Raw genomic sequence first — 57,671 nt, forward strand, 5'->3', positions numbered from 1 at the left:
CTGCCGAAAACTGCGTAACTCTTTGTTTACCAAGGAGTTTTCCGTTTCGACTGCGCCGGAAGTGGGGCGAATTATAGACATCTATAATCTGCCGTCAAGCACTGATTCTGTTTTTCTATCACCGTCCTGCAGAATGCAGCAAAACGACCCAAAGGACACCTATATAGAGGAGCCAGAACGCTCCCTCTATATAGAAGAGCTTCCACATAGGAAGCTGCAGCCCAAGCCATAGCCAAAAAACCAGCCCACGCGCACTGACGATTGACGGACTGCTAAAAAACAAAAAAGCACCCCAAGGTGCTTTTTTGTTATCGCTATCAGTTGAACAATGCCGACACCCTCGCCCGCGCCATGTGCAGCTTTTTGTAGCTATCGATCAGGCGAAGGTGCCTGTCGAGCCCTTCCAGTTTCATGCTCGTCGGCGTCAGACCATAGAATCGCACGCTGCCATCCACGGACCCTATCGCCGCGTCCATCCGCTCGTTGCCGAACATCCGACGGAAGTTGACCTCGTAGTCGCTCAGTTCCAGATCATCGTCCAGCTGCATTTCCAGTACGACGTTCACGGCTTGATAAAACAAGCCGCGCTCGACGGTGTTGTCGTTGTATTGCAAGAAGGCTTCCACCAGATCCTTGGCCTGATCAAACTTCTGCAAGGCGAGATAAATCAGCAGCCTCAGCTCCAGGATCGTCAACTTGCCCCAAGGCGTGTTGTCGTCGAACTCGATGCCGATCAAAGTGGTGATGTCGGTGTAGTCATCCAGCTCACTGTTTTCCAGACCTTGGGCCAGCGATCTCAGGCCGACCTTGCTCAGGCTGTGCAGATTCAGGATGTCAGCGCGGAACTGCAGCGCTTTGTTGGTGTTATCCCAGATCAAATCTTCTACCGGATAAATTTCCGAGTAACCCGGCACCAGAATGCGGCAGGCCTTGGCACCAATGTGCTCATAGACTGCCATGTACACTTCTTTGCCCATGTCCTCGAGAATGCCGAACAGGGTCGCGGCCTCTTCGGTATTGGAGTTTTCGCCTTGACCGGAGAAATCCCACTCAACGAATTCAAAATCCGGTTTTGCACTAAAGAAGCGCCACGAGACCACACCGCTGGAGTCGATAAAGTGCTCGACGAAGTTGTTCGGCTCAGTCACCGCCTGACCTTCGAAGGTCGGCTGAGGCAGATCGCTCAGGCCTTCGAAACTGCGGCCTTGCAGCAGCTCCGTCAGGCTGCGCTCCAGCGCCACTTCCAGGCTTGGGTGCGCGCCGAACGAGGCAAACACGCCACCTGTACGCGGGTTCATCAAGGTCACACACATCACCGGGAACTCCCCGCCCAGCGATGCATCCTTGACCAGCACCGGGAAGCCCTGCTCTTCCAGGGCCTGGATACCAGCCAGAATCCCCGGGTATTTCGCCAGTACTTCCTGCGGCACATCCGGCAGGGCCATTTCGCCTTCGAGGATTTCGCGTTTGACCGCGCGTTCGAAGATCTCCGACAGGCACTGCACCTGGGCTTCGGCCAGGGTGTTGCCGGCGCTCATGCCATTGCTCAGGAACAGGTTTTCGATCAGGTTGGACGGGAAGTACACCACCTCATTGTCCGACTGGCGCACAAACGGCAGTGAACAGATGCCGCGCTGGGTATTGCCGGAGTTGGTGTCGTACAGATGCGAGCCACGCAACTCGCCATCCCGGTCGTAAATTTTCAGACAGTACTCGTCGAGGATTTCAGTCGGCAGTTCGTCCTTCGGGCCAGGCTTGAACCAGCGCTCGTCCGGGTAATGCACAAACGCCGCGTTGGCGATGTCCTCGCCCCAGAACTGATCGTTGTAGAAGAAGTTGCAGTTGAGCCGCTCGATAAACTCGCCCAGTGCCGATGCCAGCGCGCCCTCTTTGGTCGCGCCTTTGCCGTTGGTAAAACACATTGGCGAGTGCGCATCGCGGATGTGCAACGACCACACATTGGGAACAATATTGCGCCACGAAGCGATTTCAATCTTCATGCCCAAGTCAGCCAGGATGCCCGACATGTTGGCGATGGTTTGCTCCAGCGGCAGGTCCTTGCCCACTATGTAGGTGCCCGCTTCGCTGGTCGAGTGCGGCATCAGCAACGCTTGGGCATCGGCGTCGAGGTTTTCGACCTCTTCAATCACAAACTCAGGCCCGGTTTGCACCACCTTCTTTACCGTACAACGGTCGATGGAGCGCAAGATCCCCTGACGGTCCTTGGCGGAAATGTCCGCTGGCAATTCAACCTGAATCTTGAAAATCTGGTTGTAGCGGTTTTCCGGATCAACAATGTTGTTCTGCGACAGGCGGATATTTTCGGTGGGGATATTGCGAGTTTCGCAATACAGCTTCACGAAATACGCCGCACACAACGCCGACGAAGCCAGGAAGTAATCGAACGGCCCCGGTGCCGAGCCATCGCCCTTGTAGCGAATGGGTTGATCGGCAATCACCGTGAAGTCGTCGAACTTGGCTTCAAGTCGAAGGTTGTCGAGAAAGTTGACCTTGATTTCCATGTGCAATTACCAGAATTACGAGCTAAACGATTTGGCCGCCATTATCCGGTTTTTCGGCACAGACCGTTAACTTTCCGCTATTTATCGATCAACACCACACCGCGCTCCTCAAGCAAGCGCACAAACATCGTCAGGCTCTGCGACACGGTCCCCCTGCGCCACACCAGCCAGGTGCGTAAATAGCGGAACGACTCCGACAACGGCCAGACACTGACCGTCGTGCATCCAGGCATGCTTTCGAGCATGCTGCGGGGCATCAGCGCCAGGCCGGCACCGGCGCTGACACAAGCCAGCATGCCGTGATAGGACTCCATTTCGAAAATCTTGCCGGGCACCGCCGCGCCATTGGCGAACCAGCTTTCGAAATGATGGCGATAGGAGCAGTTGGAGCGGAAGGCATAGATGTTTTCGCCATTCACATCCTTGGCCCGATGAATCGGGTCATGGTTGAGGGGGGCGATCAGGACCATTTCCTCCTCGAATGCAGGCACACCCTCCAGCGCCGGATGCAACACCGGACCATCGACAAATGCAGCGGCCAGACGCCCGGACAGCACTCCATCGATCATGGTCCCGGAGGGGCCGGTGGACAGGTCCAGTTCGACCTTGGCGTGCTTCTGGTTATAGGCGGCCAATAGCTCTGGAATACGTACCGCTGCAGTACTTTCCAGCGAACCCAGGGCGAAGGCTCCCTGCGGTTCTTCACCCGCCACGGTGGCGCGCGCCTCCTGAACCAGGTCGAGAATACGTCGAGCGTAATCCAGAAAACTCCAGCCGGCCGGCGACAGGCGCAGGCGACTCTTCTCGCGAATAAACAGATCCACTCCCAGGTCCAGTTCAAGCTGTTTGATTCTGGTCGTGAGATTCGATGGCACCCGGTGGATATGCTGGGCGGCCGCGCTGATGCTGCCGTGCTCGGCGACAGCCTTGAAAATTTCGAGCTGAACCAGATCCAATCCATTCTCCAAACGTGAACGTTACGCTCAGTATTATTCAGTTTCCAGAAAACATATAGCCCCATAACCTGAGCACATTCCTACCTCGCAGGACGGTGCCATGACCAACGTATCCAGCCTTACCCATGCCATTTCGATCAACCCCGCTACGGGCGAGCAGATCGGCCATTACCCTTTCGAATCCGATTCGGCATTACAGGCCGCGCTGACGCGGGCCGCTACCGGGTTTCGCGCCTGGCGCGGCAAACCGGTTGAACAGCGCGCGCAACTGTTGATCAACCTCGGTCAGGCCTTGCGCAACAATGCACAGGCCATGGCGAACATGATCACCCAGGAAATGGGTAAGCCGATTACTCAGGCCCGCGGTGAAATTGAAAAATGTGCGCAACTCTGCCAGTGGTACGCCGAACACGGCCCCGCCATGCTGAGCCCGGAACCGACTCTGGTGGAAGGAGGCAAGGCAGGTATTGAATATCGTCCCCTGGGCCCGATTCTCGCCGTGATGCCGTGGAACTTCCCCATCTGGCAAGTCCTGCGCGGCGCGGTCCCCACCCTGCTCGCTGGCAATACCTACGTGCTCAAGCACGCGCCAAACGTCATGGGTAGCACCTATCTGCTACTGGAGGCCTTCAAGCAAGCGGACTTCCCCGAAGGTGTTTTCGAAGTCATCAACGTCAGCCCGGACGGTGTATCCAAGGCGATCGCCGATCCACGCATCGCGGCCGTCACCCTTACCGGTAGCGTGCGAGCGGGCATGGCCATCGGTGCTCAGGCCGGAGCCGCACTGAAGAAGTGCGTATTGGAACTGGGTGGCTCCGACCCCTTTATCGTGCTGAACGACGCGGACCTCGATGAAGCGGTAAAAGCCGCTGTAATCGGGCGCTATCAAAACACCGGACAGGTCTGCGCCGCAGCCAAACGACTGATTGTCGAGCAAGGCATTGCCCGGGAATTTACCCGCAAGTTCGTCGAGGCCACCCAACAACTGGTTGTCGGTGATCCACTGGCTACCACCACCTATATCGGCCCGATGGCTCGCTTCGATCTGCGCGATGAACTGGATCAACAAGTACGCGACACGCTGAAAGAAGGCGCGACGTTGCTAATGGGTGGAAAGAAGGCTGAAGGTCTCGGTAACTACTATGAGCCCACTGTACTCGGCGAAGTGACGGATCAGATGACATCATTCAAACAGGAGTTGTTTGGTCCAGTGGCTTCTATCATCACAGCCCGAGACGCAGCCCATGCGCTGGAGTTGGCCAATGACAGCGAGTTCGGCCTCACCGCCACCCTCTACACGCGCAATGTTGAACTCGCCAGGCAGATGGCCGGCGAACTTGAAACCGGCGGCGTGTTCATCAACGGCTATAGCGCCAGCGATCCGCGCGTCAGTTTTGGTGGCGTGAAGAAGAGTGGCTTTGGCCGTGAACTCTCGCATTTCGGGGTGCGTGAATTCTGTAATGCACAAACGGTTTGGCTGGATCGGCGCTAGGGCCGGTATAAATAGGGGGAGTTTTCAGACACGAAAAAGCCCAGCCTTCTCAGGCTGGGCTCATTCATTGAAAAACAGGGTCGGGACGGTGTGATTGAAACTCGCTCCCTGGCCCCCCATACAGTTAATCAATATTCACCCCTAGATCAATTTACCCATCTATAGAATCTTCAAGCCCAGTAAAATCCAGCCATCCTGCGTATTACTCTCCCCTTCGAAGGCGATCAGCATTCACACGCCATTGCACCGGATGTTTTTTATCCCGACAAATACCCCCATTACCTTTGATCCTGTTACGCCTTGTTGAACAGTGACTACTGGACAATCTCTAACACTCACACTTCCCACAAATAACATAACCTCCCAATAACTGTCAGACCAACATCAATTAGCCTCGCTGACTTCTTATAACATTCGTTGACACTAAGACGTAGACCCCATAGATTAATGGCACTCTGCCAACACCAAGACGACGCATCAACTTTTAAAAGTTAATGGAATGCTGAGTTTCTGAGTTATTTCATAACTGGTACAACGCATGAAATATGTAGACGATATTGCGAAACTCTTTACACGTTTTGGTGCCAATGCGGAGAGTTACCAGGAAATACAACCGAACTACAAAGTTTTCAAAGACGACCCGGTTACACCTGCGCTCGCTGAGCCAGAACCATCGGTGGTCTTGCCTCCCCCAACATCAACGCCCCCTGTACTTCTAATGGACGAGCCACAGCCTTCTTCATTGGTTGGCGCGTTGGTCGAGCCTGTGACGCATGTTGTCCTCTCGCAACCGTCTCCCATATCCCCTCCTCTGACCAAGCCACTTGCCAGTTCTGCTGCTTGCGATCGTCAGCGATTGAGCGACCTGTTGCGTGAACTCAACCAGGTTCGTCGGGACGGTCTACCAGAAACAACTCGCAAGCGGACCAAGGCGAAGGTCATTGCTATCGTTTCGGCGAATGGTGGAGTGGGTAAAAGCACCGTCGCCGCTGGCCTCGCAAAAACCCTTCGGCGCGTTGGCGGGCGTACCATCGCGATTGATCTGGACCCTCAGAACGCGCTGTCCGGCCACTTGGGTATCACCCGGCAGGTTCCCGGGCTGATCCAGCTCCAAGAACAGGACGCAGACTGGGGCGCTCATCGCCTACCGGGCTTTAGCGACAGCGAGTGCCTGCCCTTCGGCACTGGCGAGGTGAACGACCGCCGATTGCTCAAGCAGTTGATGCTTGAAGATTCTGACTGGTTGAATCAGCACCTTGCGTCAATGAACCTCAGCGAAAACGATACCGTGATCCTGGACACACCTTCGGGTGCGACCGTCTATTCGCAACAGGCACTCGACGCCGCCGATCTGGTGCTGGTAATGACGGTGGCCGACGCGGCCTCCTACCTGGCACTGGACACTATGACCCAGTGGCTGGAAACCAGCCCAAGACGCGCGCAGCGGCACCGGTATGTGCTCAACCGACGGGATGACTCGCGCTCGTTCAGCAGGGACATGGGTGTGCTGTTTCTGCGGCGGCTCGGTGCCAACCTGATCGGGACGATTCGCCTCGATCACCAGTTCAACGAGTCGCTGGCCTATGGTCGGGACCTGCTGCAGTACGCACCTGAGAGCATTGGCTGTCAGGATATTCTCTCGCTGTCAGGCGCGATCCATGCCCTGCTTTTCACGGACGCCTCCAGCCTGCAGGGCACGCCATGACCGCCCGGCTGAATCAGGCACCTGCTAAGGCGTGGTGGCTGGAGGAGCTATTGGATACTTTCCAGGCTCACGTCAGTCGATGGCCCCAACGTTGGCGCCAAGGCCTGAAGCTCTCAGCCGGGCTCTTCGCCGCATTGCTGGTGCTGGGTATCCTCACCGCGCCGCTGAACCTGTATTCCCAGGCCGCGTTTGCCGCCGTCTGCTTCGCCACCAGCCTGATCATCCGCAAGCAAGCCGGGCGCCTGGCGATCCTGGCCCTGATCACCCTCTCGCTGATCGCTTCGCTGCGCTACATGTACTGGCGCTTGACTGACACCCTGGGCTTCGACAATTGGCAGGATGCCGTATTCGGCTACGGGCTGGTGCTGGCCGAACTGTATGCCTTGCTCATCCTCGTCTTCGGCTACGTACAGACTGCCTGGCCGCTGCACCGCAAACCGCAGCTTCTACAACAGCCGCCCGCTGAATGGCCGACGGTAGACGTTTTCATTCCCACCTATAACGAAGCGTTGGGCATCGTCAAACTGGTGGTGCTCGCCGCTCAGGCTATCGACTGGCCCGAGGGCAAACTGCGAGTGCACGTGCTCGATGACGGACGCCGGGAGGAGTTCAAGGCTTTCTGTCAGCAGATTGGTGTCAACTACATCACCCGCGACAACAATCACCATGCCAAGGCCGGCAACCTCAACGAGGCACTCAAGGTCACCGATGGCGAATTCATCGCCATATTCGACGCCGACCACGTGCCCACCCGCTCCTTCCTCCAGATCACCATGGGCTGGTTTTCAAAGGATCCGAACCTGGCGTTGCTACAAACGCCGCACTTCTTCTATTCACCCGATCCGTTCGAAAAGAACCTCGATACCTTTCGCTCGGTACCCAATGAAGGTGAGTTGTTCTATGGCCTGGTGCAGGACGGCAACGACCTGTGGAACGCAGCATTTTTCTGCGGTTCTTGCGCGGTCATCCGGCGGACTCACTTGCTGGAAGTCGGCGGCATCGCCACCGAAACCGTGACGGAGGATGCGCACACGGCACTCAAGCTCAATCGCCGAGGCTTCAACACGGCCTATCTCGCCATTCCACAAGCGGCGGGCCTGGCCACCGAAAGCCTTTCCCGGCACATCAGCCAGCGCATACGTTGGGCGCGGGGCATGGCGCAGATTTTTCGGACCGACAATCCGCTATTTGGCAAAGGTCTGAACCTGGGGCAGCGCATCTGCTACCTCAACGCCATGATGCACTTTTTCTACAGCCTGCCCCGGCTGGTGTTCTTGACCGCACCCTTGGCCTATCTGTTTTTCGACGCGCAGATTTTCCATGCCTCGGCGTTGATGGTCACGGTCTATGTACTGCCGCATATTATCCATTCCAGCCTGACCAACTCCGCCATCCAGGGGCGTTTCCGCCATTCCTTCTGGAACGAAGTGTATGAGTCGGTGTTGGCCTGGTACATCATGCGACCGGTACTGTTGGCCCTGATCAGCCCTTCGCTGGGCAAGTTCAATGTGACCGACAAGGGCGGCACCATCGAGAAGGACTATTTCGACTGGAAGCTTGCACGGCCTTACATCGTGCTGCTGACCTTGAACATGATCGGTCTGGTGATTGGCGTGATGAAGCTGGTCGGGAGTGATTCGGCCGAGGTCACGACCCTGCTGATCAACCTGGCCTGGACCCTGTACAACATCATCATCGTCAGCACCGCCGTAGCGGTGGCCACTGAGTCCTCCCAGGTACGCAACGAACCCAGGGTGCCCGCTGACCTGCCCGTGCGTGTCTACCGCGAAGACGGCACCTGGTTCGATTGCAAAACTCAGGACTTCTCACAAAGCGGCGTGGGTCTGGCACTGCCACCGCAGGTTCAGCTCAGCGTCAATGAGAAGCTGCGGCTGTGCATTTTGCGCACGCCGCCTTCAAGCCTCTTTCCCGCAACAACGATCTTCAACAACGACGGCGTTGCAGGCGTGCAATTCGAAGGTTTGACCCTGCGCCAGCAAAGTGAACTGGTGCGACTGACCTTTTCACGGGCCGACACCTGGGCCAATACCTGGGGTAACGGCCGCCTCGACGCGCCCATGTCGGCATTGCGCGAGGTCAGCGGCATTGGCTTACGCGCCATCCTGCGCTTGTTCGTTGCAAGCCTGAAGGACAGCCACGCGCTGCTGCGCAAACGCCCCGACACTCCATCACCCATCGACTCCACCGCGGACACGCAACGATCTTGAAGCCTTCCACTCGCCGGACCTTTCTTCCTCGTCGCTCACTCATGCTGATCGCCTGCTCGCTAGTGGGCTGGAACGGCTGGGCGTTGAATGCTGCCGCCCAAATCAGCGCCACAGAACCGGTGATGATGACGGTCGCATCGCCGCCCGGGACCGACGCCCCGAGCAACAGCTATACCCGCACCCTCAAGGAGCTGGGCAAACGCTATTCGATGACCCTTAAAGGCGTAGAGGCAACCGACAGTGTGAATTTCGATGTGCGCGCCGATGAAGTCGTCACGGCTGCACAGGTCACGCTGCAGTACAGTTACTCACCGGCGCTGCTGGCCGACCTTTCGCAAATCAACGTGCTGATCAACGATCAAGTGGCCGCCAGCCTGCCCCTCCCGAAGGAAGAGGCCGGGAAATTGCAGACCCGGATCGTGCAGATTCCGCCGCAGACCATCACCGAATTCAATCGGCTCAGCCTGCAGTTCATCGGTCATTACACGATGCAATGTGAAGACCCTTTGCACTCCAGCCTTTGGGCCAGGATCGGCAACGAGAGCCAGCTGAGCCTCCAGGTGACGTCGATTAAACAGCCCAACGACCTGTCCGCTCTGCCGCGTCCCCTGTTCGATCGTCGAGACGCCTCGCCCTTGAAGCTGCCCTTCGTGTTCGCCGCGCGCCCGGGCGGTCCTGAGCTTGAGGCCGCCGGGATCCTGTCGTCCTGGTTTGGCGCCCTGGCCAGCTACCGCGGCGCAACCTTCCCCGCCAGCCTCACCAGCCTGCCGGCCAAGGGCAACGCGGTGGTTTTTGTCAGCGGTAACGAATCAACGACCTTGAGTGGTTTGCCGATCAAAGAGGCCACGGGGCCGACATTGACCCTTATGAGCAACCCGAATGATGCTCAGGGCAAACTATTGATCGTCTCCGGGCGCGATGGCGCCGATCTCAAGGTCGCCGCGACAGCGTTGGTCCTCGGCGGCTCGGCCTTTTCCGGGCAGAGCGTGGTGATCGACCGGATCGACTCGCTCAAGCCACGCCAACCGTACGACGCGCCAAACTGGCTGCCCTCCGATCGCCCGGTTCGCCTGGGTGAACTGGCCAAGCCCGCAGAACTCAATGTGTCGGGTTACAACCCGGGACAAATGACAGTGGCGCTGCGCTTGCCACCCGACCTGTTCAACTGGCGTGAGCCCGGTGCGCAACTTGACCTGAAATACCGCTATACGCCGCAACCGGTCTCCACAAACTCTTCGTTACTGATCAGTTTCAACGACACCTTCATCAAGTCGATCGACCTGCCTTCGATCGAGAAACTCGGCAACAGCGACAGCTTGCTGTCGATGCTCAAAACCGACGACAGCCTGGCCCGCACGTCGCGCATGCTGTTGCCGCTCAATTCAGTCGCGCTGCAATCGCGCCTGCAATTTCGCTTCATGTATGACTACATCAAACAGGGCGAATGCCGCGACATCATCATCGACAACATGCGTGGCGTGATCGACCCGGACTCGACCCTGGACCTCAGCCAGTACGAACATTTCATGGCCATGCCCAACCTCGGGGTGTTCAAGGACAGTGGCTTCCCGTTCACCCGCATGGCCGACCTGTCTGAAACATCGGTGATCCTGCCCAACGAGCCAGGCCCGGCCGACCTGAGCGCCTATCTGACCCTGCTGGGCCGCTTCGGCGACTCCACCGGTTATCCGGCCACCGGTGTGAAGGTGGTCCACGCCGATCAGGTGGCCGAGCAAAGCGACCGGGATTTGCTGGTGCTCGCCTCGGGCAACAATCAGCCGCTGCTGCAGCAATGGCAAAGCCTTCTGCCGGCCAAGGGCGAAGATGCTGCGCAGTACTTTGAACTGTCTGACCTGCCCTTGCGCCTGCGCAACTGGATCAGCCCGGATACGAAAACCAATCTACGCGAAGCGCGCAGCAGCTTCAGGTTTAGCGCTGAAGATGGCAGTGCTTATCTGACCGGATTCGAATCGCCGCTCAAGAGTGGCCGCAGCGTGGTGTTTATCGCCGGCACAAGGCCCGACGGCCTGGCCGACGTGACCAACGCCCTGCTCAGCAGCGAAGAAAATGCCCAGCAATTGCAAGGCAGCCTGGTGGTGGTCAGGGGCAAGCATGTCGAGTCGTTAGTCGCCGAGCAGGATTACTACGTTGGACGCCTGGGTCCGTTGCGCTATCTGCAGTGGTACCTCTCGCAGAACGTAATTGCGCTCATGCTGTTCACTCTCCTCGGGGTCCTGCTGCTTGCTTGCATGGCCTATCTGGCCTTGCGCTTACAGGCCAAACGTCGTCTTGGCCAATGAGCCGCGCAGGCCTGTGTCGTCCATGAGCAGCCCGGGTACTTCACTTCGCCAGGGCCTGCGTGTTAACACGCGCAGGTTGAGCGCGGCGCTGGCGCTTGCCCTGCTGGCGCCGGCAACAGCGGCCGCAAACTCCTGCGAGTCGCCAGCCTGGCCACTGTGGCAAACCTACGCAACGCGCTTCGTCCAGGACGACGGCCGGGTTCTGGAGTCGAGCCTGAAGAGCAATCACAGCACCTCTGAAGGGCAGTCATACAGCATGCTCTTCGCACTGATCGGCAACGATCAGCCACGCTTCGACACGCTCTGGCGCTGGACCTCGGCCAACCTCGCCGGCGCAGACATCGCCACACGCCTGCCGGGCTGGTTATGGGGGCAAGGCACGGACGGTCAATGGCGCCTGCAGGACGCCAATTCGGCTGCCGACGCCGACCTGTGGATCGCCTACGCCCTGCTCGAAGCCGCACGCCTGTGGGATCGGCCGGACTATCACCAGGACGCCCTGCACCTGATGGCGACGATCGAGGCGCAATTGGTCGTCAAACTGCCCGGGCTGGGACCGATGGTATTGCCTGGACCACAGGGCTTCGTCCAGCCGGACGCACTCTGGCGCCTGAACCCCAGCTATCTGCCACTGCCACTGTTACGGCGGCTGGCCAAGGAAGCCCCCACCGGGCCGTGGCAAGCGATTGCCAATAACACGGCGACGATGATTAGCCAATCAAGCCACCACGGTTTTGTCGCTGACTGGGTCAGTTATCAAGGCACTTCAACGCAATCGGGCGCCTTCGTGAGCGACCCGATCAACGGCGACACGGGCAGCTACGACGCCATTCGCGTGTACCTCTGGCTGGGCATGAATGATGCCTCCGAGCCGCTGGCAGCGCTGCTGCTCAAACGGCTGGACGGCATGGCCCGCAGCACTGTCGCAACGGGTTCCCCCCCGGAAACAGTCGAGGTCCGCCACGGCAATGCCCGGGGTCAAAGCCCGTTCGGATTCCGGGCTGCGCTGATCCCCTACCTTCAGGCCAAGGGGCAACCCGGGTTGGCCGATCAGCAGAGACACCTCGTGGATCTCGCCTTGCGCGAGGCACTGGCCAGGCCTGATGCCGACGTCGGTCCGCCGCGTTACTACGACTTGATGCTCAGCCTGTTCGCGCTCGGCTGGGCAGATAAACATTACCGATTCCGGGAAGACGGAACGCTGAAACTCTCCTGGGAGACCGCATGCACGCGCACCACCGCACGCTAGCCATCGCCGCCATGAGCGCATGGACGGCCGCTGCTGCCCACGCTCAAAGTCCGACGCCACAGACATTACTCGTCGAGCAAGGGCAGTACTGGCAGTTGCACAAAAACCCTCAACGCGCTGCGGAAGTCTGGCTGAAAGTCCTGTTGCTGGACCCGCTCCAGGTTGACGCACTGTACGGCTTGGGCTTGATCGGCGTGCAACAGGGCAAGCCACAACAGGCGCAGCAATACCTCGCCCGCTTGCAGGCCATCCAGCCAACGCCTCGGCAGGCACTGCAACTGGCGCAGGACATCGCCCTGGCACAACCGCAGAGCCAGCAGCACCTGGAAGAGGCTCGGCGCCTCGTCGATGCCGGCGAGCGTGACAAGGCGACCGTCATGTTTCGGTCGCTGTTCGATGGCCGTCCACCTCAAGGCACGATCGGCCGCGAGTATTACAACAACCTTGCCTTCAATCAGGCCGACTGGGCTGAAGCACGCAGCGGATTTCAGCGCCTGCAACGTGAAATGCCCAACGACTCGATCGTCGCACTGTTTTACGCAAAGCATCTGGTGCGTCATGAAGACAGCCGAGCCGAAGGCATCCGCGCCCTGGCTGCGCTGACCCAGCGTACCGACATTGCCGGTGATGCCGACGAAAGCTGGCGCCTGGCGCTGACCTGGATCGGCCCGCCCAATCCGGCACAAGTGCCTTTGTTCGAGGCGTACCTCAAGACACATCCGGATGACGTGGAAATCCGGGCGCAGATGAATAAGGGCAAGCAACAGGTAGCAGCAACGACGGCCAGCAAGGCATGGCAACCGCCCGCCGACGTCGCGCGCGGCCTGAAGGCGCTCAAAGAAGGGGATCAGGCCACCGCTGAACAGGCTTTTCAAGCGCGCCTGAAAACCCGGCCCGACGATGCCGACGCGCTGGGAGGCCTTGGGGTTGTTCGTCAGCAGCAACACCGATTGGCCGAAGCGGAAAAGCTCTTGGGGCAGGCCACGCGACAACCTGACGGCAGCCAGTGGCAAGTCGCGCTGAACGAAGTGCGCTACTGGTCTGCGTTGCAGCAGGCTCGGGACGCCCATGCCAAAGGCCAGTCAGCCCAGGCACAGGCTCTGGTAAACCAGGCGCTGCGCCTGACCCCGAACGGGGTGGACGCTCGCCTCGCCCTGGCGGATATTCAGGCCAGTGCGGGCCAGTTCGATGACGCTCAAGACAACTATCGCCAGGTGCTGAGACTGCGCCGCGACGACCCTCAAGCACAGGAAGGGCTGGTCAACGTGCTGCTCAAGAGCGGCAAGAACGATGAAGCCCTGCAACTGATCAACAACCTGCCCGCCACCGGGCAGGCAAAGATCGGCCAGTCCGCACGCCTGAAAGCCTTGCGTGCGACGCAACTGGCTGCCCTCGCCGAACAACGCAACGACCTGCCCGCAGCGCGCAACGCCTTGCAAGACGCGTTGCGCTACGAACCGGACAACGTCTGGACGCGTTTCGCCCTGGCCCGCCTGAACCTGGCGATGGGCGAACCGCAAAAGGCCCGGGACCTGATCAACACCATGCTCCAGGCCCATCCCAACGATGCCGATGCGCTTTACGTCAGCGCCTTGCTGTCGGTCCAGATGGGTGAGTGGAAAGCCGCCCAGACAACATTGGGACGCTTGCGCCCCGACCAGAGCACCCCGGACATGCAAGCGCTGGCTGCTGATGTCAGCCTAAACCTGCAACTCAGCCAAGCGATAGAGTTGGGCAAACGCGGACAGCGCCAGGAAGCCCTGACCTTGCTCGATCGTATTCAGCCGATGGCCAACAACAGTCCTGATCGCACAGCGAGCCTGGCTTCGGCCTATGTCGACATCGACGAACCGACCCGTGCACTGGCCCTCATGCGCGGCCAGTTGCAACACACCGCTAAGCCCTCGGCGGATTTCGTCCTGCAATACGCCGCTGTCCTGCTTAAATCCGGAGAAGACGCACAGGTCAACGAGATTCTGCGCGATCTTCAGAACAGACCCTTGAACGCGCCGGCTCGCAAGCGTTTCGACGACCTGCTCTACCTCTATCGCATCCGCCAGGCTGACCAACTGCGTGAACTCGGCGATCTGGCCAATGCCTATGACACGCTGGCGCCCGCACTGGCACAACGTCCCGGTGACAGCGCTGCCGTCGCGGCCCTGGCGCGGATGTACTCGGCCAATGGCGACACGGCAAAAGCTCTCGAACTCTATAAACCTCTGTTACAGCGCCAGCCAAACGACCCGCAACTGCTGCTGGGTGCAGCCGACGCGGCGGTGCTGGCACATGACACGGCCTTTGCCGAACAGGCTCTGCAACAGCTGCTCAAGACCGAATCCGGTAACCCTCAAACGCTGACCGAGGCCGCACGTCTCTACCAGAACATAGGCAAAACCGGCACGGCCACCGATCTGCTGCGCAAGGCCGTGGCTATCGAACAAAGCGAGAAACGCAGAAGCCAGGGTGGCCAACTGGCCGGTTCGACGGTGGCGCCCAACCCTTTTGCCGGGGTTTCGGGCTCACGTAACGAAGTCAGTCGCGACACTTTGCTGGCAGCCATCCCGCCACCGGTTCAAGAGATGCCGGGCCGTATGACGTCCCGCCCCCCTTTTGCCGTCGATGCCACGGCAAGGCCGCAGCAGGCGAGCAATCCATTCGAGTCGCAGCTGCCGCGGGCAGCATTGGTGAGCGAGGACATCAGTCCCGCACAACTGGCACTGAATAAAATCCTCCAGGAGCGCAGTGCGTACGTCACCCAGGGCGTGAGTATTCGTAGCAACGACAGTGAGTCGGGACTGAGCAAACTGACCGACATTGAAACACCGCTGGAAATCAACATTCCGCTGGATGAAAGCCGCGTCGCCCTGCGCGTGACGCCGGTCTCGCTGAACGCCGGCAGTGCCAGCAGCGAGGCGCTGTCGCGTTTTGGCAATGGTGCGCAGAGCGGCAGCGTCGGTTCGCAAAAAGCCGAGGGCGTCGGCCTTTCCGTCGCCATTCAACGGCCCGCGGACGGGCTCAAAGCCGATCTCGGCACCACCCCTCTCGGTTTCAAATACAGCACCGCCACTGGCGGCATCAGCGTTGATCGCCCCATCAGCGACACCTCTAATGTCCGTTACGGCGTGAGCGTTTCCCGGCGTCCGGTGACTGACAGCCTCACCTCGTTTGCCGGCACCACGGACAAACGCAGCGGGCAGTCCTGGGGCGGTGTGACCGCCAATGGCGGGCGCGGCCAGTTGAGCTTCGACGACAACGAAGTCGGCATATATGGCTACGCCTCCTGGCACCAGTTATTGGGCAACCATGTCGAGTCCAACAGCCGCGGTGAACTGGGCAGCGGTGTGTACTGGTACCTGCAAAATGCAACGGACAGCAAACTGACCGTCGGCCTGAGCATGACCGGCATCAGCTACGCCAACAACCAGGACTATTTCACCTACGGCCACGGCGGCTATTTCAGCCCGCAGACGTTCTTCGCCCTGGGTGTACCGGTGACCTGGGCACAACGCACCGGGCGCTTGACGTATCAAGTCAAGGGTTCGGTCGGTGTGCAGCATTTCGAGCAGGACAGCGTCGACTATTTCCCGACCGACAAAGCCCTGCAGGCGGCCTCGGGCCTGCGCTACGCCGGGCAAAACAAAACCGGGATCGGCTACAGCGTCGCCGCGGCGGCTGAATACAAGGTCGCTTCGAACTTCCTGCTGGGCGCCAATCTGGGCCTGGACAACGCCCGCGACTACCAACAAATCAGCGGTGCCCTGTCCTTGCGCTACCAGTTCGAGGAGATCAGCGGCCCCATGAGCCTGCCGGTCAGCCCGTACACCTCGCCTTATTCCAACTGATCATTCTGGAGCTTTCGATGCCCACTTCTGCCCTTGCCGGTCTGACTCTCCTTGTCCTTGGGGAGAGCCACATGAGCCTTGCGGACCATTTACTGGAGCCGCTGCACGACAACCTGACGCGCCAAGGCGCCCAGGTCCACTCCATCGGTGCCTGCGGTGCCAGCGCCGGCGACTGGCTGATCAGCAAGAAGGTCGACTGCGGTGCCGAGCGCAAAGGCAACGACAAGATCGTGATCAAGGGCCGTGACGCCACTACCACACCGATCCAGGACCTGATCGCCGCCGACAAGCCCGACCTGGTGGTACTGGTCATCGGCGACACCATGGCGTCCTATGACAAGCCGGTGTTCCCGAAGGCCTGGGCATGGCAAAGCGTCACCGGCCTGGCCAAGGCCATCGCGGCCACCGGGACCCGTTGCGCCTGGGTGGGCCCGGCCTGGGGCAAAGCCGGTGGCATGTACCAGAAGAATGATGCCCGCACCCAGTTGATGTCGCAGTTTCTGGCCGCGAACGTGGCGCCTTGCACCTACATCGATTCGCTGACGTTTTCCAAACCCGGACAGTGGATCACTACCGACGGCCAGCACTTCACCGTCGCCGGTTATCAATCCTGGGGCAATGCGATCGGTGATGCCGTGGCCAAATTGCCCGCCGACCGCATCAGCAGCACAGGAGCCGGTAAATGACCCGATCCGCATTCAGCTGGGCACTGTTCGCGCCCTTGATGCTGAGCCTGCACGCCGAGGCTGCCGACATTGCCCTGTACCCGACGGGCCCGGATCAGGACTCGGCCTTCCTGCGTTTTATCAACGCCGCCGACCACCCCCTGCAACTGCTGGCCGAAGGCTCGCGGGCTAGCCTCAAACTCGAAGGCACCCATGCTGTGTCCGACTACTTGCCCGTGCCCGCCAACCAGCCGATCAAGGGCACCCTGGAACGCAACGGCAAGAGCCAGCCGCTGGACATCCAGGTGGCGGCAGGCGAATTCGCCAGCGTGATCGCCTTGCCGGATAGCGCACAAGGTATCCGCCAGGTAGTCATCCGTGAGCAACCCGACGACTTCAATAGCCTGAGGGCCTCGCTGGCGTTTATCAGCGCCGATCCAGCGTGCACCCAGGCCGGTTTGCGCGCTGCGGGGAAGAACGCCGACCTGTTCAAGGAGGTGGCCGACGGTAGCGTGCAACGCCGAGCGATCAACCCGGTCAACCTGTCGGTTCAATTGGTCTGCGCCCAAACCAACGTCGGTGCCCCGCTTGACCTGGGCCAGCTCAAGGCCGGCGAGCGCTACAGCGTCGTGCTGCTGCCTGGCGCAAATGGCCCTTACCTGTTGCTCGCGACTGACGTCCTGGCCCACTGATCGGATCGCGCCACCACCATGGTTTTTGCTTCTCTCGAATTTCTGACGTTGTTCCTGCCGCTGTTCCTGTGTGCCTATGCACTGTCCCCGGCCGCCTGGCGCAACGTCACGCTACTGATCGGCAGCTGGCTGTTCTATGGCTGGTTGAGCCCACAGTTCCTCGCGGTGCATGTGGCGCTGACGATCACGGCGTGGGTCGGCGGCTTGCTGATTGACGCCTTACGGAAAGAAAGCAAGGGCCGCGTACGGCTACTCGCAACGTTGATCGTGCTCAACACGGTGGTGCTGTGCTGGTACAAGTACGCCAACATCGTCGCCGGCACGTTGATCGATGCCGCCACCTGGTATGGCGCCATGCCTCTGGATTGGCAGCGGGTCATCATGCCGGCCGGGCTGTCGTTTATCGTCTTGCAGGCGATTTCCTATCTGGTGGATGTGCATCGCCATACCGTGCCGGTTGAACGCAGCTTCATCAACTACGCCACCTATATTTCGATGTTCGGTCATTCGGTCGCCGGCCCCATCATTCGCTATGACTGGGTACGGCGCGAGCTGAATCAACGTTACTTCAACCTGCAGAATTTCTCGCTGGGTGCGCGCAGGTTCATGGTCGGGATGAGCATGAAGGTGCTGGTGGCCGACACCCTGTCGCCCGTGGTCGATGTGGCGTTCAATGTGCAGAACCCAAGTTTCTCTGACGCCTGGATCGGCTGCCTTGCCTATTCCTTGCAACTGTTCTTTGACTTCGCCGGCTACAGTGCCATGGCCATTGGGCTGGGACTGATGCTGGGGTTTCACTTTCCCGAGAACTTCGACCGTCCGTATCTGGCCAACAGCATCCAGGACTTCTGGCGCCGCTGGCACCTGTCGCTGTCCAGTTGGTTACGTGACTATCTGTACATTCCGCTGGGTGGCAATCGCAACGGCACCTGGAAAACCTACCGCAACCTGTTCCTGATCATGGCAATCGCCGGTCTCTGGCACGGTGGCGACAGCTGGAATTACCTCTTGTGGGGCAGCGCCCATGGCCTCGCGTTATGCGTTGATCGTGCCTGGAGCCGTTCCACCCTGCCCTCTGTACCGCCAGTGCTGTCCCATGGCCTGACTCTGCTTTTTGTGTGCCTGGCCTGGACACTGTTCCGCGCCCCCGACTTTCATAGCGCGCTGAGCCTGTATGCCGGACAGTTCGGCCTGCAGGGCATCGCCCTCGGTGATGAACTGTCCGTGACCCTGCGCCCGGTACACGGCCTTGCAGGTTTGTTGGGTGTGTTCGGTGTCATCGCACCACTGCTGCGCCCCTACTGTGAAAAACGACTGGGCGGCATTGCATTTTATGCCGCTGCCCTTTGGCCCATCGCCGGTTTCATGCTGTCGTTCGCACTGATCGCCAGTCGCGAAACCGTACCTTTCCTGTACTTCCAATTCTGATGACGACCCCAAAGCACACCCCGCCACCCACTCAGCCAGATGAGTTGGCGACACGCAGCAGTCGGCTGGCCGGCGTGGCATTGCTGATATTCCTGTTCGTCGGGCTGCTGTCCTCTGGCCGTCTGATCGTCTCAGGGCAGATCTCGCTGTTGCCCGATAAAGTGCTGACCCCGCAACTTTTTGACGGCGATATCACTCATCGGATCGCCAGGGAACTGTCGAACGCCCAACTCCCCACGACCTTCGCCGAGCTGGAGCGCGGTGTCAGCTGGCTCCTGCTCAGTGACTCCGGGCCAAGGGTTCGCTCGGGTTGTCCTGACTGGTTATTTTTGGCCGATGAGCTCAAGGTCAATCATCAATCACAGCGCAATGCCGATGCCAAAGTCCAGGCAGTGATTGATCTGAAGCAGCAGCTCTCCCAACGTGGCATCAGCCTGCTGGTGGTCATCGTTCCAGACAAGAGCCGCGTCGCTTCCGGGCAACGTTGCGCACTGCACCGCCCAGCCATTCACGAAGGGCGCATCCAGGCCTTGACCTCGAAACTGGATGTGGCTGGCGTGGCGAATCTGGATCTCACCGCTGCGCTGACGCCACTGGGGGCCAGTGCCTGGTTGCGCACCGATACGCACTGGAGCGAGTCCGGCGCGAAGGCGGCGGCCGAGGCTATCGCGCAGCGACTGAAGGCCCTGGGCATCAGCGCAACGCCACGCAAGTCATTCAACGAAAGCCATGCCCCGCTCGCGGTGCGACCTGGCGATCTGGTTCACCTGGCGGGCATCGACTGGCTGCCGCTCAAATGGCAACCCGTACCCGAAATGGTCGCCCAGACCAGCACCCACGAACTTTCCGTTGCGTCAGCCGCCAGCCCTGACACTGAGGCAGACCTCTTTGGCGATGCCGAGCTCCCCAACACCGTGCTCATCGGCACTTCATTCTCACGCAACTCCAACTTCGCAGGATTTGTGCAGCAGGCGCTGGGCGCCCCCATAGGTAACTTCGCCAAAGACGGTGGAGCGTTCTCTGGCGCTGCCAACAGCTACCTCAACAACCCGGCCTTCAAAGAAACGCCGCCAAAGCAAATCATCTGGGAGATTCCGGAGCGGGACCTGCAGTCGGCTTACATCGAACCCATTGCCTATCGCTTGTTGCGGTAAGCGTGCCTTCCCTTAAACTCCACCAGGAACGCGCCTACACTGAGATGCACAGCAATTGAGAGGACATGGAGCTCCACGCATGCGGACTAGCGCCCTTGTGATACTCCTCATCAGCTATGCCGTGCTGATGGTGGTTTTTTTCAAGCTGAATGCTCGAAACAATCTACGCCGCAGAGAGGGTCTTTACGAAGCCTTTGAAACGACTATGCGACAGCATGGGATCAAATCTTTCGAGATCCTCAAGGAAAGTATTTACATCGGTAACAACTTTCGGCCATCAGAACTGTGCCGGGTATTGCTGGACGATTCAGGGCACTACTTTCTTTACTTGCACGCCAGCAACGCGCAACCAACTTTAATGCCGCTGACCGAGGAGCGAGCGTTACAAGCTGCCCAGGGTGACATAGAAATTCAGGCATAGATCATCGCAACCGCTGCCACCAGTCACCTCCGGGGAGAGTGCGTGTAATGCAACTGGCGAGGTGAACCAACAAAACGTAGCTCACCTTCAAAGCGTGCCTTACGCCCTTCATCAGATTTCCACACTCCACTTACTAGCCTGCCGGTGAACTGCGAATAGTCACCGGCACCACTGCGACTCACAGGGTACCCCGTCGTTGTCGCCATCCATTTTCATTCCTGGGCAATTGCGCAGAAAGTTTTTCGCCTCTTCGCACGACGTCATCTGCGAGCAATACTCGCGTCCGTCGCATTTGACTGGAGCCGGAACAGGCTTCGGCGCAGTCAAGACCACGGAGATTCTTTGAGGGCTCGATAGCCGAGCCTCAGCCCAGGACTGTAATTCAGGGGAAAGCTTCCAAGCCAACAGACCAACAACAAGTACAACCAAAATCAGTTTCATCTTGATCCGTCCATGATGAGAGACCGTCTGTGTTCTCACGTTGCCTGCTTTACAGCGTAATCCACTAATCCACATACAGCCTGCCGGCGGGAGGCGGCGAATTGCTACGCGCGATGGAAGGAAGAAGAGATGCCGGGCTTCCACGAAGTGAGAGCGCTGTCGCTGCACCTGTATAAGAACGCCGGAAAGGACGGGCAGAAAATTGCAGGCCATGCGAGCGAGGGCATGACCAAAAACTACCAGCGCGACCACGAGGAAGTCATCTGGTCCGAGGCAATTCCGGACCTGAATATCAGCGAAATCACCGGGTGGTTTTGCGCGGGTTTTGCGCAGTCAAAAAAAACCGATCCCACTGATCGTCTTAAGTGCCTGATTTTACTCAGTAAATATGGTCTTGACGGAGTAATTCGAACACTCGATCCCTAGCACCCCATCTCCTTTTTCATACGTCTTGAAAGCTTCCAAAATTTTACTCTGGATTTTTCTAAGCCAGTATTTACTTGAACTCCAGCGGTGTTCGGCTCTACGAGAGTCCAGGAACGCCCACCAACATACGCCGCGGCTAACGTAGAGGCCGAACAAGTAAAAGCGGCGAAGGTGCAAACGCTGACCGCCCAGGATCTGGCCAAGGCGTGGCTGTTGGATGGCGTGGCGCGGAAAGACGGCAACGCCGAACTGCGGCGCCGTTTTAACAAGGACCTTTTGCCGGCCCTCGGCAAGACCGCGATGAACAATGTGTCCGAGCACGATATTCGGGCGCTGATCCGCACCGTCGTCAACCGCGGCGCTTACCGACAAGCCATCAGTTTTTTCGCCGACCTCACCCAGATGTTTAGTTGGGCCAGAAAGCGTCAGCCCTGGCGGGCCTTATTGATCGTGGGCGATCCGACTGAACTGGTCGACCTCTCCCCCCTGATCCCTGCCGACTACGAAGCGGAACGAAGCTGCATCCTTTCGCCGGCGGAGCTGTTGGAACTGCACAACCGCTTCCAGCAAATGACTGCCAATTACAGCACCCTCCCCGCCGGGCAAAAGTACGAAGGCATTCGGCCATTGAAAAAAGAAACCCAACTCGCGCTCTGGATCAGCCTGGGCACCCTGTGTCGGATTGGCGAGTTGCTGCGGGCCGAATGGAAAAATGTCGATCTGGACCAGCAGACCTGGTTCCTCCTCATAGTTGCGCAAACATCGCCGAGCACGTTCTTCAGCTTGATTTCGGCTTCATGACCGGCAGAAATCGGCCAGGAGCAGTCAGTCGCTCAAAACACTTAAAAACCACTGATTGCTAAAGTAATCAGGATCCGAAAATAGCTCACTCGGTCGAAGGGACGGATGCTTTGCTGCCCAAGCGGATTAGTTCATTGGAGAAGCACAGGCCGACGATGATCAGTGCCGCTCCCGCGTACAGGCTTTCGCGCGGTACTTCATTGAGCGCCACAAACGCCAGCAGCGCGGCGAACAGTGGCTCGGTCAGCTCCAGCGCTTGCACTTGGGATGGCTTGAGATACTCGATGGCCTTGGTGGTGCAGAAGAAGCCCAGGATTGTCGGCAGCGTGGCCAGCGCCAACAGCGCGGCGATCGCCAGCGGCGACAGCTCGCCCATCGCGAAACCATCGGCCGCAGCCGGCATCAGCAGGTACAGGCTGCCAAAGAACAACAATTGTCGGGTGAAGTGCAGCCCACCCGACACACCCATACGCTTCATGGCAACCGAAAAGGCCCCATAGCCGCAGCCGGCCATGGAGGCGAGCGCAGCACCTTGCAGGGTAAAGCCCTGCTGCAGGTCGCCGCCGAAGATCACCGAGATCCCAGCGATAGCCAGTGCGGCGCCGACGGTAGCGTTCGCGGTGATGGCATCCTTGAGGAAAATGCGCCCCAGAATGATCGAGGAAATCGAGGCACTGGCCATCAGCACCACCACCACTCCTGCCGCAGCGTAGTGTCGATAGGCGGACGTTTCGAAATGGAACAGCACAAAGATGCCAAGGAATGCGCAGATAGCCGCCTGAGTCCATTTGGTCGAAGCCGCCGGGCGCTTGAGGAAAAACAGTAAAATCGAGAGAAGCACGCAACCAAGTACGGTCTTGATGACAGCGATACTGCTAGCGGTGAAACCATTACTCATGAGTACTTTGCTGAGTACACCGATCGTTGCGTTCAGTGCCGCAGCGGAGAGTGCAAATATGACGCCTTTGCTGAAAGTAGATTGCATTGATGACGATCCCTGTCGCTGAATTGTCGTTCGATAGAATGCCGCCCTACATCGACGGCGCAAAGTTTGAGGATACGAAGATCCCACCAACCCCAGTATTTATTGTGGCATAAGCTCGATCGCCCAGTAGGATGCTGTCGGCCTTCTTGAAGTTCACGTACGAAATTGCGGAAAAATGTTGGTAGATCAGGTGGGCGTTCACTCCCAAGCATCGCTGTGAAGTAGTGCTCAAGCGGATCGGGGCTAACGACTTTGTCGCCCCCAAGGGAGAAATCAGAGGGCCTGGCCCTTGGCTATGCAATATGAGTTGACGAACGTTGCAGTGTGCTGCAAAGACTGACGTATATCCGGTTTGGCTATTCCATGCCTGTTGGCAAATTGCTCGACCGCCGCTGTATCAAAACGAGTGGTCTGGATAAAGTCCAAGGCTTCGGGTTTTGTATTCAAAAACCGCGCGACGGGAGGAATACTCAGTAGCAACTTCAGCAATCGGAGTGAAATGTAATGCTTGGGAGACTTTAAGCCCAAAGGTTGTGCCACCTGTACCAGGAGTTCTCGCAAGTTGGGAGTTTGGTCATCAAGCGCCAGCAGTTCCTGGCCCACCATGGCAGGATCAAAAGCACAAACCGCCACCAGCTCAACCAGGTAATCCACGGTGACCAGTGGCAGCCAATGCTCGGCGGTACCGGGCACTGCAGTCAGCTTTCCCTGCACAAGGTTGCGTATCAGCTCCACCAGCGGCTGACCGTCAAGGATATGCCCCGTGCGGCTGTGGCCACAAACCGTCGCGGGGTGGACAACGGTAATCTCCCCACCCTTGGCGGACATGACCTCCAGGGTCGCAAAATGCGCCTCCAGCTTGCTCCCCTCGTAACCACCGACATGTCGGTAGACGGCAGGCCAATTCGTCAGCTCCGGATAACGAGGATCAATTCCGATGCGTTGCAGATGTTCATGATTTTTCAGCATGTAGCCACCGATCATCACTAACCGGCTTTTTTGCTCAGCCGCCAACAGCGCCACGCGCTTTGCCCCTTCCACATTCACCGCACGAGAATGCTCCACTGAAAGCCCCCATGCGAAGTGGGCGCCTAGGTGGAATATGACTCTGGCGTGCCTTAGCACTTCTCGGTCAGCAAGACTCAGCCCGAGGTTGTCCCGTTCCAGATCGCCAGCTACGGCAAATACCCGGGTTGCGCACCCTCCCAAATTGTCGACTTGCTCCCGCAGTGCAGCTAGTCGCTCCGGGCGACGCATCAACACCCGAATGGTGTGACCTTTTGCACTCAGGTACGCCACCAAATGTTGACCGATGAAGCCGGTACCCCCCGTGACAAAGCACTCCACGCTCATTTCCCTGTTCCTTGTTTAAGGTGAGAAATCAAGCGTAAACTATCGACCCAACTCTATAGTCAAGCGGTGCTTTCATGAAAATCGGCGAACTCGAGGCCCGCAGCGGCGCCAGCCGCCATACGCTGCGTTACTACGAGCAAATCGGCCTGATCTCACCGCTGCGGCAAACTAACAAATATCGCGTTTACACAGCGCAAACTCTGCAGGATCTGGACTTTATCCAGCGCGCGCAAAGCATGGGGTTTTCCCTTGGGGAAATAGGCGAGATTCTGGATGCGCAGCGGAACAAGCTGATCGATTGTGCTGACGGCGCTAAGCTAATTGAAAAGAAGATGGCAGAAATCAAACAGAAAATCGCCAACTTCCAAAGCATTTATCGGTATCTGGATGAAGAGCGTGCAAACCTCGAAGCCAGTGCTGCCAAGCAACTTGAACTTCAGCAGCAGAACAACTCTTCCAACTGAATTGTCAGCATCTGGGAAACGGAAGCTGCAGCCTGCTTCCAGTTTCAAGCCTATCGCTTACGCATTTTCTAAAACCTTGTGGCCAGGCCCTATACAGTAAGCGTCCGCCCAAAAGACCTTGCGTGGTTAAACGGGCGCCCATCTATGCGGCAGTAACTCGAAATCTCGATCGGCCGCGGCATCGGCATCGGCATCGGCATCGGCAGTCGCGTGAATACGCCCTTTAAATACGCATACGGATCATGGCCGTTAAACCGTGCCGACTGGTTCAAACTCATAATCGAAGCCGCACGTTTGCCGCTGCGTAAGGAGCCCGCGAATAACCAGTTTGAACGCCCGAAAGTCCATGAACGAATTTGATTTCCACATCAGTGAGTTGCTCCGGATTTGCTAGACACATGATGTCTGCTTTGGGGCTGTGGAGCAGTCACTCCCGGACTGACACAACCCTATACAAAAGGTGAAGCCGTAGGCATTACTCTGACTTTATTTGGAGAGCGACCTATACGGGATGACTCACTTGATGACGAAAGTCGAGGTTAGTCGGTGAATATTGGTCAATGGTCTTTGGAACGCAGGAAAATGCTGATCGATCCTATGGAACCGCTGCTGAAAAGGCGGCCCGCGAACAGCGCGTGGCCGCGATCAGGGGATCACCAGAGAGCAATGTCGTAGGTGAAGTAGATCCGGTTGCTATCTCGGCCACGGGAATAATCAGAGCGGTAAACGTAGTTACGCAACCGCACACCCAGCCCCTTGAAGGTGCCTTGTTGCACGACGTAAGCCAGTTCGGCATCACGTTCCCACTCCTTGACCGAGGTGTCGGACTTGCCGTCGTTGCCGCTCAGATACCGGGCGGAAAACGTCAGGCCCGGTACGCCGACGGCAGCAAAGTTATAGCCGTAATTAAGCATCCAGGTTTTTTCATCCTCCTCGACAAATTTGCCTATCCCGGCGTTGCTGAACGAATAAACCGTTGCGCCACTGATAAAAGGTAATCCGGCATCACCACTGAGGGCCTGGTATCCGCCACCGAAGGTATGGCCGGAAATGGCGTAGGACAATTGCCCGCTCAGCATGTTGTTGTCGATCTTGCCACCGTAGGCTGAGCCGTTATCGACACTGTTGAAGTAGCGCAAGTCACTGGTCAGCACACCGCCGCCCAAGGGTAGATCGTGCTGGATACCTGCGAAATTCTGTCGGTAAAAGTTTTCCAGTTCGCCGTAGAAATAACTCAAACGAACGCTCTTTCCCAGCTTGTACTCGGCGCCTGCATAGCTGAAGTCGCCTGATTTATCTCCGCCGTAACCGTCGGGCACAATCGGCATGCTGTCGCTGGAATCACGCAGTTTGAATCGATCCAGGTAGCCCCCGGTAAGGGTGAGGTTTTCAATGTCGACGCTACTGATCTGAGTGCCTTGGTACGTTTGCGGCAACAGACGCGCGTCGTTATAGATCAGCACCGGAGTCTTGGGTAGCAAGGTGCCGTATTTGACAGTGGTCTTGGCCAGTTGGGCTTTGGCAGTCATACCCAGACTTGCGAATTCGTCAGCCGCACGACCGTCATCATGCACCGGCAACAAGCCAGTGCCGCTGCGGCCACGGCCGGAGTCGAGCTTGACCCCAAGCAGGCCAAGGGCATCAACACCAAACCCGATAGTGCCAGGTGTAAATCCCGACTGGTAATCCAACAGAAATCCCTGGGCCCACTCGGTTCGTTCGCTCTTCGCCGTCCTTGCTGATTTGGCACTCATGCCATGCTCGTCGCGGAAATTCTCATTGAAATAGACGTTGCGCAATTGCAGCTTGAGCTTGCTGTCGTCGATAAAGCCTTCTGCACTGGCACTGGCCAGCGGCAACAAACCAAGAAGTGAAAACAGCGCCCGTTGGGTATGCAAAGTGGTCATTGGCAAACTACTCATTGTTGTTATTTGGAGTGCAGAACAGCGCACGCCTCGCAAGCGAGGCGCGTCAGGAGAAAACAGATGCTTGGGGTGAATCAGGAGAAGAGACTGATCGCCCCGGTCAGCAGGGCTAGCGCGGTGACTACTAATGAAGTGAGTACCGCCCATTTGACGGTGGCTTTCTGGAAATCGCCGATATCACGATCGACCATACCCACCAGCAACAGGGTTGAGGCTACCAACGGACTCATCAGGTGTACTGGCTGACCGAGAATCGACGCGCGGGCGATTTCCACCGGGTCAATGCCATAGGCTGCGGCCGCGTTGGCCAGGATCGGTACCACACCAAAGTAGTAAGCATCGTTGGACAGAACAAAGGTCAACGGCATGCTGGTGATCGCCACCACCAGTGGGAACAGGTGTCCCCAGGATGGCGGAATCCAGTCCACTAGCGTTTGCGCCAGGGAGTCGACCATCTTGGTGCCCGAGAAGATCCCGGCAAAAATACCGGCGGCGAACACCAGCAGCACCACGGTCATTGCATTGCCGGAATGGGCGAGAATGCGCTCTTTCTGAATATCCAGTTGCGGGTAGTTGATCATCAGTGCCAGGACAAAGCCGATCAGGAACAGGATCGCCGAGTGCATGATGCCCATTACCAGCGCGACCATGACCGCGATCACCAGCAACAGGTTCACGTATGCAAGTTTAGGCCGTTTGTGCGGGGTATCACCCAGGATCGCGTCGATGTAGCAATTACCGCCACCGCTCTGTAGCTGCACATTACCGATGCGCTTACGCTCGGCACGGCCCAGGAGGAAAGCGGTAAACACCACCCACATCGCGCCGCCGATCATGGTCGGCAGCAAGGGCACGAAGTACTCGCCGGCATCCAGGCCCAGTGCCGCGATCGCCCTTGTAGCGGGCCCGCCCCATGGGGTCATGCCGCTCATGATGCTCAAGGACAACATGGCGATGGTCGCCAGAATCATCGGGTTCATGCCGATACGCTTGTACAACGGCAGCATTGCCGCGCAGGTGATCATGTAGGTGGTTGTGCCGTCGCCGTCGAGGGCGACCAGCAGTGACAGTAGCGCGGTGCCGATAGCGATTTTCATCGGATCGCCGTTTACACGCTTGAGGATTTTACGAATCAACGGGTCGAACAACCCGGCATCAATCATCAGGCCGAAGAACAGGATGGCGAACAGCAGAAGAGCAGCCGAAGGCGCAACCATCTTCAGGCCGTCGAGCATCATCTTGCCCGTAGTACCGCCAAAACCGCCAATCACCGCAAACACAATCGGCACCACCGTCAGGGCGACAATCGGCGATAGGCGTTTCGACATTATCAGATAGGTAAAAACCACCACCATGGCCAAACCAAGAAATGCGAGCATAGGTCAGTTCTCTTGTTCTTATTAGTAGCGTGGCCGATGCGCAGGCGCACGACCTCGAACCCGCCAGACGGTACGATCAGCCGTGCCTGGCGGGGAGTTGAATGAAGTGTTTGTTGGGTGTTTCAGGCGTGTCCGGTCAGACGTGTTCCGTGACCTTGCGACCATCCCAGTTTTCACTCTGGGTTTGTGCCAGGGAGGGCGACGGTTCGCCGTCAAGAGTCCGCATCAGTGTCTCGCGATCACAAGCGTTCTCCGAGATGGACATCACCACGGTAGCCACGGCGTTACTTGCCAGACTGGTCAAGGCCCGGGCTTCCGACATGAAGCGGTCAATACCGATCAGCAGTGCAAGGCCAGCCAGGGGAATGTCATGGATCACAGTCAGTGTCGACGCCAGCGCGACAAACCCGGCTCCGGTCACACCTGCTGCCCCCTTCGAGGACAACAGCATGATGGCCAGCATGGTCACGGTCTGTGTCAGGCTTAGATCGATGTTGCAAGCTTGAGCAATGAATACCGCTGCCAGCGAGAGGTAGATTGCCGTACCGTCGAGGTTAAACGAGTAACCCGTTGGCAGCACCAGCCCCACCACACCTTTTTTGCAACCCAGGGCCTGCAGCTTTTCCAACATCCGCGGCATCACCGGCTCGGTGGAGGAAGTCCCGAGCACCACCAGGAATTCTTCGCGGAAGTAGCGCAGTAACTTCCATAGACTGAAGCCATTCGCCCGGCAAATGCTCCCCAGCACCACAAAGACGAAGAAGGCACAGGCTACGTACAAGGTCATGATCAGCTTCGCCAGCGAGCCCAACGATATAATACCGTACTGGCCTACGGTGAATGCCAAGGCGCCAAAAGCACCGATCGGAGCGAAGCGCATCAGGTAGGAGAAAATCTTGAACACCATGTGCGAGGCGGATTCCAGTACATCCAGTACCGGCTTGCCACGCTCGCCGATGGCCGACAGTGCGAAACCGCAAAGCACCGCGATGAACAACACCGGCAACACTTCACCCTTGTTGAAAGCGCCGATGAAAGTGTCCGGGATGATGTGCATGAAAAACTCGACCACTCCCAGCTTCGCGGCGGAATCGGTGTATTGCGACAGTCCCTTGGTGCTCAACTGGGCGGGGTCAATGTTCATGCCCACACCGGGTTTGAACAGGTAGACCGACACCAGGCCTATGATCAAACTGATCACGGTCAGTGCCAGGAACAGCAGCATGGTCTTGCTCAACAAACGCCCGAGGGAGCGTTTGTCGCTCATGCCAGCAATACCGGTGACGATGGTGCAGAACACCACCGGAGCGATCATCATCTTGATCAACTTGATGAAGGCATCACCCAGCGGCTTCAAGGCGATGGCCTGTTGCGACCAAAAATGTCCGACCAGCACACCCAACAGCACGGCGAGGAGAATCTGGAAGTAGAGCGATTTTACAACTTTCATGGCATCACCCATTTTTAGAATTGTGCTGATGCAAGAACGGCAATGACCAGGGGAAATTATCCGGCAAGTCGTTGGGAAGCCGTGGCGTAGACAAAACCGGAGAACAGCCTGCGCGATGTACGCACCACTGAGGCACGAATTGTCTCACCCTGATCGCCGGTGTAGGACAATACGACATCTATCCCACCACTTGGATGTTCAATGCGTACTTGCTTCAAGCGCGGCTCGCTAACCCCGCCGAGCAATTGCGCGACCACACTGCCTTCAGTAACACAAGCGGTGGCAAGGCCGATGGAACCGGTGATCGCCAAGGCCCGGTGGCAGTTGTGTGGCATGAAGTAGCGCACCTGAATTGTGCCGCCAGCCTTGGCCGGTGACACCAGTACAGGCTTGGGAATCACTTTGTCGCTGACGTCACCCAGGCCCATTGCCAAGCCGGCTTGCAGTCGCAAGGACTCCAGGCGACGCAGGAACTCTTTGTCGGCATCCAGTTCAGCAGGACTTTCATCGCCGCGCTTACCCAATTGGCCAGCTTCGATGATCATCATCGGCATCGCCATGTCGATGCAGGTCACTGGAATACCGTCGATCAAATCCTGCGTTTGCCCAGTCGGGAAAAGCTTGCCGGTCTTGCTGCCCGCAGCATCCAGGAAGGTGAGTTGCACAGGAGCAGCGGTACCCGGCACACCATCGATGGCGGTGTCACCTTCATAGCTGACCTTCCCACCGGGCGTCTGAACCTCGGCGTTCACAAAAGTGCCCGTGTTGAGGTTGCGAATACGCACACGTGTCAGGTCTTTGGAGGCTTTTACCAGCCCCTGCTCGATGGCGAACGGGCCAACGGCGCAAAGCATGTTGCCGCAATTAGGCGCGGTGTCGACTCGACGCTGGGAGACCATGACTTGAACGAACAGATAGTCGACATCAGCCTCAGGATGCAGCGACGGGCTGACGATCGCCACCTTGCTGGTTTGTGGGCTGCCACCACCGATGCCGTCAATTTCCAGTTCATGCCCAGAACCCATGAGGTTGAGCAGCAATTCATCACGGTCTTCGATCGCAACAGGTAGATCCCAGGCGAGGAACACTGGGCCCTTGGAAGTACCACCGCGCATTAGCACACAGGGAATTCGTTGCATAAACACTAACTCTTGTTGATCAATCGGTGCAATTGATGTCTTGTGAGCAAGAGTCGCAGGCTTTAAAAATTGTTTCCAATGCAAATATCAGCCTGATTATTGCGTTTTACGAATGATAAATTTAGGCTGACTGGGCTTAACAACTCTCGACTAGTGAGATAAAAAAGTGAATTATGAGCTCAATGACATCCGATCTTTCGTGAAGATCGCCGAACTTGGAAGCTTCCACGAAGCTGCCGATGCATTGCATCTCTCTCAACCCGCGCTGAGTCGGAGAATGAAAAAGCTTGAAGAGGGATTGGGAACAGCGCTTCTTGATCGCACGACAAGAAGGGTAAGCCTCACCAGCGTTGGGCGAGACTTCCTGCCCAAGGCACGACGCTTATTGGATGACTTCGACGACTCGATACTTAACATCCGAGAGTTGGCGGAGCGGCAGAGCGGCCGTGTAACCCTTGCCTGCATCCCAACCGCAGCCTTCTACTTCCTCCCTTCGGTAATCCGCCTCTACAACGAGCGCTATCCACAAATCCGCATTCGCTTGCTTGATCTCAGTGCGAACGAAGGGCTGGAGGCTGTTCTGCGTGGCGAAGCCGACTTTGGCATCAACATGATGAGCGGACAGCACCCCGACATAGAGTTCGTGCCGCTGGTCAACGAGCCTTTTGTTTTAGCTTGTCGACGCGATCATGAGCTGGCCGAGCGTAGCTCGGTAACCTGGTCTGAACTTAGCAATTACCGCCTTATCGGGGTCGGTCGCCTAAGCGGCAACCGCATGTTGCTTGACCACGCTTTGTCAGGCTTGAGCTGGCGTCCGCAGTGGTTTTATGAGGTGCAACACCTTTCTACTTCGCTGGGCCTGGTAGAAGCTGGGTTAGGGGTATCGGCGATGCCCAGCCTGGCTATGCCTGCTGTGGATCATCCAACATTGGTAAGCGTCCCTTTGATAGAGCCCATAGTTAACCGATCGTTGGGACTGGTTTACCGGAGAGGAGCTTCACTCTCTCCGGCAGCGGAAAAATTCGTCTCAATACTGCTCGAACAATGGGAAAAATGACCTCTCGCTCTTAAGTGCCGGTACGCGCACTACCCCACGAACGCCAACCTTCATCACGTGAACTGATCCCTGAATGAACCATTGGCTGCTTACTAACGTTTACCCTCAGAACCCACTGACGACAGGGGAAATTGCTCATCTATTGGCGCGGGTCGGCGAGGATTGCCGAACCTGGTTGGCGGCAGAGTTACTGACCTTGGTGCGGGGTGAAATGCCGCTGGCTCAATGTACAATTTTCGCTTATCCGGAAGGCCAGGAGCCGCAGGTGTTGTCGTGTTCCGATCAGGCAAGACTCGTGCAGATATCGCGTATCTCTCGGGAGTACGTCGAGCGTTTTCACAGCCTGGACGGCAACCGCCAAGCGATGCTCGGTCACCGGGCAAAATACGGCAGCGCGCGAATCCTGGCTCAGCTTCAGTCAGTTGAAGACATCACCCATCGTGACTATCGGCGGGTCTGCTACGAGCAACCGCAAATCTCTCAGCGCATGGCCTTGCTCAATCATCAGGAAGAGGGCGGGGCCTGGCTGTCGATCAACTATCGAGGTCGTGAGCACGGCAATTTCAATGAGCACGAAATTGAATTTATCGAGTCGGTTGCGCCGTTACTGATTCAAGTCACGCGTTAGCACTATCGCGCTTTTATCGAAGCCAATCAGATGCCATCCTTGTTAAGTCAACGCGTCGAGTTGCTCTATCCTGAACTGACTCGTCGGGACCGTGAACTGCTCAGGCATTTACTCAGTGGCCTGGGGGCGGAAGACATTGCGCCCCTGATGGGCATCCAGTGCTCAAGCGCCGCTACCTACATCAAGCGACTTTTTCGAAAGGTGGGAGTCAGTGGACATCGAGAATTGCTGGGGCTGGTAGTGAGAGGTCGTTGGTCCTGAACAGGCATTGAATACTGAGTATTGGCGAAAAACCGCGAGTCTGAGCATCTTTCATTCACCGCTAGCCATGGGTGGCTATTCCGACTTCGTAACTTGCGTGGCAAACGTTCAAGTAATTGAACAACAAATTCGCTGGGAGCAGCCACATTGGAATTGAGACAACTGCGCTATTTCGTAAAAATCATTGAGCTTGGCAGCCTGGGGCGTGCGGCACTTGAACTGGACGTTGGTGTGTCAGCCCTCAGTCAACAAATCTCCAAGCTGGAAAGCGAACTGTGCACCCGCCTCCTGAATCGAACCTCCACCGGTGTGACGCCCACTAGCGCCGGATTTGCGTTTTTACACCATGCCCAACTGACGCTACGCCAGGCGGAAAATGCCATCATGGCCGCCCATCGCGGGCGAATGAGCGGTTATGTCAGCGTCGGCTTACCACCGACTACCGCGACGGTACTCGCGTTGCCGTTGATCAACGCAATGCGTGCGCGTTATCCGGACATACAACTGCATTTGGTGGAAATGCTTTCCGGCCACTTGGCGGCACAGCTCAACGCACGGCAAATTGATCTGGCCATCGTGTTCCAGCTCGAAGGGGGTAAACGCTGGAGCGTGACTCCGCTGCTGGATGAAAAGCTGTTTGTCATCGCCTCGCCCAGCCTGCCTCAAGCGCCTTCTGGTGATAGCGTGCAGTTAGCGGACCTCGGCGGCCTGCCGCTGGTGATGCCCAGTGCGCAACATGGACTGCGCTCGGCATTGATGAGCGTGTTCGAGCGGGTCGGGCTAACACCCAATGTCATTATGGAAGTCGACGGTCTGGCTGTGTTGATGAACGCCGTTCGGGCAGGTCATGCAGCAACGATACAACCGGGGGCGGCCGCTGCATTGAAAGACGGGTCCGGGCTTTCACTGATCAGGATTGCCGATCCCCATGTGGGCCGGCGTAATCTTCTGGCGACGCTGGCTGACGACGAACTCTCTCCGGCCGCGCTGGCAACGCGGTTGGTCATCGTCGATGTGGCGCGACAGTTGGTCGTCGACAAACAGTGGCCTGGAGCTACGTGGATAGAAGGGGTAGACGCGTAATCCTCGCTCAACCCCGGACACATAAGCCTCTCCTGACGACAACGCCTTTAGAAAAACTAAACACCCCGCGTCAAAAGCAGCCTTTCGGCCACTCCTTCCCCACCCTATCGTTCTCCCCACTCGCAAGGAGCACTTCGTTCCCGTCTCCTTGCAAATCGAGGAGCGATAATGATCGATGTCTTAATCATAGGGGGTGGCAACGCTGCCTTGTGCGCCGCTCTGATGGCGCGAGAAGCGGGCGCCAGCGTGATGCTGCTGGAAGCCTCTCCGAAACTCTGGCGCGGTGGCAACTCCCAACACACCCGTAACCTGCGGTGCATGCACGACGAACCGCAGGACGTGCTGATCGATGCTTATCCGGAAGAAGAATACTGGCAAGACCTGTTGAAGGTTACCGGTGGCCTCACGGATGAAAAGCTTGCACGCATTGCCATTCGGGCATCGTCTTCTTGCCGCGACTGGATGCGTTCACACGGCGTGCATTTTCAGCCACCGCTGTCCGGCGCGCTGCACGTGGCGCGGACCAATGCTTTTTTTATGGGCGGCGGCAAAGCGCTGGTCAATGCGTATTTCCGCAGCGCCGAGCGCCTGGGTGTAAAAGTTCGCTACAACACGCAAGTGACCGACATTGAGTTGGATGAGGGGAAATTCGTCGCCGCCCATGTGGGCGAACATGAGGTCGATGGTCAGCGTTTCGCCGCCGAACGCATTGAAGCCCGGGCCTGCGTGTTGGCGGCCGGCGGCTTCGAATCCAACCGTGAATGGCTGCGCGAAGCCTGGGGTCAGAACGAACGCGGTGAATGGCCATCGGATAATTTCCTGATCCGGGGCACCCGATTCAACACCGGCATTTTGCTACGGCGCATGCTCGACCTTGGCGCAGATGTGATCGGCGATCCGACGCAAGCACACATGGTCGCGATTGATGCCCGCGCGCCACTCTACGACGGCGGCATCTGCACCCGAATAGACTGCGTATCGCTGGGTGTAGTGGTCAATCGTGATGGCGAACGCTTCTACGACGAAGGTGAGGATTTCTGGCCAAAACGTTATGCGATCTGGGGGCGTCTGGTGGCCGGACAACCCGGTCAGCAGGCGTATTCGATCATCGATCAACAAGCCATCGGCCGCTTCATGCCGCCGGTCTTTCCCGGAACCACCGCCAATACTCTGCAAGACCTTGCCCGTCAGTTGAAGCTGCCTCAAGAAAAATTCGTCAAGACTATCGAGGACTACAACAGCGCCTGCCGCGTTGGCACGTTCGATCACACGGCGTTGGACGACTGCCACACCCAAGGACTGTTGCCCGCCAAAACCCATTGGGCGCGGCCATTGGTGAAACCACCTTTCTACGCCTACCCGCTTAAACCGGGTGTCACGTTCACCTACCTCGGCCTCGCCACCGACGAAACCGCTGCCGTGCATTTCAACGGCAAAGCGAGCCCCAACCTGTTCGTCGCGGGTGAAATGATGGCCGGCAATGTTCTGGGCAAGGGCTACACCGCCGGCATTGGCATGGCCATCGGTACCGCGTTTGGCCGCATCGCCGGTGTGCAGGCGGCCGCTTCGGTGGGCTTTGGCGTCTCATCTGCAAACACGGAGTCTCGACATGCAACTGTTTGATCCCCAAGCATCGGGCGGGTTGATCCCCGTGTTGAATCTTGACGAAAGTGAAGTCCAGCGGCAGATGACCATCTGCAATGCCTGCCGTTATTGCGAAGGTTTTTGCGCGGTATTTCCTGCGATGACCCGGCGTTTGGAATTCACTCAGGCCGACATCCATTACCTGGCGAACTTGTGCCATAACTGCGGCGCGTGCCTGCACGCCTGTCAGTACGCCGCCCCACACGAATTCGACGTCAACATACCCAAAGCCATGGCCAAAGTGCGACTGGATACTTACGCCGAATACGCCTGGCCGCAAGTGATGGGCAGGTTGTATCAGCGCAACGGCCTGACCCTGGCGCTGGCTTCCGGTGGGGGACTGGCCTTGTTTTTATGCCTGACCCTGATGCTCATGGGCAACCTGTTCACGGCCATTCCCGGGGGCAACTTCTACAAGATTTTCCCGCATAACACCCTGGCGCTGATGTTCGGCACAGTGTTCGGCTTTGCGGTACTTGCCCTGACCATGGGTGTACGGCGCTTCTGGCGCAACGTTTCACCGGTCGCAGCGCCACTGCCGTTGAAAACGTCCGCTGCATTGGAGGCCACGGTCAACGTCGCGAAGCTCAAATACCTGGACGGCGGCCATGGCGAAGGCTGCAACAACGCTGACGATCAATTCACCTTGTGGCGACGCCGATTCCACCACCTGACCTTCTACGGCTTCATGCTGTGCTTCGCCGCCACCGGCGTCGCCACGCTCTTTCACTATCTGCTGAGGTGGTCGGCGCCTTATCCGATCTTCAGCTTGCCGGTGATGTTGGGTATTGCCGGTGGCATCGGCCTGCTGATCGGCCCGGCGGGTCTTCTTTGGCTGAACCTGCGTCGCAACCCTGCGCACGGCGATGAGAACCAAAAGCCCATGGATCGCGGCTTCATCGCGCTGCTGTTCCTGGTCAGCGCAAGCGGCCTGGCGCTACTGGCTTTGCGTGAAACCAGTGCCTTGGGCTTGATGTTGGCTATCCACCTCGGCCTGGTCATGGCGTTTTTCTTGACCATGCCCTACAGCAAATTCGCCCATGGAATATTCCGCAGCGCAGCGCTGCTCAAACATGCCATCGAGAAGCGTCAACCCAACCCGATCAACGCCGGCAGCGACTGACGGTTAAAGCACTCATTCCAAAAACAATAGTGAGCATAACGGTAGCCATGATGAAAACGACAACGGCAACAACCCGAGCCAAGGGGTCCAAATTGGGCGCCATTTTGCGGGTCACCAGCGGTAACTTCCTCGAGCAGTTCGACTTCTTTCTGTTCGGGTTCTACGCGACCTACATCTCCCAGACCTTCTTTCCAGCCACCAGCGAGTTTGCCTCGTTGATGATGACCTTCGCGGTATTCGGCTCCGGATTCCTGATGCGTCCATTAGGCGCCATTGTACTGGGGGCGTACATCGACAAGGTGGGCCGTCGCAAGGGGCTGATCGTGACGCTGTCGATCATGGCCGCCGGTACCGTATTGATCGCCCTGGTGCCGGGCTATGCCGCCATCGGCGTGGCGGCACCGATTCTGGTGTTATTGGGCAGGCTGCTACAGGGCTTCTCCGCCGGCGCGGAAATGGGCGGTGTTTCCGTGTATCTGGCGGAAATTTCCACCCCCGGTCACACCGGTTTCTACACCAGTTGGCAATCGGCCAGCCAACAGGTAGCGATCGTCGTCGCGGCCGCGTTGGGCTACACGATCAATGCCACGATGCAAGCCGCTGAGATCGCCGATTGGGGGTGGCGAATTCCGTTCTTCATTGGCTGCGTGATCATCCCGTTCATTTTCATTATTCGCCGCTCACTGGAAGAAACCGCTGCCTTCACTGCTCGCAGCCATCGCCCAACCACTCGCGAAGTTTTTCGCTCGATGCGTGACAACTGGCGCACCGTGCTGGCGGGCGGCTTGCTGGCGTCCATGACTACCACCACGTTCTACCTGATTACGGTCTACACACCGACGTTTGGCAGGACAGTGCTGAACTTAAGTACCACCGACAGCCTGGCGGTCACACTGCTGGTCGGTATCAGCAACTTTATCTGGCTGCCTATCGGCGGCGCCCTCTCCGACCGCATTGGCCGTCGACCACTGTTGCTGGCGATATCGTTGCTGTGCATCTTCACCGCCTATCCCGCCATGCACTGGCTGGCAGAGGCGGCGAGTTTCGAACGACTGCTCGCTGTTCTACTGTACTTCTCATTCTTCTTTGGCATTTACAACGGCGCCATGGTCGCGGCACTGACCGAAGTTATGCCACAGAACGTGCGGGTAGTCGGATTTTCTCTGGCCTTCAGTTTAGCCACTGCGGTGTTTGGCGGTTTTACCCCAGCAATCTCGACGCTGCTTGTCCAGGCCACGGGCGACAAGGCATCACCTGCCTACTGGCTGATGTTCGCGGCGGTGTGCGGGTTCACGGCGACGACGATTCTGTATCGTCGGCAAAAAGCTTTGGCAGTCAGAACCGTTTAGTTCCTCGATCGCCGACGCTTACCACCCGTCGATCCACGGCGGGACCGAATTAGAGTGGCATGAGGTCGATTACTGTCTTTCGTCAAGATAATACTCGGCCTAAAGACCCATCTCCTCCGAAAGAGGTGAGGGTTCCACCGAGAGCCAGTCATTTTGTAGGGGTAAAAAACTTTATAAATAAAAAGGGGTCGCGAGAAAAAATCTCGCAACCCCTCGATTTATATGGTCGGGACGGAGTGATTCGAACACTCGACCCCTAGCACCCCATGCTAGTGCGCTACCGGACTGCGCTACGCCCCGACTAGGCGTGAAACTCATCCCTCATCTCGAGGAACGCTCAAGAATATATCGCAAGCTTTTGAAAACTGGAAGTATTTAAAAGCGAGAATTTATTTCTTGAGTACCACCAGAACATCTTCGAGCTCGGCGATCATCTGGCGGATCATTTGCTTGTATTGGGTGGTGTCGTCTTTGGCTTCATCGCCGGACAAACGCAGGCGCGCTCCGCCGATGGTGAACCCCTGATCGTAAAGGAGCGCGCGGATCTGCCGGATCATCAGTACGTCCTGGCGCTGATAATACCGGCGGTTTCCGCGGCGTTTGACAGGGTTGAGTTGAGGAAACTCCTGCTCCCAGTAGCGCAGCACATGTGGTTTTACCGCACACAGCTCGCTGACTTCACCAATGGTGAAGTAGCGTTTGCCCGGGATGACGGGGAGTTCGTCGTTATGACTTGGTTCCAGCATAAGCCTCAACTCGGGCCTTCAACTTCTGCCCTGGACGAAAGGTGACCACACGGCGAGCCGTGATCGGGATTTCTTCCCCCGTTTTCGGATTGCGGCCAGGCCGCTGGCGTTTGTCCCGAAGGTCGAAATTGCCGAAACCGGACAATTTGACTTGTTCGTTGTCTTCGAGAGCGTGCCTGATTTCTTCAAAAAACAGTTCGACCAATTCCTTGGCCTCCCGTTTGTTCAGGCCCAGCTCTTCATACAGACGTTCCGCCATCTCAGCTTTCGTCAGAGCCCCCATACGTCACTTCCTTAACGTGGCGTTCAACCTTTGTTCGAGCGAGGTGAGGATGTTTTGCGTTGCGGTATTCACCTCATCGTCATTAAGAGTGCGCGATGGATGCTGCCAGGTCAAGCCGACTGCGAGGCTTTTTCTATCAGGATCAATGCCTTTACCCTGATACACGTCAAATAGCCTGAGGTCTGTCAGCCATTCGCCTGCATTTTCACGGATTACGTCCAGTACAGCCGTGGCTGCAACGTCTTTGTGCGCAATCAGTGCAAGGTCACGACGCACTTCAGGAAAGCGCGATAACTCGTGGAATTTAGGCATTTTGCCCGACGCCACTTCCGCCAGAACCAACTCGAAGACGAAGACCGGACGGTCGAGACCGAGGGTTTTCGACAATTCAGGGTGGATCGCGCCAATGAAGCCAACCAGACGACCGTCACGTTCGATGCGCGCGGTTTGACCCGGGTGCAGCGCTGGGTGCTTGCCCGGCACGAAAGTGAATGCATCCAGGGCACCGGCAAAACCCAGTACCGCTTCCACGTCTGCCTTGACGTCGAAGAAGTCGATGGTATCGCGACCCTGAGCCCAGCCTTCCGGCAGGCGACTACCGCAAACAACACCCGCCAACATTGGCTCTTGCTTCAGACCTTCAAGCTGGCCAACGAAACGCAGGCCGCTTTCGAACAGACGCACGCGATCCTGCTGACGGTTCAGGTTGTGCTGAAGCGCCTTGACCAGACCCGGCCACAGCGACGAACGCATGGCAGCCATGTCATTGGAGATCGGATTGGCCAGCAGCAACGGCTCCACACCCGGATTAAACAGTTCGAACTGTTTCGGATCGATGAAGCTATAGGTAATCGCTTCCTGATATCCACGGGCAACCAGCAGGCGGCGCAGTTCAGGCAGGTCGCTACGGGCTTCTGCCTTGGCTTGCGGCGCCAGACGCGCTTGCGGATAACGAACCGGCAAACGGTTGTAGCCATACAGGCGTGCCAGTTCTTCGATCAGGTCCACTTCCAGGCTGATATCGAAGCGATGGCTTGGAACTTCTACACGCCACTGCCCTGCCCCATCGGCAGTAATGGCCAGGCCCAAGGCGTTGAGCAGACGCTCCACCTCAGCCGAATCCATTTCCATGCCCAACATCTGGGTAATACGCTGGGCACGCAGGGTGATCGGAGCAATTTTCGGCAGGTGCTGTTCGCTGACGGTCTCGATGATCGGACCCGCTTCACCACCGGTGATTTCCAGCAGCAAACCAGTCGCGCGCTCCATGGCTTCGCGGGCCAGTTTCCAGTCCACGCCACGCTCATAGCGATGAGATGCATCGGTGTGCAGGCCATAGGAACGGGCCTTGCCTGCTACGGCGATCTGGTCGAAGAAGGCGCTTTCCAGGAACACATCACGTGTGGTCGAGGAAACACCGCTGTGCTCGCCACCCATGACGCCGGCAATTGCCAGTGCGCGGGAGTGGTCGGCAATCACCAGCGTATCGCTACGCAGACTGACTTCCTGGCCGTCGAGCAGCACCAGCTTCTCGCCCTCTTCAGCCATGCGCACACGGATGCCACCGTTGATTTCGGCGAGATCGAAGGCGTGCAGCGGCTGACCCAGTTCCAGCATCACATAGTTGGTGATGTCGACGGCAGCGTCGATGCTGCGCACGTCGGCACGACGCAGACGCTCGACCATCCACAGCGGCGTTGCTTTGGACAGGTCGACGTTACGGATCACACGCCCCAGGTAACGTGGGCACGCGGCGGGCGCCAGCACTTCTACCGAGCGCACTTCGTCGTGGGCGGCAGGAACCGAAGCCACCACCGGACGGACCACCGCAGCGGCGTACAGGGCACCCACTTCACGGGCCAGACCGGCCAGGGACAGGCAGTCACCACGGTTCGGGGTCAGATCGACCTCGATGCTGGCGTCTTCCAGGTCCAGGTAAACGCGGAAATCCTCACCCACCGGCGCATCGGCCGGCAGCTCCATCAGGCCGTCATTACCTTCACCGACCTGCAGCTCGGTTTGCGAGCACAGCATGCCGTTGGACTCGACGCCACGCAGCTTGGCTTTCTTGATCTTGAAGTCGCCTGGCAGCTCGGCGCCGATCATGGCGAAAGGAATCTTCAAGCCCGGGCGCACGTTTGGCGCACCGCAAACAACCTGGAAGGTTTCCGAACCGTTACTGACCTGGCACACGCGCAGCTTGTCGGCGTCCGGGTGCTGCTCGGTGCTCAGCACCTCACCAACGACCACGCCACTGAAAACACCGGCGGCCGGCGTAACGCTATCGACCTCAAGACCGGCCATCGACAGACGAGCAACCAGCTCGTCGCGACTTACCTGCGGGCTAACCCAGCCACGCAGCCATTGTTCACTGAATTTCATCCTGCTCTCCTAAGAATTCGTTACGACTAGCGAAATTGCGCGAGGAACCGCAAGTCGTTGTCGAAGAACAGACGCAAGTCGTTCACGCCGTAACGCAGCATGGCCAGTCGCTCTACGCCCATGCCGAAGGCAAAGCCCGAGAACTCTTCCGGGTCGATCCCGGACATGCGCAGCACGTTCGGGTGAACCATGCCGCAACCCATCACTTCCAGCCAGCCGGTCTGCTTGCAGACACGGCAGCCTTTACCGCTGCACATCACGCACTCCATGTCGACTTCAGCGGATGGCTCGGTGAACGGGAAGTACGAAGGACGGAAACGCACCGCCAGTTCCTTTTCGAAGAACACCCGCAGGAACTCTTCGATGGTGCCTTTGAGGTCGGCGAAATTGATGTCGCGATCGATCAGCAGGCCTTCGACCTGGTGGAACATCGGCGAGTGGGTGATATCGGAGTCGCTGCGGTATACACGGCCTGGGCAGACGATGCGGATCGGCGGCTGTTTCGACTCCATGGTGCGGACCTGTACCGGCGAGGTATGGGTGCGCAACAACATGTTCGCATTGAAATAGAAGGTGTCATGCATCGACCGGGCCGGGTGGTGGCCAGGGATGTTGAGCGCTTCGAAGTTGTGATAGTCGTCTTCGACCTCAGGGCCTTCGGCGATGCCGTAGCCAATACGGGTGAAGAACTGTTCGACGCGTTCCAGAGTACGGGTAACCGGATGCAGACCACCGGAGGTCTGACCACGGCCAGGCAGGGTCACGTCAATGGACTCGGCGGAGAGTTTGGCAGCCAGATCGGCTTCTTCAAACAATGCCTTGCGCGCATTAAGGACCTCTGTGACACGTTCCTTGGCAACGTTGATCAGCGCACCGACCTGCGGACGCTCTTCTGCCGGCAAATTCCCCAGGGTCTTCATCACCTGAGTCAATTCACCCTTCTTGCCAAGGTAGTGAACCCGGATTTGCTCCAGGGCATTGATATCTTCAGCGCTTTGCACAGCCTCTAGAGCTTGAGAGACGAGCGCATCCAGGTTTTCCATGTACAGACTCCAGATACAAAATAGGGGAAGAGCTTGAAGGCTCTTCCCCTATTTATGACGTTTAACACCTGACCCCACAGATGCGAGGCCGGGTGACTGTCGGGGGTACTTAAGCCAAGGTGGCTTTAGCTTTCTCGACAATCGCAGCAAACGCCGCTTTTTCGTTCACTGCCAGATCAGCCAGAACCTTACGGTCGATCTCGATGGACGCTTTTTTCAGGCCGGCGATGAAACGGCTGTAGGACAGACCGTTGATACGAGCACCAGCGTTGATACGAGCGATCCACAGAGCGCGGAACTGACGTTTTTTCTGACGACGGTCACGGTAGGCGTATTGGCCTGCCTTGATTACCGCTTGCTTGGCAACACGGAATACGCGGGAGCGTGCGCCGTAGTAGCCTTTAGCAAGTTTCAGAATTTTTTTGTGACGCTTACGGGCAATGACGCCACGCTTTACACGAGCCATGAGTTACTTCCTCTATTCTTGACTAAAATTAACGAAGGCGCAGCATGCGCTCGACTTTTGCCACGTCAGACGGATGCAGCAAGCTGCTACCGCGCAGTTGACGCTTACGCTTGGTCGACATTTTGGTCAGGATGTGGCTCTTGAAAGCGTGCTTGTGCTTGATACCGTTAGCAGTTTTCAGAAACCGCTTAGCAGCACCACTTTTGGTCTTCATTTTTGGCATGTTCGGATACTCCGCATTCAGTTGATAAACATAATCAGAAGGCCTGCCGTGCCCTGTTGATTACTTCTTCTTTTTCGGGGCGATGACCATGATCAGCTGGCGTCCTTCCATCTTAGGATGCTGTTCGACCGAACCGTACTCAAGCAAGTCACCTTCAACTCGCTTGAGGAGTTCCATCCCCAGCTCCTGGTGGGCCATCTCACGGCCGCGGAATCGCAAGGATACCTTGGCCCTGTCCCCGTCACTCAGGAAACGTACCAGGTTGCGCAGTTTTACCTGGTAATCCCCTTCCTCCGTCCCTGGACGAAACTTGATTTCTTTAACCTGAATCTGCTTCTGGTTTTTCTTGGCCGCAGCAATCTGCTTCTTCTTTTCGAAGATCGATTTGCCGTAGTCCATCAGTTTGCAAACAGGTGGTACTGCATCGGCGGAAATCTCCACCAGATCCAGCTTGGCCTCTTCAGCCTTAAGAAGCGCGTCTTCAATTGACACAATCCCGAGCTGTTCACCTTCAGCCCCAATTAACCGAACCTCGCGTGCCGAGATATTCTCGTTGATCGGGGCTTTCGGTGCAGTTCGTTTATCTTGTCTCATTTCACGCTTAATAATAATTACTCCGAATCTTGGCGACCACGCCGGGAAACCGCTTGGGCGAGGAACTCAGCGAACTGGGCGACGGGCATCGAGCCCAGGTCAGCACCTTCACGAGTACGCACAGCGACAGTCTGCATCTCGACTTCCCGATCTCCGATAACCAAGAGATAAGGAACCTTGAGCAAAGTATGCTCGCGGATTTTAAAGCCGATTTTTTCATTTCTCAAGTCAGACTTGGCACGAAATCCGCTTTCGTTGAGGGTTTTTTCAACCTCGGCGGCGAAATCAGCCTGTTTGTCAGTGATATTCATCACCACTGCCTGGGTCGGAGCCAGCCACGCAGGGAACGCGCCCTCGTAGTGCTCGATCAGGATTCCGACGAAACGCTCGAAGGACCCCAGGATCGCCCGGTGCAACATCACCGGGTGCTTGCGACTGTTGTCTTCGGAGACGAATTCGGCTCCCAGACGGACCGGCAGGTTAAAATCGAGCTGCAGGGTACCACACTGCCAGACGCGACCGAGACAATCTTTCAACGAGAATTCGATCTTCGGACCGTAGAACGCACCCTCGCCCGGTTGCAGATCGTACGGCAGGCCCGCGCTATCAAGGGCTGCGGCCAGCGCAGCTTCGGCGCGATCCCAAAGCTCGTCGGACCCGACGCGTTTTTCCGGACGAGTGGACAGCTTCATCTCGACATCTTTAAAGCCGAAATCGGCGTAGACGTCCATGGTCAGCTTGATAAACGCGGCGGACTCGGCCTGCATCTGCTCTTCGGTGCAGAAGATGTGAGCGTCGTCCTGAGTGAACGCGCGCACGCGCATGATGCCGTGCAAGGCACCCGATGGCTCGTTACGGTGGCACGCGCCAAACTCGGCCAGGCGCATTGGCAGCTCGCGGTAGCTTTTCAGGCCCTGGTTGAATACCTGCACGTGGCAAGGGCAGTTCATTGGCTTGATCGCGTAGTCGCGGTTTTCCGACTGGGTGGTGAACATGTTGTCGGCGTAGTTGGCCCAGTGCCCGGACTTCTCCCACAGGCTGCGGTCAACGACTTGCGGCGTCTTGATTTCCAGGTAGCCATTGTCACGCTGAACCTTGCGCATGTACTGCTCGAGCACCTGGTACAAAGTCCAGCCGTTCGGATGCCAGAACACCATGCCCGGCGACTCTTCCTGAGTATGGAACAGGCCCAGGCGCTTGCCGATCTTGCGGTGGTCGCGCTTTTCGGCTTCTTCAATGCGCTGGATGTAAGCCGCCAATTGCTTCTTGTCCGCCCATGCGGTGCCGTAGACGCGCTGCAATTGCTCGTTCTTGGCATCGCCACGCCAGTAGGCACCGGACAGTTTGGTCAGCTTGAAGGATTTCAGGAAGCGGGTGTTCGGCACGTGCGGACCACGGCACATGTCGACGTATTCTTCGTGATAGTACAGGCCCATGGCCTGCTCGTTCGGCATGTCTTCGACCAGGCGCAACTTGTAGTCTTCGCCACGGGCCTTGAACACTTCGATCACTTCGGCGCGCGGAGTGACTTTCTTGATCACGTCGTAATCTTTCTCGATCAGCTGCTGCATGCGCTGCTCGATGGCCGCAAGGTCGTCCGGCGTGAAAGGACGTTCGAAGGCGATGTCGTAATAGAAACCTTCATCGATGACCGGACCGATGACCATTTTGGCGGTCGGGTACAACTGCTTGACCGCGTGGCCAACCAGGTGGGCGCAAGAGTGGCGAATGATCTCCAGCCCCTCTTCATCCTTTGGCGTGATGATTTGCAGCGACGCGTCGCTGTCGATGATGTCGCTGGCGTCGACCAGCTTGCCATTGACCTTGCCGGCAACGGTGGCTTTGGCCAGGCCTGCACCGATGGATGCGGCGACCTCGGCTACGGAAACCGGATGATCGAATGAACGTTGACTGCCGTCGGGAAGAGTAATAGTTGGCATGGCGCCTCCTCTCCTAGTGGTGACCCCTACCAAAGGTCACGTGGGTTGGGATGAGCCAGTACAAGATCCGGTCCAGGCCGTTCAATGACGAACGCCTGCCTTACAGCGGCAGGAGCCTTGCGGCCAACCGGGAAACCGAACCAGAGTGACTGGGATTCAAATCAGGGTTAATCGTGCATCTGCCGCCACCGGGACTGAAGGTCCGTCGGAGCCTGCAAACGCCCGAGCCACGCATGCTAGCACAGATGAACGGTTGCCACGGTGCGCAGGTTTTGCAGCAGGGTAAATTGGCTGTTTTTATGCCAGAGTGCTGAACTTGAAGCGCACTATCGCCCTCAGATAACAAGATATCTGACCCACAAGGAGTATCTCAGCATGCGTCTGAATCGTTTATTCGCCGTAGTCGCCCCCGTCATTCTCCTGCTACCACTGGCCGCCCATGCAGAATGGCCGAAAGGCGAACGAGAGAAATACATGGCGCAGTGCACCCAGACTGCCACACCACAGATCGGCGCCGCAGCAGCGAAATCCCACTGCGCCTGCGGTGCCGATGCCATCAAATCGTACCCTGCCGCCGACATTCAGGCCCTGATGAACAACACGGCCAGCGACACATTGAAGCAGCAGGCACTGAACAAAATTGCAGCCTGCAAGGCCACCAAAAAAGAGCAAAAATAGGCCCACCCCCACGCTTTCAGCCCCTGAAATACTGTTAAAAAGCCGCTGAAACAGGACCTTTCGTACAATTTATTCAGGTTTTTCAGCTTTTTTTATCGCCTTAACTTTCGGCTGAAAGCCTTATAGAACGGGGCTTTCAGCCTCTAAAGGACACCAAGAAAAAGCGTCTGGTTGGCAAACAGTGCGTCCGGGGGGCTCCCAAACCGAACATTTCGACTATGATACCCGGGTGTGCCCAGTTGGCCTGAGCAGCACAGTACTACTGAAAATATATGTTTCTTGGAGATACACCATGTCTAATCGCCAAACCGGCACCGTTAAATGGTTCAACGATGAAAAAGGCTTCGGCTTCATCACTCCTCAAGGTGGCGGTGACGACCTGTTCGTACACTTCAAAGCTATCGAAAGCGACGGTTTCAAAAGCCTGAAAGAAGGCCAGACTGTTTCCTTCGTGGCTGAGAAAGGCCAAAAGGGTATGCAAGCTGCTCAAGTTCGCCCAGAGTAATTTCCAGGCGCACTAAAAAAACCCCGTCCATGTGACGGGGTTTTTTATGGGTGAAACAAAAGTCGAACGATCAGCCGCAGTTGACGCGGGTCACTACCCGGCTGGCATCGGTGTTCAGGTTCAGGCGATCGGAACGGTACTCCAGCGTCACCATATCGGTTGGCAGCAGGAACCGTGCACTTTGCGCCCCGGCACGGGTACGCGCCTGCTCGAGCAGCTGCGCCGATGCCTGTTTGCCGATGGTGAACTCGGCAGCCTTTGCCTCACAGCGACTGTGACCCGTGTCAGTCGTCGCAACATCCGTTGTTGCCGACTCCGTAGAGGGAGTGCTGCAACCGGCCAGCGTGGCAACGGCCAACAAAGTACCCAATGACGCGAGCTTCCAAGGCATGAAGCCTCCTTATTCAATGATTAAGCTGAGATCGTGCGACAACCAGACTGGCGTTTGGTTTCACAGGGAGCACTGGCACCCTGCCCATGATCCGGACGAGCCGCGATTCTGCCTGAGCGTCGCCCTGCCCTTAATCACTGAATCGTGACTGAATATGAACGACGCTCAATAGACGTCGATGTAGTCGTAAGGAGGATTGGGCCAGTTCTCTTTCAAGGCATTGAAGATTTGCATGACCCAGACTTCATCGCTGGCCGCGACCCGCCCGACATAACCGGAGCCCTTGGCCCAGGTTTCGAGCCGGAACAACAACCCGTCGATATCGGTACCGCCCACGACACCCGAGGAGATGTAGGCAATGCCTCCCTTGGTGACCCGCAACTGGGTGTGCTCATCGTCACTGGCGCCGGCCAGCAAATGACGCACCGCCTCGAGGGTCAGGCCATCCGGGGAGTTCAAATCGATCTGCACAGCGCGTTCCTTGAATATTCGTCAGAGACCAAGTGTCGCACAGCCCTCCTTTCATGCCTAAGTCGACGTGTCAAAAGCCCTGCAAAATGGTTAACTCGGCACTCAGACTTCCCCGACCTCTCGAGTGCCATCATGACCACCGTAAGCATCGACGCTGCCATCAAGGCCAAGTGGCAAGACGGCCACAGCTCCTACAGTCCAAGCAGCACGGAAGAGCTCGCCATTATCGGTATCGACCTTCTGGTCAGGGACCTTGGAACCGAAGCCGCCCAATCGTTCATCGAGCAGATTTTCGAGAAACATCTATCGGACCAAAAGACCGAAGCGGTTAGTACGAGGGAGTAAAACCCGCAGGCAAGCACCTGCGGGAGATGATGCTTACTTCAGGCGGGCCAGGCGCTCGGTCAGCAGATCGAAGAAGCCCTGGGCGTCGCCGTTTTCTACCCAGAAGGCGTTCTTTGGCGCTTTCAAGCCGTCATACCAGTCGACGATGGTTTGTCCAAAGGTCGGTCCTTCGCGGCTGTCGACCACCACGTTGACCGAACGACCGCCGAACAACTGCGGCTTGAGCAGATAAGCGACAACCGTGGCGTCATGCACCGGGCCGCCCGGAAGGCCGTAGTGTTCCATGTCGCCCTTGATGTACTCATTGAGAATACTGACTACCAGACGACTGGCGTTGTTGTTCAGCGTGGCAATCTGGTTCAGGCGCGCTTCGCTGGTAAGGATCTTGTGGGTCACATCCAGCGACAGGTAGGTCAGCTTCACGCCACTGTTGAGCACCACTTCGGCCGCTTGCGGATCGGCGAACAGGTTGAACTCGGCCACTGGCGTGATGTTGCCGCCGTTGAAGTGTGCACCACCCATGACCACCACTTCCTTAATGCCCTGAACGATACCCGGCTCCTGGATCAACGCCAGGGCCAGGTTGGTCTGCGGGCCAAGCATGGCGATGGTAATGCTGTGGGGCTCGGCAGATTTCAGGGTATCGATCAGATAAGTGATGGCGCTGCCCTTGGCCACCCCCTTCCTGGGCTCATGCACGTCAATGCCCGACAACCCTTCCTTGCCATGAATGTCCTCGGCATAGATAGGTGTGCGCATCAGGGGGCTGGGCGCCCCCGCATAGACCGGCACCTCTTCGCGCCCCGCCCACTCCCGGGCCAGCCGCGCATTGCGGGAGGTCTTGTCCAGGCGAACGTTGCCGGCAACGGTGGTCAATGCCCGGACATTCAGTTCGTCCGGCGACGCCAGGGCGAACAACAGGGCAACGACGTCGTCAGCTCCCGGATCGGTGTCGATGATCAGGTCGATCTTTGGTGCCGCTTGGGCGTTGGTTGCGGTCGTCAGGGTCAAAAGCAGCAGGTTCCAGAGCAGTGGGTGCAGTTTCCGGGAATAGCGATACGGGGCGCACGCCTTGTGCCAGGGACATCAAAACGCGGACAGCCAGTCAAAACGTAACCCCGGCGACCAGCACAATGTTGCAGTAAGGCTGGCATTCACCTGTACGAACAATCGCCCTGGCTTGTCGGCTCAGGGCCTTGAATTGTTCATGGGTGAGCAACTCACGCCGACCCAACGCGCCTTCGCCATCCAGCGCTTCCAGCGTGACCAGAGCCGACGGCTTTTTATCGAAGATTTCCTGAGCCAGCACATGGCTTTCGACCTGCATCTCACTGAGCACGACCTTCAAGGTGCTGACAAAATCCGGAATGCCATGGGTCAAGGCCAGGTCGATCAATTCAACGCCCGGAGGAACCGGCAGCCCCGCATCCCCGATGATGACCCTGTCGCCATGCCCCAATGATGCGATCAGCCGCGACAGCGCAATGTTGAGCAGTGGTGTCTTTTTCATGGTGTTTTAAACGCCTGCACTTCGCTCAAGAAGGGAATCGAAGGCTGCGCGCCGGCACGGGTGACCGACAGCGCAGCGGCCACCTGTCCGAAGCGGATCGCCTGCGTCTCATCGTTACCGGCGGCCAGTGCCGCAGCGAAACCGCCGACGAACGTATCGCCGGCCGCCGTGGTATCGACAGCCTTCACCACGGGCGCGGGGAAATGTTCGAAGCGTTGGCCATCGGCAAACAGTGAACCTTGCGCACCGAGAGTGATGATCACCTTGCCGGCGCCCAGGGCAATCAGGCGGGTTGCCGCGGCTTGCGCGGTGTCCAGGGAGTCCACTGACAGACCGCTCAGGGCCGACGCTTCGCTTTCGTTGGGAATCAGGTAATCGATGGACGCGTACCAGTCCGATGGCAGCGGACGGCTGGCCGGAGCCGGGTTGAGGATGACTGTCTTGCCCAGCTCGCGACCACGCTTGAGCGCATGGCCAACAGACGCATCGGGCACTTCCAGCTGACAGATGAGCACGTCCGCCGCACGTATCACCGAATCAAAACGGTCAATGGTTTCAGCGGTCAATGCACCGTTGGCGCCGGGGACGATCACGATGGAGTTCTGACTGCTGTCGTCGACCACAATCAACGCCACGCCGCTGGAACCGTCAACGGTGCTCACCGCCCGGCAATCGATCTGCTCGGCCAACAGCGCCCCGCGCAGCGCCTCACCATAAGCGTCATTGCCTACGCAGCCGATCATCGACACCTGCGCTCCCAGCCGCGCCGCAGCCACGGCCTGATTGGCGCCCTTGCCACCGGAGACGGTGGTAAACGATTGACCAATCAGCGTTTCACCGCCCTTGGGCAAGCGCGGGGCCCGGGTCACCAGGTCCATGTTCAAACTGCCAATTACCACTACTTTTGCTGACATACATTGCTACTCATCGATTCTGTTTCGGCGGCGCTTTTGATTCAGCGGCTTTCTGTTTTCAACGGCTTTTTGTTTCAACGGAATTGGGCAAACACGCCGGCCAGCGGCGCCGTCGATTCACGCATGACGATACTCGGCGTCACGATCCGCTGATCGGTCGCCAGACCCGGCGTGGCGATTCGGCGCAAAAGCACTTCGGCAGCCATTTCGCCGAGCTGCAGGATCGATTGCCCGACCGTGGTCAGCGACGGGTAGACATACCGACTCATCTGGATATCGTCGAAGCCGATCACCGACAACTCGCTCGGTACGCGAATGTTGCGCTCGGCGGCGGCCCTCAGCACACCGATGCCGATCATGTCGTTGGCCGCAAAAACGGCGGTAGGCGGATTGCTTTCCAGCAGAATCGCGGCAGCGCTGTAACCGCCGGTGCTGGTGAAATCGCTTTCCAGCATGCGCCCGGGAGAGACTTCGACGCCCGCCTCCTTCAAGGCCCTGCGATAACCCGCCAGACGCATCTGCGCCACAGTGGTGCTTTGCGGCCCGCTGATCGTGGCGATATCCCGGTGCCCCAACTCCAACAGGTGTCGCGTCGCCAGATACGCGCCGTATTCATGGTCGATGCGCACCAGGTCCGCATCGACCCCTTCCAGTCCGCGGTCGACGATCACCATGGGCGTGCGGACGCCTTTCAGGCCTTGTGCCAGGCCACTGTCGCCACCGGCCGAGGCGACGATCAGGCCGTCGATGCGTTTTTCCAGCAGCACACGCAGGTAGCTGCGCTGCTTGTCCGGATTGTCGTCGGAATTGCACAGGATGACGCAGTAACCGTTTCGCTCGCAGTAGTCCTCGATACCCCGGGCCAGTTCGGCGAAATACGGGTTGAGGCTGTTGGGGACCAACAGGCCGATGGTGGCCGTGGTCTTGGCCTTGAGTGAACGGGCCACGGCGCTGGGAACGTAGTCGAGGGTCTTGATCGCCGCCTCGACTTTGATCCGCACCTCTTCACTGACCGGGCGGGTTTTGTTCACCACATGGGAAACCGTGGTGTAGGAAATGCCGGCAAGGGCTGCCACATCTTTGATAGTCGCCATGACTCAGGTCCGCCGGCTTGCGCGTTGACTGCGATAAGTATCCAGCACCACCGCCACCACGATCACCGCACCGGTAATGATGCGTTTGGTCGGTTCGGTTGCCCCGATCTGCGCCAGCCCTGCGGCCAGCACGGAAATAATCAGGACGCCAAAAAACGTGCTGATCACCGAGCCGCGCCCGCCCATCAGGCTGGTCCCGCCGATCACGACGGCCGCGATCACCTGCAATTCAAGGCCGGAGCCGGCATTCGGGTCGGCGGCTTCCAGGCGAGAAATCTGGAACAATGCGGCAACGCCGGCCAGCAACCCCATCAGACTGAAGACCAGGACCTTGTAAGGCTTCGGGTTGATCCCCGCCAGCCGCACAGCCTCTTCGTTGGTGCCGATACCAATCAGGTAGCGACCGAACACCGTGCGGGTCAACACGGCCTGAGCGACGAAAATGATCAGCAACGCAATGATGAACGACGGCGATATGCCAAAGGCAATCGGATTGGACAGCCAGGCGAACGCATCGCCGATGTAGGCCGTACGCGAACCGGTCATCTGGTACGCCACACCGCGAGCCATTTCCAGCACGCCCAGGGACACGATGAATGACGGTATCCGCCACGCCACAGTGATCGAGCCGGTGATGGTACCGGCAAGCGCCGCGACGGCCATGCCCAGCAGCGCCGCCGGCAGCACGCCCCAGCCCCACCCAAGAATCGCCACGCTCACGGTCGAGGCCGCCAGCGCCAGCACCGAGCCTACCGACAGGTCGATGCCACCGATGATCAAAACAAAGGTCATGCCGACCGCCAGCACCATCAGGTCCGGAATCTGGTTGGCCAAGGTGCTGAAAGTATCGTACGACAGGAAGTGACTGCTCAGCACCGAGAACAGCACGATCATCGCCAACAAGGCACCCGCCAGCCCCAGATAGGTGCCCAGGCCGTAGAAGTTGCCACTGCGTTTTCCGGCGTAAGAAGCGGTATTCATGGAAGATCCCTAGGCGCGGCTTCAACGAGCTGCGCATCACGTTTTTGGTAGCCGGCGAAAGCAGCGGCGAGCAACTCATCCTGGGTCCAGCTGTCGCGATCGAAGGTATCGATCAGGCTTCCTGCCGACAGCACGCCGATCCGGTCGCAGATCAGCATCAGCTCGCGCAAGTCGCTGGAGACCACCACCAGCGCCTTGCCCTGGCGGGTCAACTCACCGAGAAGGTTGTAGATATCGAACTTGGCGCCGACGTCGATGCCGCGGGTCGGCTCGTCGAACAGCAACACCGAGCAATCGCGCTCCAGCCAACGGCCGATGACGACTTTCTGCTGATTGCCGCCGGACAACTCGGACACCAGTTGTGCCGGACCGGAACTGCGAATGCGCATGGCGTCGATCTGACGCTGGGCCAAAGCGCGCTCCTTATCGTTGTCGACAAAGCCCGCGCCGGAGATGCCGGGCATGTTGCCCAAGGCGATATTGGCGCCGATCGACTGCGTCAACAAAAGGCCTTCGCCCTTGCGATCTTCAGTGATCAACGCGATGCCATGCCCGACCGCATCCACTGGCGAACGCACATTGATGACCCGCGCCGGCGCCCCCAGGGCAATCGTGCCGCTGTCGGCGATATCCGCACCGAAGATCAGACGCAGCAATTCAGTGCGCCCCGCGCCGATCAAACCGGAAATCCCGAAAATCTCTCCGGCACGGACTTCGAACGACACGTCGCGAACCTTGTCGGACCGGCTCAGGCCCCTGACCGTCAACACCGGAGCGCCGATCTTGCGCGCCCCCATATCGATATGTTCGCCGAGCTCGCGGCCGACCATCAGCGTGACCAGTTGCTCGCTGTTGTAGTTGGCCATCGGCTCGACACAGACCAGGTTGCCGTCGCGCAGCACGGCAATGCGTTGCGCGACCCGCGCCAACTCTTCGAGGCGATGGGAGATGTAGATGATCGATACGCCGCGAGCCTGCAGGCGGGTGATCTGCTCGAACAGCATTTCGACTTCGCGGGCAGTGAGCATCGCGGTCGGCTCGTCGAGAATCAGCACATGACAATCGCCAATCAGGTTGCGCGCGATCTCCACCATTTGCTGGTGGCCGATGCCCAGCTCGCCGACCAGGGTGTCCGGGTCAATGGCGTCTAGCCCGACATGGGCCATGGCCTCGATGGCGGCCTTGCGCAACTGCTTGCGACTGATCCAGCCGCCTTTGCTGGGCAGGTTGTCGAGAAACAGGTTTTCCGCCACCGACAGGGTCGGCAGCAGATTGAGTTCCTGCATGACCATGCGGATACCCAGCGCTTCAGCCTGAGCCCGGCTACCCGGACGATAGTCCTGCCCCTGATACTGCATCTGGCCAGTGGTCGGCGTGACCAACCCGCCAATAATCTTCGAAAGCGTGCTTTTGCCCGCACCGTTCTCACCGGTCAGCGCCAGCACTTCCCCGCGCATGAGCGTCAGGTCGATGCCGGCCAGGACCGGTTGGGCGTAAGTCTTGCCGATACCACTGACCGAAAGGACAGCGTTCGGAGCGCAAACTGACATAAAAACTCTCCATGCGCCCGTCCGGCTGGACGAGCGCCGTTACGTCGCCAGAAGGCTACTTGATGACCAGTTCTACCGGCGTTTCGATCACGCCATTGGCGCCGCCGTCGACCTTCTCGCCCTTGAGAATCTTCAATGCAGTCTCGATGCCGAACACCGCCTGTTTAGCCGCAAACTGGTCTGCCGTGGCCAGAACACGACCATCCTTGAGCATTGGCTGGATGGCGTTGATATTGTCGTAGCCGACCACCTGCACCTTACCGGCCTTGCCCGCGGCGCGCACCGCAGACACGGCACCAACCGCCATGCTGTCGTTGCCGGCCAGCAGGGCCTTGGTTTGCGGGTATTCACTGAGAATCGACGCGGCCACCTTGTTACCCTTGTCGATCTCCCAGTCCCCGGATTGCAGGGACACGACCTTGATCTGCGCCGCCTCCATCGCATCCTTGAAACCTGCGGTTCGCTGCTGGGCATTGGTGGTGGTGGACACACCTTCGATGATGCCGACTTCGTCACCGGCCTTCAGCTGTTTGGCCAGGTAATCCCCCACCAGCCGTGCGCCCTTGCGATTGTCCGGGCCTACGAACGGAACATTGATGTTTTTGCTTTTGACGACGGCGGGGTCCAGCTGATTGTCGATGTTGATCACGGTGATACCGGCATCGATGGCTTTCTTGATCACCGGGACCATGGCCTTGGAGTCTGCCGGCGCAATAACCAGTGCATTGACCTTGGCCAGGATCATCTGCTCGACGATACGCGTCTGGCCTGCGGTGTCGGTTTCATCCTTGATGCCGTTGGAGATGAGGTCGAATTCGCTGGAGTGATCTTTCTGGTAGGCCTTGGCACCGTCCTCCATTGTCAGGAAGAACTCGTTGGCCAGGGATTTCATGACCAGCGCGACTTTCGGCTTTTCAGTGGTTTCAGCAAAAGCCGAAGAGACAGGCAATGCAGCGGATGCAGCAGCCAACATAGCGACAGCGAGAAGACGTCCAGCGAATGGCAGCTTCATGAGTTCACTCCGATCTTATGATTATTGTGAGCAACGCTTGCGCTGGCGTAAGCTTCACGGCCCGCAGTGATAAAAAGCCATCATTGGAGCCGCGCAAACGTTTGCGTAAACCAAACTATGCGAACCCTGCCGAATTTTGTCAACGACCTGAAAAGTGCTGTCACAGATGCTTGGCGAAAAAACGGCATTCAACTCATGCCGTGGTGTTGACCACCGATCCCGTGCCGGAACCCTTGGCCAGCTCCTTGATCAGGCTCGCACTCACTTGCAGGATGGCGCCGTTGGTGTCGGCCACCTGCCCCTGAATGGCCGCTACTGCGGTGGTCTTGGCTTCCGGCGTCGGATAGCTCGCCGCCTGGGCTTGTGCCAGTTGCTGCTGTTGCTCGCGCAATTGCTGCTGCAGTTCCTTCAGACGCTTGAGCAAGACCTTCACTGCAACGCTGGTGTTATCGCTGGTTCCCGATTCGGCCTGTGCGCCGGCACTCTCCCCCAGACCTAGCGGGCCCGTCTTGACCTGGGTGCCGTCGCTTTTCTTTACACCGAGCGCTTCAGCCGCCGCATCAGCTGCTGCGTCGCTCAAGGCACGAAGGGTCGTGGCCGATTTTCCACCGATGGTGATGCTGGCGGCATTGGGAATACCAACAGATAACGACATGTGAACTCCTGAAGAAAAAGATCCCTTGAAGGAGCATCGACCGGCGCGGGCGTTTCTTTAGTCGTTAGAGATGATTTGACCCGTTGAAACCTTAAACAGAACCGCGATCCGTTTCGGAGAGCCGAACACGAAAGTTAAACATGTTCGGCATTCCGGACGCCCCGACCTCGAAGTCGCTTCGGACACAAACAGTAATACCGTTACAAATCATTAACTTAGGTGTGTTTTTTGATTCAGCGTATTACTGGTACAGATCCTGCTTTTCCCCTCGCACCCCCGGCGTTCAGATTCGCCCGGGGCGTATCTAGATGAACCTGCATCTGCACCGTCTCACAACTAGAAGAGAAAAATAATGACATCTGCACTCAAGACCTTTGTTCCGGGCGCCTTGGCCCTGCTGCTGCTCCTGCCCACCGCCCTTCAGGCCAAAGAAGCCGAAACCCAACAGAAACTGGCCAACGTGGTGATCCTGGCCACCGGCGGCACCATTGCCGGCGCTGGCGCCAGCGCCGCCAACAGCGCAACCTATCAAGCGGCGAAAGTCGGCATTGAACAGTTGATCGCCGGCGTTCCTGAACTGAGCCAACTGGCTAACGTTCGCGGCGAACAGGTCATGCAAATCGCCTCCGAAAGCATCACCAACGAAAACCTGCTGCAACTGGGTCGCCGCGTAGCCGAGCTGGCCGACAGCAAAGACGTCGATGGCATCGTGATCACCCACGGCACCGACACCCTGGAAGAAACGGCGTACTTCCTCAACCTGGTGGAAAAAACCGAGAAGCCGATCATCGTCGTAGGTTCCATGCGCCCAGGCACCGCGATGTCCGCCGATGGCATGCTGAACCTGTACAACGCGGTGGCCGTGGCCAGCAGCAAAGACGCGCGAGGCAAAGGTGTACTGGTGACCATGAATGATGAAATCCAGTCGGGTCGCGATGTCAGCAAAATGATCAACATCAAGACCGAAGCGTTTAAAAGCGCCTGGGGTCCACTAGGTATGGTGGTAGAAGGCAAATCCTACTGGTTCCGCTTGCCAGCCAAGCGACACACCATGGACTCGGAATTCGACATCAAGTCCATCAAGAGCCTGCCTGACGTCGAAATCGCCTACTCCTACGGCAACGTCAGCGATACCGCCTACAAGGCCCTGGCTCAATCAGGCGCCAAAGCCATCATCCACGCTGGCACCGGCAATGGCTCGGTATCGTCGCGGGTGGTCCCGACCCTGCAAGCCCTGCGCAAGGACGGCGTGCAGATCATTCGATCCTCCCATGTCAACGCCGGTGGCTTTGTATTGCGCAACGCCGAACAGCCTGACGATAAATACGACTGGGTCGTGGCCCACGACCTGAACCCGCAGAAGGCCCGGATCCTGGCGATGGTCGCGCTGACCAAGACCAACGACAGCAAAGAACTGCAACGGATGTTCTGGGAATACTGATACGCCCTCGCCCGACCGAGTCCGGTTGGGCACCCCCCGTGCGCCATTCGCCAGCCTTGGCGAGTGGCTGCCGCTGGGTCCTACAAAAAAATCCCCTTCGCCTTACGCCAAACGGAACAAATCGCTGTCAGAGGATTTTCTTGGTTTTTAAGCAGTTGCGAAATGGCCTACAGTTAAATACTGTATGCACGTACAGCTTAATAAGGATAATTCCGTGGACACCACCTCAGCCTCTCCTGACACCTATGTACGCATGGGCCTGCGCGTTCAGAAAATCATCAACTC

Annotated in this window: 52 protein-coding genes, 1 tRNA gene and 3 pseudogenes (1 of these 56 running past the window's edge); 27 read left to right on the top strand and 29 right to left on the bottom strand. The window is 58.0% G+C overall.

All coding sequences use genetic code 11. From position 1 onward, the window contains the following. On the top strand, positions 1-232 hold a 232-nt coding region (locus tag AC3WTM_RS26095; protein WP_218276096.1), incomplete at its 5' end, for a hypothetical protein. 85 nt (positions 233-317) lie between these two features. On the opposite strand, the gene AC3WTM_RS26100 is transcribed toward AC3WTM_RS26095, so the two are convergent. Then, positions 318-2,522 carry an OsmC domain/YcaO domain-containing protein gene (locus tag AC3WTM_RS26100; protein ID WP_102668701.1) on the bottom strand — a complete coding sequence of 735 codons (2,205 nt, stop codon included), beginning with the start codon at positions 2,520-2,522 and terminating at the stop codon, positions 318-320. 77 nt (positions 2,523-2,599) lie between these two features. Beyond that, complete coding sequence (gene ptrR, locus AC3WTM_RS26105) at positions 2,600-3,478, bottom strand: putrescine utilization regulator PtrR (protein WP_102668702.1); 879 nt, start codon at positions 3,476-3,478, stop codon at positions 2,600-2,602. A 100-nt stretch (positions 3,479-3,578) separates the two neighbouring features. On the opposite strand from ptrR, the gene AC3WTM_RS26110 reads away from it, so the two are divergent. The 11 genes from AC3WTM_RS26110 to AC3WTM_RS26160 all read left to right on the top strand — a co-directional run bounded on the left by AC3WTM_RS26110 (position 3,579) and on the right by AC3WTM_RS26160 (position 20,654). Beyond that, positions 3,579-4,970, top strand: a complete 1,392-nt coding sequence (locus tag AC3WTM_RS26110) for an aldehyde dehydrogenase family protein (protein WP_102668703.1) — start codon at positions 3,579-3,581, stop codon at positions 4,968-4,970. 538 nt (positions 4,971-5,508) lie between these two features. Beyond that, entirely contained in the window at positions 5,509-6,675 is a 1,167-nt protein-coding gene (gene bcsQ, locus AC3WTM_RS26115; RefSeq protein ID WP_102668704.1) for a cellulose biosynthesis protein BcsQ, read from the top strand. After that, positions 6,672-8,903, top strand: coding sequence for a UDP-forming cellulose synthase catalytic subunit (bcsA, locus tag AC3WTM_RS26120; RefSeq protein ID WP_102668705.1), 2,232 nt, complete (start codon positions 6,672-6,674; stop codon positions 8,901-8,903). The genes bcsQ and bcsA overlap by 4 nt, the downstream gene beginning before the upstream one ends. Then, entirely contained in the window at positions 8,900-11,203 is a 2,304-nt protein-coding gene (bcsB, locus tag AC3WTM_RS26125) for a cellulose biosynthesis cyclic di-GMP-binding regulatory protein BcsB (RefSeq protein ID WP_256586082.1), read from the top strand. Before bcsA ends, bcsB begins: the two co-directional genes overlap by 4 nt. A 22-nt stretch (positions 11,204-11,225) precedes the next feature. Then, positions 11,226-12,452 carry a cellulose synthase complex periplasmic endoglucanase BcsZ gene (gene bcsZ, locus AC3WTM_RS26130; protein ID WP_102668707.1) on the top strand — a complete coding sequence of 409 codons (1,227 nt, stop codon included), beginning with the start codon at positions 11,226-11,228 and terminating at the stop codon, positions 12,450-12,452. Further along, the gene (locus AC3WTM_RS26135) at positions 12,428-16,294 is read left to right on the top strand and encodes a cellulose biosynthesis protein BcsC (RefSeq protein WP_102668708.1); all 3,867 of its coding nucleotides are present in this window, start codon (positions 12,428-12,430) and stop codon (positions 16,292-16,294) included. Before bcsZ ends, AC3WTM_RS26135 begins: the two co-directional genes overlap by 25 nt. Positions 16,295-16,311: 17 nt before the next feature. After that, positions 16,312-16,980 (top strand): SGNH/GDSL hydrolase family protein, encoded by a 669-nt coding sequence (locus AC3WTM_RS26140; RefSeq protein ID WP_057715532.1) that lies wholly within the window; start codon positions 16,312-16,314, stop codon positions 16,978-16,980. Next, positions 16,977-17,651, top strand: a complete 675-nt coding sequence (locus AC3WTM_RS26145; RefSeq protein ID WP_102668709.1) for an alginate O-acetyltransferase AlgF — start codon at positions 16,977-16,979, stop codon at positions 17,649-17,651. Before AC3WTM_RS26140 ends, AC3WTM_RS26145 begins: the two co-directional genes overlap by 4 nt. A gap of 18 nt (positions 17,652-17,669) precedes the next feature. Then, entirely contained in the window at positions 17,670-19,079 is a 1,410-nt protein-coding gene (locus tag AC3WTM_RS26150; RefSeq protein ID WP_102668710.1) for an MBOAT family O-acyltransferase, read from the top strand. Next, positions 19,079-20,233, top strand: a complete 1,155-nt coding sequence (locus AC3WTM_RS26155) for an alginate O-acetyltransferase AlgX-related protein (protein ID WP_102668711.1) — start codon at positions 19,079-19,081, stop codon at positions 20,231-20,233. The genes AC3WTM_RS26150 and AC3WTM_RS26155 overlap by 1 nt, the downstream gene beginning before the upstream one ends. A 79-nt stretch (positions 20,234-20,312) precedes the next feature. Further along, positions 20,313-20,654 (top strand): hypothetical protein, encoded by a 342-nt coding sequence (locus tag AC3WTM_RS26160; protein WP_102668712.1) that lies wholly within the window; start codon positions 20,313-20,315, stop codon positions 20,652-20,654. A 159-nt stretch (positions 20,655-20,813) separates the two neighbouring features. On the opposite strand, the gene AC3WTM_RS26165 is transcribed toward AC3WTM_RS26160, so the two are convergent. Then, positions 20,814-21,095 carry an excalibur calcium-binding domain-containing protein gene (locus AC3WTM_RS26165; protein ID WP_102668713.1) on the bottom strand — a complete coding sequence of 94 codons (282 nt, stop codon included), beginning with the start codon at positions 21,093-21,095 and terminating at the stop codon, positions 20,814-20,816. Between the two features lie 87 nt (positions 21,096-21,182). Between AC3WTM_RS26165 and AC3WTM_RS26170 the strand changes: the two are divergent. Beyond that, a pseudogene (locus AC3WTM_RS26170) lies at positions 21,183-21,404 on the top strand (integrase); the annotation flags it as partial. A gap of 243 nt (positions 21,405-21,647) precedes the next feature. Further along, positions 21,648-22,265, top strand: a pseudogene (locus AC3WTM_RS26175) (phage integrase central domain-containing protein); the annotation flags it as partial. A 142-nt stretch (positions 22,266-22,407) separates the two neighbouring features. On the opposite strand, the gene AC3WTM_RS26180 reads toward AC3WTM_RS26175, so the two are convergent. Further along, the gene (locus AC3WTM_RS26180) at positions 22,408-23,307 is read right to left on the bottom strand and encodes a DMT family transporter (protein WP_102668714.1); all 900 of its coding nucleotides are present in this window, start codon (positions 23,305-23,307) and stop codon (positions 22,408-22,410) included. 273 nt (positions 23,308-23,580) lie between these two features. Then, positions 23,581-24,660 carry an SDR family oxidoreductase gene (locus AC3WTM_RS26185; RefSeq protein WP_102668715.1) on the bottom strand — a complete coding sequence of 360 codons (1,080 nt, stop codon included), beginning with the start codon at positions 24,658-24,660 and terminating at the stop codon, positions 23,581-23,583. 74 nt (positions 24,661-24,734) lie between these two features. Here AC3WTM_RS26185 and AC3WTM_RS26190 point away from each other — a divergent pair, with 74 nt between their 5' ends. Then, entirely contained in the window at positions 24,735-25,124 is a 390-nt protein-coding gene (locus tag AC3WTM_RS26190; protein WP_102668716.1) for a MerR family transcriptional regulator, read from the top strand. A 126-nt stretch (positions 25,125-25,250) separates the two neighbouring features. Here the strand turns inward: AC3WTM_RS26190 and AC3WTM_RS26195 are convergent. The 5 genes and pseudogenes from AC3WTM_RS26195 to AC3WTM_RS26215 all read right to left on the bottom strand — a co-directional run. Continuing rightward, a pseudogene (locus tag AC3WTM_RS26195) lies at positions 25,251-25,486 on the bottom strand (transposase domain-containing protein); the annotation flags it as partial. A gap of 291 nt (positions 25,487-25,777) precedes the next feature. After that, a complete protein-coding gene (locus tag AC3WTM_RS26200) occupies positions 25,778-27,031 on the bottom strand; it encodes an OprD family porin (protein WP_102668717.1) in 1,254 nt (417 codons plus the stop codon). Between the two features lie 92 nt (positions 27,032-27,123). After that, a complete protein-coding gene (locus AC3WTM_RS26205; RefSeq protein WP_102668718.1) occupies positions 27,124-28,428 on the bottom strand; it encodes a CitMHS family transporter in 1,305 nt (434 codons plus the stop codon). A gap of 136 nt (positions 28,429-28,564) precedes the next feature. Then, a complete protein-coding gene (gene dctA / locus AC3WTM_RS26210; RefSeq protein ID WP_102668719.1) occupies positions 28,565-29,890 on the bottom strand; it encodes a C4-dicarboxylate transporter DctA in 1,326 nt (441 codons plus the stop codon). 44 nt (positions 29,891-29,934) lie between these two features. After that, positions 29,935-31,017 carry a 4-oxalomesaconate tautomerase gene (locus tag AC3WTM_RS26215; RefSeq protein ID WP_102668720.1) on the bottom strand — a complete coding sequence of 361 codons (1,083 nt, stop codon included), beginning with the start codon at positions 31,015-31,017 and terminating at the stop codon, positions 29,935-29,937. Positions 31,018-31,183: 166 nt separating this feature from the next. On the opposite strand from AC3WTM_RS26215, the gene AC3WTM_RS26220 reads away from it, so the two are divergent. The 7 genes from AC3WTM_RS26220 (at position 31,184) to AC3WTM_RS26250 (ending at position 38,162) form a co-directional block, all read left to right on the top strand. Beyond that, positions 31,184-32,074: a LysR family transcriptional regulator gene (locus AC3WTM_RS26220; protein ID WP_015095835.1), complete on the top strand. Its 891-nt coding sequence runs from the start codon at positions 31,184-31,186 to the stop codon at positions 32,072-32,074. A 73-nt stretch (positions 32,075-32,147) separates the two neighbouring features. Beyond that, positions 32,148-32,702 (top strand): hypothetical protein, encoded by a 555-nt coding sequence (locus AC3WTM_RS26225; protein ID WP_256586086.1) that lies wholly within the window; start codon positions 32,148-32,150, stop codon positions 32,700-32,702. A 30-nt stretch (positions 32,703-32,732) separates the two neighbouring features. After that, entirely contained in the window at positions 32,733-32,963 is a 231-nt protein-coding gene (locus tag AC3WTM_RS26230) for a helix-turn-helix transcriptional regulator (RefSeq protein ID WP_256586087.1), read from the top strand. Positions 32,964-33,110: 147 nt separating this feature from the next. Beyond that, positions 33,111-34,046 carry a LysR family transcriptional regulator gene (locus AC3WTM_RS26235; RefSeq protein ID WP_102668721.1) on the top strand — a complete coding sequence of 312 codons (936 nt, stop codon included), beginning with the start codon at positions 33,111-33,113 and terminating at the stop codon, positions 34,044-34,046. A gap of 168 nt (positions 34,047-34,214) precedes the next feature. Further along, entirely contained in the window at positions 34,215-35,669 is a 1,455-nt protein-coding gene (gene tcuA, locus AC3WTM_RS26240) for an FAD-dependent tricarballylate dehydrogenase TcuA (protein WP_102668722.1), read from the top strand. Further along, positions 35,656-36,813, top strand: a complete 1,158-nt coding sequence (gene tcuB, locus AC3WTM_RS26245; protein WP_102668723.1) for a tricarballylate utilization 4Fe-4S protein TcuB — start codon at positions 35,656-35,658, stop codon at positions 36,811-36,813. Before tcuA ends, tcuB begins: the two co-directional genes overlap by 14 nt. Positions 36,814-36,860: 47 nt before the next feature. Continuing rightward, positions 36,861-38,162 (top strand): MFS transporter, encoded by a 1,302-nt coding sequence (locus AC3WTM_RS26250; RefSeq protein ID WP_041474914.1) that lies wholly within the window; start codon positions 36,861-36,863, stop codon positions 38,160-38,162. Between the two features lie 223 nt (positions 38,163-38,385). On the opposite strand, the gene AC3WTM_RS26255 is transcribed toward AC3WTM_RS26250, so the two are convergent. The 9 genes from AC3WTM_RS26255 to thrS all read right to left on the bottom strand — a co-directional run bounded on the left by AC3WTM_RS26255 (position 38,386) and on the right by thrS (position 45,839). Next, positions 38,386-38,462, bottom strand: a tRNA-Pro gene (locus AC3WTM_RS26255). Positions 38,463-38,551: 89 nt separating this feature from the next. After that, positions 38,552-38,908 carry a MerR family transcriptional regulator gene (locus AC3WTM_RS26260; protein ID WP_003179985.1) on the bottom strand — a complete coding sequence of 119 codons (357 nt, stop codon included), beginning with the start codon at positions 38,906-38,908 and terminating at the stop codon, positions 38,552-38,554. Beyond that, a complete protein-coding gene (gene ihfA, locus AC3WTM_RS26265; protein ID WP_002553164.1) occupies positions 38,889-39,191 on the bottom strand; it encodes an integration host factor subunit alpha in 303 nt (100 codons plus the stop codon). Before ihfA ends, AC3WTM_RS26260 begins: the two co-directional genes overlap by 20 nt. 3 nt (positions 39,192-39,194) lie before the next feature. After that, positions 39,195-41,573 carry a phenylalanine--tRNA ligase subunit beta gene (pheT, locus tag AC3WTM_RS26270; protein WP_102668724.1) on the bottom strand — a complete coding sequence of 793 codons (2,379 nt, stop codon included), beginning with the start codon at positions 41,571-41,573 and terminating at the stop codon, positions 39,195-39,197. Positions 41,574-41,599: 26 nt separating this feature from the next. Beyond that, the gene (gene pheS / locus AC3WTM_RS26275; RefSeq protein ID WP_007975711.1) at positions 41,600-42,616 is read right to left on the bottom strand and encodes a phenylalanine--tRNA ligase subunit alpha; all 1,017 of its coding nucleotides are present in this window, start codon (positions 42,614-42,616) and stop codon (positions 41,600-41,602) included. Positions 42,617-42,725: 109 nt separating this feature from the next. Then, positions 42,726-43,082 carry a 50S ribosomal protein L20 gene (gene rplT, locus AC3WTM_RS26280; protein ID WP_007905879.1) on the bottom strand — a complete coding sequence of 119 codons (357 nt, stop codon included), beginning with the start codon at positions 43,080-43,082 and terminating at the stop codon, positions 42,726-42,728. Positions 43,083-43,110: 28 nt separating this feature from the next. Then, a complete protein-coding gene (rpmI, locus tag AC3WTM_RS26285; protein WP_002553160.1) occupies positions 43,111-43,305 on the bottom strand; it encodes a 50S ribosomal protein L35 in 195 nt (64 codons plus the stop codon). Between the two features lie 60 nt (positions 43,306-43,365). After that, the gene (gene infC / locus AC3WTM_RS26290) at positions 43,366-43,917 is read right to left on the bottom strand and encodes a translation initiation factor IF-3 (RefSeq protein WP_172435703.1); all 552 of its coding nucleotides are present in this window, start codon (positions 43,915-43,917) and stop codon (positions 43,366-43,368) included. After that, positions 43,917-45,839 carry a threonine--tRNA ligase gene (gene thrS / locus AC3WTM_RS26295; protein ID WP_102668725.1) on the bottom strand — a complete coding sequence of 641 codons (1,923 nt, stop codon included), beginning with the start codon at positions 45,837-45,839 and terminating at the stop codon, positions 43,917-43,919. Before thrS ends, infC begins: the two co-directional genes overlap by 1 nt. A gap of 375 nt (positions 45,840-46,214) precedes the next feature. Between thrS and AC3WTM_RS26300 the strand changes: the two genes are divergently transcribed. After that, the gene (locus AC3WTM_RS26300; RefSeq protein ID WP_102668726.1) at positions 46,215-46,517 is read left to right on the top strand and encodes a hypothetical protein; all 303 of its coding nucleotides are present in this window, start codon (positions 46,215-46,217) and stop codon (positions 46,515-46,517) included. Positions 46,518-46,809: 292 nt separating this feature from the next. Continuing rightward, positions 46,810-47,022, top strand: coding sequence for a cold-shock protein (locus tag AC3WTM_RS26305; protein WP_003179963.1), 213 nt, complete (start codon positions 46,810-46,812; stop codon positions 47,020-47,022). Between the two features lie 70 nt (positions 47,023-47,092). Here the strand turns inward: AC3WTM_RS26305 and AC3WTM_RS26310 are convergent, their stop codons facing one another. Both AC3WTM_RS26310 and AC3WTM_RS26315 read right to left on the bottom strand, forming a co-directional pair. Continuing rightward, a complete protein-coding gene (locus AC3WTM_RS26310; RefSeq protein WP_102668727.1) occupies positions 47,093-47,413 on the bottom strand; it encodes an I78 family peptidase inhibitor in 321 nt (106 codons plus the stop codon). A gap of 165 nt (positions 47,414-47,578) precedes the next feature. After that, positions 47,579-47,884: a hypothetical protein gene (locus tag AC3WTM_RS26315; protein ID WP_102668728.1), complete on the bottom strand. Its 306-nt coding sequence runs from the start codon at positions 47,882-47,884 to the stop codon at positions 47,579-47,581. A 132-nt stretch (positions 47,885-48,016) separates the two neighbouring features. Between AC3WTM_RS26315 and AC3WTM_RS26320 the strand changes: the two genes are divergently transcribed. Beyond that, positions 48,017-48,229, top strand: coding sequence for a hypothetical protein (locus tag AC3WTM_RS26320; protein WP_057715541.1), 213 nt, complete (start codon positions 48,017-48,019; stop codon positions 48,227-48,229). A 33-nt stretch (positions 48,230-48,262) separates the two neighbouring features. Here AC3WTM_RS26320 and AC3WTM_RS26325 read toward each other — a convergent pair whose 3' ends face one another. The 8 genes from AC3WTM_RS26325 to AC3WTM_RS26360 all read right to left on the bottom strand — a co-directional run bounded on the left by AC3WTM_RS26325 (position 48,263) and on the right by AC3WTM_RS26360 (position 55,945). Continuing rightward, the gene (locus AC3WTM_RS26325; protein WP_102668729.1) at positions 48,263-49,270 is read right to left on the bottom strand and encodes a nucleoside hydrolase; all 1,008 of its coding nucleotides are present in this window, start codon (positions 49,268-49,270) and stop codon (positions 48,263-48,265) included. A gap of 64 nt (positions 49,271-49,334) precedes the next feature. Then, on the bottom strand, positions 49,335-49,739 hold the full coding sequence (rbsD, locus tag AC3WTM_RS26330; protein WP_102668730.1) for a D-ribose pyranase: 405 nt from the start codon (positions 49,737-49,739) through the stop codon (positions 49,335-49,337). After that, positions 49,736-50,653, bottom strand: a complete 918-nt coding sequence (rbsK, locus tag AC3WTM_RS26335) for a ribokinase (RefSeq protein WP_102668731.1) — start codon at positions 50,651-50,653, stop codon at positions 49,736-49,738. The genes rbsD and rbsK overlap by 4 nt, the downstream gene beginning before the upstream one ends. A gap of 74 nt (positions 50,654-50,727) precedes the next feature. Continuing rightward, the gene (locus tag AC3WTM_RS26340; protein WP_102668732.1) at positions 50,728-51,747 is read right to left on the bottom strand and encodes a LacI family DNA-binding transcriptional regulator; all 1,020 of its coding nucleotides are present in this window, start codon (positions 51,745-51,747) and stop codon (positions 50,728-50,730) included. Positions 51,748-51,750: 3 nt separating this feature from the next. Continuing rightward, positions 51,751-52,728: an ABC transporter permease gene (locus AC3WTM_RS26345; RefSeq protein WP_057715545.1), complete on the bottom strand. Its 978-nt coding sequence runs from the start codon at positions 52,726-52,728 to the stop codon at positions 51,751-51,753. Next, positions 52,725-54,278: a sugar ABC transporter ATP-binding protein gene (locus AC3WTM_RS26350; protein ID WP_102668733.1), complete on the bottom strand. Its 1,554-nt coding sequence runs from the start codon at positions 54,276-54,278 to the stop codon at positions 52,725-52,727. Before AC3WTM_RS26350 ends, AC3WTM_RS26345 begins: the two co-directional genes overlap by 4 nt. Positions 54,279-54,333: 55 nt before the next feature. Continuing rightward, entirely contained in the window at positions 54,334-55,290 is a 957-nt protein-coding gene (locus tag AC3WTM_RS26355; RefSeq protein ID WP_102668734.1) for a sugar ABC transporter substrate-binding protein, read from the bottom strand. A gap of 193 nt (positions 55,291-55,483) precedes the next feature. Continuing rightward, positions 55,484-55,945, bottom strand: a complete 462-nt coding sequence (locus AC3WTM_RS26360; protein ID WP_102668735.1) for a hypothetical protein — start codon at positions 55,943-55,945, stop codon at positions 55,484-55,486. Between the two features lie 352 nt (positions 55,946-56,297). On the opposite strand from AC3WTM_RS26360, the gene AC3WTM_RS26365 reads away from it, so the two are divergent. After that, positions 56,298-57,386 (top strand): asparaginase, encoded by a 1,089-nt coding sequence (locus AC3WTM_RS26365; protein ID WP_102685564.1) that lies wholly within the window; start codon positions 56,298-56,300, stop codon positions 57,384-57,386. A 184-nt stretch (positions 57,387-57,570) separates the two neighbouring features. Beyond that, positions 57,571-57,671 carry the 5' end (the start) of a DUF1654 domain-containing protein gene (locus AC3WTM_RS26370; RefSeq protein ID WP_046041595.1) on the top strand. The gene runs 169 nt beyond the window's last position, so only the first 101 of its 270 coding nucleotides appear in the window; it begins with the start codon at positions 57,571-57,573; the stop codon falls past the right edge of the window.

The organism is Pseudomonas sp. EU05-FHT14B02, from assembly GCF_058791055.1.

Excerpts from the sequence above, each read along its gene's own strand:
- AC3WTM_RS26100 (WP_102668701.1), bottom strand. The coding sequence starts at position 2,522 with ATGGAAATCAAGGTCAACTTTCTCGACAACCTTCGACTTGAAGCCAAG.
- AC3WTM_RS26110 (WP_102668703.1), top strand. The coding sequence starts at position 3,579 with ATGACCAACGTATCCAGCCTTACCCATGCCATTTCGATCAACCCCGCT.
- bcsQ (WP_102668704.1), top strand. The coding sequence starts at position 5,509 with ATGAAATATGTAGACGATATTGCGAAACTCTTTACACGTTTTGGTGCC.
- bcsA (WP_102668705.1), top strand. The coding sequence starts at position 6,672 with ATGACCGCCCGGCTGAATCAGGCACCTGCTAAGGCGTGGTGGCTGGAG.
- bcsZ (WP_102668707.1), top strand. The coding sequence starts at position 11,226 with ATGAGCAGCCCGGGTACTTCACTTCGCCAGGGCCTGCGTGTTAACACG.
- AC3WTM_RS26135 (WP_102668708.1), top strand. The coding sequence starts at position 12,428 with ATGCACGCGCACCACCGCACGCTAGCCATCGCCGCCATGAGCGCATGG.
- AC3WTM_RS26140 (WP_057715532.1), top strand. The coding sequence starts at position 16,312 with ATGCCCACTTCTGCCCTTGCCGGTCTGACTCTCCTTGTCCTTGGGGAG.
- AC3WTM_RS26145 (WP_102668709.1), top strand. The coding sequence starts at position 16,977 with ATGACCCGATCCGCATTCAGCTGGGCACTGTTCGCGCCCTTGATGCTG.
- AC3WTM_RS26150 (WP_102668710.1), top strand. The coding sequence starts at position 17,670 with ATGGTTTTTGCTTCTCTCGAATTTCTGACGTTGTTCCTGCCGCTGTTC.
- AC3WTM_RS26155 (WP_102668711.1), top strand. The coding sequence starts at position 19,079 with ATGACGACCCCAAAGCACACCCCGCCACCCACTCAGCCAGATGAGTTG.
- AC3WTM_RS26160 (WP_102668712.1), top strand. The coding sequence starts at position 20,313 with ATGCGGACTAGCGCCCTTGTGATACTCCTCATCAGCTATGCCGTGCTG.
- AC3WTM_RS26165 (WP_102668713.1), bottom strand. The coding sequence starts at position 21,095 with ATGAAACTGATTTTGGTTGTACTTGTTGTTGGTCTGTTGGCTTGGAAG.
- AC3WTM_RS26180 (WP_102668714.1), bottom strand. The coding sequence starts at position 23,307 with ATGCAATCTACTTTCAGCAAAGGCGTCATATTTGCACTCTCCGCTGCG.
- AC3WTM_RS26185 (WP_102668715.1), bottom strand. The coding sequence starts at position 24,660 with ATGAGCGTGGAGTGCTTTGTCACGGGGGGTACCGGCTTCATCGGTCAA.
- AC3WTM_RS26190 (WP_102668716.1), top strand. The coding sequence starts at position 24,735 with ATGAAAATCGGCGAACTCGAGGCCCGCAGCGGCGCCAGCCGCCATACG.
- AC3WTM_RS26200 (WP_102668717.1), bottom strand. The coding sequence starts at position 27,031 with ATGACCACTTTGCATACCCAACGGGCGCTGTTTTCACTTCTTGGTTTG.
- AC3WTM_RS26205 (WP_102668718.1), bottom strand. The coding sequence starts at position 28,428 with ATGCTCGCATTTCTTGGTTTGGCCATGGTGGTGGTTTTTACCTATCTG.
- dctA (WP_102668719.1), bottom strand. The coding sequence starts at position 29,890 with ATGGGTGATGCCATGAAAGTTGTAAAATCGCTCTACTTCCAGATTCTC.
- AC3WTM_RS26215 (WP_102668720.1), bottom strand. The coding sequence starts at position 31,017 with ATGCAACGAATTCCCTGTGTGCTAATGCGCGGTGGTACTTCCAAGGGC.
- AC3WTM_RS26225 (WP_256586086.1), top strand. The coding sequence starts at position 32,148 with ATGAACCATTGGCTGCTTACTAACGTTTACCCTCAGAACCCACTGACG.
- AC3WTM_RS26230 (WP_256586087.1), top strand. The coding sequence starts at position 32,733 with ATGCCATCCTTGTTAAGTCAACGCGTCGAGTTGCTCTATCCTGAACTG.
- tcuA (WP_102668722.1), top strand. The coding sequence starts at position 34,215 with ATGATCGATGTCTTAATCATAGGGGGTGGCAACGCTGCCTTGTGCGCC.
- tcuB (WP_102668723.1), top strand. The coding sequence starts at position 35,656 with ATGCAACTGTTTGATCCCCAAGCATCGGGCGGGTTGATCCCCGTGTTG.
- AC3WTM_RS26250 (WP_041474914.1), top strand. The coding sequence starts at position 36,861 with ATGATGAAAACGACAACGGCAACAACCCGAGCCAAGGGGTCCAAATTG.
- AC3WTM_RS26260 (WP_003179985.1), bottom strand. The coding sequence starts at position 38,908 with ATGCTGGAACCAAGTCATAACGACGAACTCCCCGTCATCCCGGGCAAA.
- ihfA (WP_002553164.1), bottom strand. The coding sequence starts at position 39,191 with ATGGGGGCTCTGACGAAAGCTGAGATGGCGGAACGTCTGTATGAAGAG.
- pheT (WP_102668724.1), bottom strand. The coding sequence starts at position 41,573 with ATGAAATTCAGTGAACAATGGCTGCGTGGCTGGGTTAGCCCGCAGGTA.
- pheS (WP_007975711.1), bottom strand. The coding sequence starts at position 42,616 with ATGGAAAACCTGGATGCGCTCGTCTCTCAAGCTCTAGAGGCTGTGCAA.
- rplT (WP_007905879.1), bottom strand. The coding sequence starts at position 43,082 with ATGGCTCGTGTAAAGCGTGGCGTCATTGCCCGTAAGCGTCACAAAAAA.
- rpmI (WP_002553160.1), bottom strand. The coding sequence starts at position 43,305 with ATGCCAAAAATGAAGACCAAAAGTGGTGCTGCTAAGCGGTTTCTGAAA.
- thrS (WP_102668725.1), bottom strand. The coding sequence starts at position 45,839 with ATGCCAACTATTACTCTTCCCGACGGCAGTCAACGTTCATTCGATCAT.
- AC3WTM_RS26300 (WP_102668726.1), top strand. The coding sequence starts at position 46,215 with ATGCGTCTGAATCGTTTATTCGCCGTAGTCGCCCCCGTCATTCTCCTG.
- AC3WTM_RS26305 (WP_003179963.1), top strand. The coding sequence starts at position 46,810 with ATGTCTAATCGCCAAACCGGCACCGTTAAATGGTTCAACGATGAAAAA.
- AC3WTM_RS26310 (WP_102668727.1), bottom strand. The coding sequence starts at position 47,413 with ATGCCTTGGAAGCTCGCGTCATTGGGTACTTTGTTGGCCGTTGCCACG.
- AC3WTM_RS26320 (WP_057715541.1), top strand. The coding sequence starts at position 48,017 with ATGACCACCGTAAGCATCGACGCTGCCATCAAGGCCAAGTGGCAAGAC.
- rbsD (WP_102668730.1), bottom strand. The coding sequence starts at position 49,739 with ATGAAAAAGACACCACTGCTCAACATTGCGCTGTCGCGGCTGATCGCA.
- rbsK (WP_102668731.1), bottom strand. The coding sequence starts at position 50,653 with ATGTCAGCAAAAGTAGTGGTAATTGGCAGTTTGAACATGGACCTGGTG.
- AC3WTM_RS26340 (WP_102668732.1), bottom strand. The coding sequence starts at position 51,747 with ATGGCGACTATCAAAGATGTGGCAGCCCTTGCCGGCATTTCCTACACC.
- AC3WTM_RS26345 (WP_057715545.1), bottom strand. The coding sequence starts at position 52,728 with ATGAATACCGCTTCTTACGCCGGAAAACGCAGTGGCAACTTCTACGGC.
- AC3WTM_RS26350 (WP_102668733.1), bottom strand. The coding sequence starts at position 54,278 with ATGTCAGTTTGCGCTCCGAACGCTGTCCTTTCGGTCAGTGGTATCGGC.
- AC3WTM_RS26355 (WP_102668734.1), bottom strand. The coding sequence starts at position 55,290 with ATGAAGCTGCCATTCGCTGGACGTCTTCTCGCTGTCGCTATGTTGGCT.
- AC3WTM_RS26360 (WP_102668735.1), bottom strand. The coding sequence starts at position 55,945 with ATGTCGTTATCTGTTGGTATTCCCAATGCCGCCAGCATCACCATCGGT.
- AC3WTM_RS26365 (WP_102685564.1), top strand. The coding sequence starts at position 56,298 with ATGACATCTGCACTCAAGACCTTTGTTCCGGGCGCCTTGGCCCTGCTG.